The organism is Kineosporia sp. NBRC 101731 (assembly GCF_030269305.1).
In the GTDB taxonomy this organism is placed as follows: domain Bacteria; phylum Actinomycetota; class Actinomycetes; order Actinomycetales; family Kineosporiaceae; genus Kineosporia.
The window spans coordinates 1-41696 of record NZ_BSTC01000028.1; the positions used below are offsets into that span (position 1 = coordinate 1).

General features: G+C 68.5%; 33 protein-coding genes. 13 read left to right on the plus strand and 20 right to left on the minus strand.

From position 1 onward, the window contains the following. Window positions 1-1173 precede the first annotated feature (1173 nt). Window positions 1174-1458: a hypothetical protein gene (locus QSK05_RS35590; protein WP_285601826.1), complete on the minus strand. Its 285-nt coding sequence runs from the start codon at window positions 1456-1458 to the stop codon at window positions 1174-1176. Between the two features lie 824 nt (window positions 1459-2282). Further along, the gene (locus QSK05_RS35595; protein ID WP_285601827.1) at window positions 2283-3848 is read right to left on the minus strand and encodes a methyl-accepting chemotaxis protein; all 1566 of its coding nucleotides are present in this window, start codon (window positions 3846-3848) and stop codon (window positions 2283-2285) included. A 195-nt stretch (window positions 3849-4043) separates the two neighbouring features. On the opposite strand from QSK05_RS35595, the gene QSK05_RS35600 reads away from it, so the two are divergent. After that, window positions 4044-5024, plus strand: a complete 981-nt coding sequence (locus QSK05_RS35600; protein WP_352303807.1) for a TIGR03557 family F420-dependent LLM class oxidoreductase — start codon at window positions 4044-4046, stop codon at window positions 5022-5024. Between the two features lie 10 nt (window positions 5025-5034). Here the strand turns inward: QSK05_RS35600 and QSK05_RS35605 are convergent, their stop codons facing one another. The 5 genes from QSK05_RS35605 to QSK05_RS35625 form a co-directional block, all read right to left on the minus strand. After that, complete coding sequence (locus QSK05_RS35605) at window positions 5035-6132, minus strand: carboxylate-amine ligase (protein WP_285601829.1); 1098 nt, start codon at window positions 6130-6132, stop codon at window positions 5035-5037. Between the two features lie 19 nt (window positions 6133-6151). Beyond that, window positions 6152-6394 carry a DUF3072 domain-containing protein gene (locus tag QSK05_RS35610; RefSeq protein ID WP_285601830.1) on the minus strand — a complete coding sequence of 81 codons (243 nt, stop codon included), beginning with the start codon at window positions 6392-6394 and terminating at the stop codon, window positions 6152-6154. A 51-nt stretch (window positions 6395-6445) separates the two neighbouring features. Continuing rightward, window positions 6446-7279 carry an LmeA family phospholipid-binding protein gene (locus tag QSK05_RS35615; RefSeq protein WP_285601831.1) on the minus strand — a complete coding sequence of 278 codons (834 nt, stop codon included), beginning with the start codon at window positions 7277-7279 and terminating at the stop codon, window positions 6446-6448. A gap of 184 nt (window positions 7280-7463) precedes the next feature. After that, complete coding sequence (locus QSK05_RS35620; RefSeq protein WP_285601832.1) at window positions 7464-8903, minus strand: sensor histidine kinase; 1440 nt, start codon at window positions 8901-8903, stop codon at window positions 7464-7466. Then, window positions 8900-9607: a response regulator transcription factor gene (locus QSK05_RS35625; RefSeq protein WP_285601833.1), complete on the minus strand. Its 708-nt coding sequence runs from the start codon at window positions 9605-9607 to the stop codon at window positions 8900-8902. The genes QSK05_RS35620 and QSK05_RS35625 overlap by 4 nt, the downstream gene beginning before the upstream one ends. A gap of 159 nt (window positions 9608-9766) precedes the next feature. Between QSK05_RS35625 and QSK05_RS35630 the strand changes: the two genes are divergently transcribed. Further along, a complete protein-coding gene (locus tag QSK05_RS35630) occupies window positions 9767-12085 on the plus strand; it encodes a putative bifunctional diguanylate cyclase/phosphodiesterase (protein ID WP_285601834.1) in 2319 nt (772 codons plus the stop codon). Window positions 12086-12088: 3 nt separating this feature from the next. Here QSK05_RS35630 and QSK05_RS35635 read toward each other — a convergent pair whose 3' ends face one another. The 11 genes from QSK05_RS35635 to QSK05_RS35685 form a co-directional block, all read right to left on the minus strand. Next, window positions 12089-12919, minus strand: a complete 831-nt coding sequence (locus QSK05_RS35635; protein WP_285601835.1) for an alpha/beta fold hydrolase — start codon at window positions 12917-12919, stop codon at window positions 12089-12091. Between the two features lie 39 nt (window positions 12920-12958). Beyond that, window positions 12959-13837 carry a carbohydrate ABC transporter permease gene (locus QSK05_RS35640; protein ID WP_285601836.1) on the minus strand — a complete coding sequence of 293 codons (879 nt, stop codon included), beginning with the start codon at window positions 13835-13837 and terminating at the stop codon, window positions 12959-12961. Then, window positions 13834-14787, minus strand: a complete 954-nt coding sequence (locus tag QSK05_RS35645) for a carbohydrate ABC transporter permease (RefSeq protein WP_285601837.1) — start codon at window positions 14785-14787, stop codon at window positions 13834-13836. The genes QSK05_RS35640 and QSK05_RS35645 overlap by 4 nt, the downstream gene beginning before the upstream one ends. Before the next feature lie 4 nt (window positions 14788-14791). Next, window positions 14792-16159: an ABC transporter substrate-binding protein gene (locus QSK05_RS35650; RefSeq protein ID WP_285601838.1), complete on the minus strand. Its 1368-nt coding sequence runs from the start codon at window positions 16157-16159 to the stop codon at window positions 14792-14794. Window positions 16160-16164: 5 nt separating this feature from the next. Further along, a complete protein-coding gene (locus QSK05_RS35655) occupies window positions 16165-17817 on the minus strand; it encodes a glycoside hydrolase family 13 protein (protein ID WP_285601839.1) in 1653 nt (550 codons plus the stop codon). Window positions 17818-18189: 372 nt separating this feature from the next. Next, window positions 18190-19197: a LacI family DNA-binding transcriptional regulator gene (locus QSK05_RS35660; protein WP_285601840.1), complete on the minus strand. Its 1008-nt coding sequence runs from the start codon at window positions 19195-19197 to the stop codon at window positions 18190-18192. Window positions 19198-19443: 246 nt separating this feature from the next. Continuing rightward, the gene (locus QSK05_RS35665; protein WP_285601841.1) at window positions 19444-19983 is read right to left on the minus strand and encodes a DUF5317 domain-containing protein; all 540 of its coding nucleotides are present in this window, start codon (window positions 19981-19983) and stop codon (window positions 19444-19446) included. Next, window positions 19980-22136 carry a putative bifunctional diguanylate cyclase/phosphodiesterase gene (locus QSK05_RS35670; protein ID WP_285601842.1) on the minus strand — a complete coding sequence of 719 codons (2157 nt, stop codon included), beginning with the start codon at window positions 22134-22136 and terminating at the stop codon, window positions 19980-19982. Before QSK05_RS35670 ends, QSK05_RS35665 begins: the two co-directional genes overlap by 4 nt. 414 nt (window positions 22137-22550) lie before the next feature. Next, complete coding sequence (locus QSK05_RS35675) at window positions 22551-23396, minus strand: metal ABC transporter permease (RefSeq protein ID WP_352303813.1); 846 nt, start codon at window positions 23394-23396, stop codon at window positions 22551-22553. After that, a complete protein-coding gene (locus QSK05_RS35680; RefSeq protein WP_285601844.1) occupies window positions 23390-24253 on the minus strand; it encodes a metal ABC transporter ATP-binding protein in 864 nt (287 codons plus the stop codon). Before QSK05_RS35680 ends, QSK05_RS35675 begins: the two co-directional genes overlap by 7 nt. 10 nt (window positions 24254-24263) lie before the next feature. Beyond that, the gene (locus tag QSK05_RS35685) at window positions 24264-25223 is read right to left on the minus strand and encodes a metal ABC transporter solute-binding protein, Zn/Mn family (RefSeq protein ID WP_285601845.1); all 960 of its coding nucleotides are present in this window, start codon (window positions 25221-25223) and stop codon (window positions 24264-24266) included. Window positions 25224-25432: 209 nt separating this feature from the next. On the opposite strand from QSK05_RS35685, the gene QSK05_RS35690 reads away from it, so the two are divergent. After that, window positions 25433-26326: a DUF4230 domain-containing protein gene (locus QSK05_RS35690; RefSeq protein WP_285601846.1), complete on the plus strand. Its 894-nt coding sequence runs from the start codon at window positions 25433-25435 to the stop codon at window positions 26324-26326. Window positions 26327-26411: 85 nt separating this feature from the next. Next, on the plus strand, window positions 26412-26882 hold the full coding sequence (locus QSK05_RS35695; protein ID WP_285601847.1) for a hypothetical protein: 471 nt from the start codon (window positions 26412-26414) through the stop codon (window positions 26880-26882). A 52-nt stretch (window positions 26883-26934) separates the two neighbouring features. On the opposite strand, the gene QSK05_RS35700 is transcribed toward QSK05_RS35695, so the two are convergent. Next, window positions 26935-28212 (minus strand): aspartate aminotransferase type Ic, encoded by a 1278-nt coding sequence (locus tag QSK05_RS35700; RefSeq protein ID WP_285601848.1) that lies wholly within the window; start codon window positions 28210-28212, stop codon window positions 26935-26937. 147 nt (window positions 28213-28359) lie between these two features. Next, complete coding sequence (locus tag QSK05_RS35705) at window positions 28360-30039, minus strand: CYTH and CHAD domain-containing protein (protein ID WP_285601849.1); 1680 nt, start codon at window positions 30037-30039, stop codon at window positions 28360-28362. A 206-nt stretch (window positions 30040-30245) separates the two neighbouring features. On the opposite strand from QSK05_RS35705, the gene QSK05_RS35710 reads away from it, so the two are divergent. From QSK05_RS35710 to QSK05_RS35750, 9 genes are all read left to right on the plus strand, one after another. Further along, entirely contained in the window at window positions 30246-30896 is a 651-nt protein-coding gene (locus tag QSK05_RS35710; RefSeq protein ID WP_285601850.1) for a ribonuclease H family protein, read from the plus strand. A gap of 66 nt (window positions 30897-30962) precedes the next feature. Continuing rightward, window positions 30963-33527 (plus strand): hypothetical protein, encoded by a 2565-nt coding sequence (locus tag QSK05_RS35715; RefSeq protein WP_285601851.1) that lies wholly within the window; start codon window positions 30963-30965, stop codon window positions 33525-33527. Between the two features lie 237 nt (window positions 33528-33764). Then, window positions 33765-35117, plus strand: coding sequence for a hypothetical protein (locus QSK05_RS35720; protein ID WP_285601852.1), 1353 nt, complete (start codon window positions 33765-33767; stop codon window positions 35115-35117). After that, entirely contained in the window at window positions 35117-36175 is a 1059-nt protein-coding gene (locus QSK05_RS35725; RefSeq protein ID WP_285601853.1) for a phosphotransferase family protein, read from the plus strand. Before QSK05_RS35720 ends, QSK05_RS35725 begins: the two co-directional genes overlap by 1 nt. 260 nt (window positions 36176-36435) lie before the next feature. Further along, window positions 36436-37215, plus strand: a complete 780-nt coding sequence (gene thiM, locus QSK05_RS35730) for a hydroxyethylthiazole kinase (protein ID WP_285601854.1) — start codon at window positions 36436-36438, stop codon at window positions 37213-37215. A gap of 90 nt (window positions 37216-37305) precedes the next feature. Beyond that, entirely contained in the window at window positions 37306-38646 is a 1341-nt protein-coding gene (locus tag QSK05_RS35735; RefSeq protein ID WP_285601855.1) for an LLM class flavin-dependent oxidoreductase, read from the plus strand. Next, on the plus strand, window positions 38643-39461 hold the full coding sequence (locus QSK05_RS35740) for a sulfurtransferase (protein WP_285601856.1): 819 nt from the start codon (window positions 38643-38645) through the stop codon (window positions 39459-39461). The genes QSK05_RS35735 and QSK05_RS35740 overlap by 4 nt, the downstream gene beginning before the upstream one ends. Window positions 39462-39477: 16 nt before the next feature. After that, complete coding sequence (locus QSK05_RS35745) at window positions 39478-40860, plus strand: amidase family protein (protein ID WP_285601857.1); 1383 nt, start codon at window positions 39478-39480, stop codon at window positions 40858-40860. Window positions 40861-40898: 38 nt separating this feature from the next. Continuing rightward, window positions 40899-41561, plus strand: coding sequence for a GntR family transcriptional regulator (locus QSK05_RS35750; protein ID WP_285601858.1), 663 nt, complete (start codon window positions 40899-40901; stop codon window positions 41559-41561). The last annotated feature ends 135 nt before the right edge of the window (window positions 41562-41696 follow it).

Consider the following 41696-nt stretch of genomic DNA (forward strand, 5'->3'; position numbering starts at 1 on the left):
GGCATCGGTTGTTCAGATGCGCTGTTGAGTTCTCAAGGAGCGGACGCTCAGAACTTCTTGCCTTTCGGCGTTCCGTCCTGGCGACGTTGTAAACAGTAGACCCTGTGTTGCTCGCCGGTCAAATCCGCGTTTCGCGGTTATTACCGACGATGTTGCATTTCCTTCGGGGCTCGCGAAGTCTGTGGCGCGTTCTCCGACTGGCGGAGGCACGTCACTTAGTTTCGTGTGCCTTGGAGGAGGTGTTGGACCCTTGTTCCGGCCACTTTCGTGTCCGTTTCTCGCGTTCCCAACGGGACAGAACATTACGGATCACGGCCACGCTCCGTCAAATCGCCACGCCGCACCCCGATCGCACGCCGTTCACCTGCGGTTTTCCCAGCCGCAGCACGTCACGAGGGTCGGGAATCGCTCATGGGGGTCTTCGATGTGCTCCCGGTCACCCACCATCGACCCTGGTCGGGCCCCCGCAGCCGGCTTTCGTGGGCTGCCTCCCCGCTCTTCGCAGGAAGCCAATCCGCCACCCTGAGTAACCAGACGCGACCGTCCCACCCGGGACGGTCAGCAGCCGGCCCCAGGGCGTCAGTAGTCCCGTTCCAGAAAAGCAGCCGTCCCAGGAATCGGGACGAACAATCTCCTTGCACGGAACCAGACGCTCTTGCCGATCCTGCTGCGGCGACCACAGCGTCCACACACACTCAGCCGCCTCCATGTTTGATCAGGCGATCCTCAACTGCCGGCCGGACAGGTGGCTCCGCCCCCTAGAAGGTCCACCTGTAGGAAGTCGGACGAATTTGGGAATGAGGGGCGATCTCCTGCTCACGAAGGACGTGGACCGACGAGCGGGCCGGATCTCCCAGGCGCGGAGCGGGTAAACCCCTTCCCGGGGTCCGTTGCGAGGTAACGAACGGTGCGGGATGACGCCGGGAACACGGCAGGAGGCTGGTCCAGGCATCCAGGAGCCACCGTCACCCCAGAATCCAGCCACGACGCACCGTCCGAGCCCGACCAGACTGCCGGCATTCGTGCAGGTCACGGCCCCTACAACGGAAAGATCCGGCGAGCTCGGTGGAGGGGTCCGGTCCGGGTGGACATCCGCGTGGCGGGAGTCCTCAGACAGCAGAAGAGCTCCCCGGCGACACCGACGGGGAGCTCTGATCGACAAGAACGTGGTGCTCAGGGGGCCGGGGGAAGCGGCGGGCGGTGCATGGCGATGCCGTGCTGCATCTGCTCGTGGATACGCAGCAGGTGAGCAGCCTCTTCACGGCTGAACGGACCACCGGTGAGCTCGCACTGCGAGCAGACCATGACGGTGCGCGCAGTAGTTCTCTTCAGCACACGCTGGGCGAACGTGCGGGCACGCGCCCCCAGTGGACGGCGCGACACAGCACCGGCCGGACCGGACACGTGCCCCGGTTTTTTCTCCGAACCGCTGCGAACAGCCAGATCCTTGGAACTCATCAGGCCACCATAGTCCTCTCGCGAACCTGTTGGGCAGGTCCGAAAACCGTTGTGTAACAACCCTCACGGCTACATCGGGACATGTCGTCACGCTCCGCGTTCTTCATTTCAATAGTGCCATATCACCTACTGGCACAACGAGGAACAGCATAGAGCCACCCGAACGGCACAGCCATACCTCCGGGATTCTGCGTAATTTCGCGCAAAGAGTGGTAAGGAACCCGCTTCGGGTGTACGCGCGGCACGGAACGGAATTTCACCATCGGCGAAAACGTCGATCGGTGGTTGAGAATGGGCCTGAGGTCGACCATCCCGGCGCCGACCTGGACAAATACGATGGTGTCCCGGAGCACGGCCACCGACATCCGTCGGTCACTGAGACTCTCCACGGTCGGCCCGGTTCCGGTCAGGCGCCGCAGCACGAGGGCCATGGCAGTGATCTCCGCAGACCGGCAGCCATACCGGTGCAGCGCCGAGCCGTCCGGAAGCGGGACCGAAAGCCGCCCGGAAGCGAGAATCGCTCCCGGGCGGTGAATCTCTTCGCACCAAATGATGCACGTGATCGGTGTCGGTACGCCCCGCCCGTTCCCTGCTGCCGGGCGAGAAGACTTGTTCGGCCAAGTTTCTCAGCGCCGTCACCAGGAGAATCAGCCCAGGACGAGGGTGTTCTCCTTCATCACCGCGATGAGGACCAACCGCTTCCCTCACTCATGGGACGCCCGCCGGCTCCGGTCATCATCCGGCGGGCGGTCTGCGCGCCGGCGCCCGTTCTCCCAGCGGAACAGCTGATTCCACCGTGGCTGCCGGCTCCGCCGCCCGACGAATCAGAATCTGAATCCCGCCACCAACCGGGACAGTTCGTCACTCATTCCGGCCAGTTCCCGGGCGCTCTCCTCGGCCTGACCGATGGTCGCCGTGGTGGTGTTCGCCGCACTGGCCACACCGGAGATGTTGCGGGCGATCTCACTGGATCCGTCGGCCGCGGTCGCCACCCCGGCGTTGATGCTCTGGGTGGTGGCTGTCTGCTCCTCCACCGCGGAGGCGATCGTGGTCTGGAACTCGTTGATCTGCGCAATGACGTTCGCGATCTCGGTGATGGCCGAGGTGGCGCTGTCCGCGTCGTCCTGAATGGTCTCGACGCGCTTGGAGATGTCCTCGGTGGCCCGGGCGGTCTCCTGCGCCAGCTGCTTGACCTCGTCCGCGACCACCGCGAAGCCCTTACCCGCATCACCGGCCCGCGCCGCCTCGATCGTCGCGTTCAGCGCGAGCAGGTTGGTCTGCTCCGCGATCGAGGTGATCAGCTTGACCACGTCGCCGATCTCCCGCGAGCTGTCACCGAGCTTGTTCATCGTTCCGGTGGTCGACTCCACGGCCGACACCGCTCCGGTCGCCACCCGGGCCGCTTCCTGGGCGTTGCGGGCGATCTCGGCGATCGAGACAGTCATCTCCTCGCCCCCGGCGGCGACGGACTGCACGTTGGTGGACACCTCGTCCGCTGTTCGCGACACCACTTCGGCCTGCTGCGACGTCTGCATCGCCGACCGGCCGACCTCGGCGGCGACCGCGGTCAGACCTCCGGAAGCGCCGCGCAACCGCTCAGAGGTGGATCCGATCGAGGTGAACACCGTGCGGATCCGTGCCGTGGCCTCGTCGAGGGCATCGGAGATGTCACCGATCTCGTCATTGCCGTGATCGCCGATCTGCTGCGAGAGATCACCGGCGGCAACGGCCTTCGTCACCTGGACGGCCTTGGTGGCCCGCCGGGAGATCGCCCGGGAGAGCGCCAGGGTGGATACCACCACGATCACCGCACCGACCACCAGAATCACCATGGTCAGGACGTTCATCGTGCGGGAGGTGCTCGCGGCCTCGTCATCCAGTGCGGAAGACGCCTTCTCGAGCAGGTCGGCGGCGTTGCCCACAGCCTCGTCGGTGGCGTCGTTGGCGGTCTGGATCGCCTCGTAGTTGCCCCGGGCCGCGGCCTGGTCGCTCACCGCGTCGTCGATCACGGTGCCGATGGCCTTCACGTAGTCGTCGAACGCCGTACGGACCCCGGCGATCATCGGCTCGTCCTCGGCCTCCAGCGCGAGCGCGTCGAGGCCGGCGAAGAGTTCGTCGACCGTCGCGCTGTCGTCGGTGAGGTCCTGCTTGAGGTCGGCCGGTGTCTCGGAGAGCAGCGCCTTGTAGCCGTCCACCTTGAGCTCGCTGGCCCGGGTGTCCAGCTGTTTGATCAGCACCAGGGCCTTGAGGTGCGTGCGCTCCTGCTCCTGGAGATCGTTGACCTGTGACGAGAGCATCAACGCCGCGACGTTGCTGACGATGGCCACGGCAAGACCGATGCCGCCGAGCAGTGCCAGTCTCCGACCGATCGTGAACCTGAATCCGCGCACCGCAGCAGCCTCCGACACCATTCGGCCTCTCCACCCTGGCGAGGTGAGTAGTTCGTCGGCACCGGGAGCCGGTCCCTGAACCGTTGACCTTTTCCAGTATGGCGAAAAGTCCGTTTCGAGAACGATCTTCGATATCTGCCCGCGGTGGCACCTGCGTGTGCGGCCCTTCGCTGCCGGTGCCAGGGTCGGAGCATGGTGAACATCGGATACACCCTGATGTGCGAACAGACCGACCCTCGCAGCCTGGTGCGTGACGCGGCCGCAGCGGAGCAGGCCGGCTTCACGCTGGCCGTGATGAGCGACCACTTCTTCCCCTGGCTCGACGCCCAGGGCCACAGCCCCAACGCCTGGGCCACGCTCGGGGCGGTGAGCCAGGTCACCTCGAGCCTCGAGCTGATGACCTACGTGACCTGCCCGATCGGCCGCTACCACCCGGCCGTGGTGGCTCAGCAGGCCGCGACGGTGGGCCTGCTCAGCAACGGCCGGTTCACCCTCGGCCTGGGCTCCGGCGAGAACCTGAACGAGCACGTCATCGGGGGCGGCTGGCCGGGCGTCAACACCCGGCACGAGAAGCTCGAAGAGGCCGTCGACATCATCGGAGCACTGTTCGACGGTGGCTATGTCACCTATGCGGGAAAGCACTATCACGTCGACTCGGCCAAACTCTGGGACCTGCCCGAAGCCCGGGTGCCGATCGGTGTCGCCGTCAGCGGGGCGCAGTCGGTGGCGGCCTTCGCCCCCAAGGCCGAGGTGATGATCTCGACCGAGCCGGACCCGGAGCTCGGCCAGGGCTGGGACGCCGCGAGCGCTTCGGGTTCACCGGCCCGCAAGGTGGGTCAGTTGCCGATCTCCTGGGACGCCGACCGGGACGCCGCGGTGCAGCGGGCGCACGAGCAGTTCCGCTGGTTCGCCGGTGGCTGGAAGGTGAACGCCGAGATTCCCTCGACGGCCGGGTTCGCGGCGGCCAGCCAGTTCGTCCGTCCCGAGGACGTGGCCGGGCAGATTCCCTGCGGCACCGACATTGACGCCGTGGTGAAGGCGCTGAAGCCTTTCGCCGAGGCCGGTTTCACCGATGTCGCGCTCGTGCAGATCGGTGGGGACCAGCAGAAGTCTTTCCTGGAGGCGGCCGAGAAGGAACTGCTCCCGGCGGTGCGCGCGGTTTTCGGTCAGAAGTAGTCAGGCGGGCTCAGACATGGTCGACCGGCCCGGACCGGACCGGCCGGCCCCGTTCCACCGCATCGAGCACGACATCGCTGAGCGACTCCCGCCGGGCGTAGGCCGCCCGCTGCCGTTCCGCCCCGGTGCCACGTTCGAGCACCTGGTGCAGTGCGGTTTCGACCCGGTCCAGGTCGCCGTTACGGATCAGGGCTGGCCGCACCCGGTCGACGAGCTGTTGCACCCGGTTCGGCGCCGGAACCGGTTGTCCGGTCATCGGATCCACCAGATCACCGGTCAGCCCGTAGCGGGAGGCCCGCCAGGCCGCGCCCCGCAGCACCTCCGGCCGGGCCGACGGCCAGGGGGTGCCGGACACGGCGGAATCCACCAGCGCCCGGCACAGGGCCGCCAGCGCCACGGCGCTGTCCGGTTCCGTGCCGACGTCGGCCACCCGGATCTCGACCGTGGGGTAGCGCGCGGAGAGCCGGGCGTCGAAATAGATCATGCCCACGTCGAGGATGACCCCGGAACGGATCAGGGTGTCGACCAGTGCCTGGTACTCGTCGGGGTCGTGGAACGCCCCGGTCGGGCCGGAGATGGGCCAGCGGTCCTGGACCTGGCGCCGGTAGCTGGCGTAGCCGGTGTCCGTCCCGTGCCAGTACGGCGAATTGGCGCTGAGGGCCAGCAGGACCGAGAGCCAGGGCTGGATGCCGTTGATGACGGCGATGCCCTCCTGCGGTGATCCGATGCCGACGTGTACGTGACAACCGCAGGTCAGCACCTCGGCGGCGGTGGTGCGGTAGTCGGTGACCATGCGCCGGTACCGCTCGTCGGGGTACAGGGTCGGCTCGGCGTTCACCGGGCTGGTGCCCAGACCGGCCACGTGAACTCCGTGGTCGGCGGCGAGCCGGCCCAGCCCGTCACGGCGGGTCTCGAGATCCTCCGCGAGCTGGGCCAGCTCGGTGCGCGGCAGGGAGCCCGTCTCGGCCTGTTCCTGCTGCAGTTCGTGCTCGATGCCCTCGTGCGCCCCGGCCGTCACCTGGGATGCGGCGGGACTCGGAACACCGTGATCGTCCACCAGGAGGAATTCCTCCTCCACCCCGACCGTGCGCCGTCGGCTCAGGCTCATTCCGCCAGTGTGACGACGATCAGCTCTCCACGCGCGGGGAGCGTTGGCGGTACTCGTCGATCAACTCGGAGGCGTGGGCCTTCGTCAGCGACTCAGGAAGTTCCTCGTCGACCTCCCTCGCCAGCGTCTGCAGGTAGCTGAGCTGGGCTCCTGTGGCCGGTTCGTCACCGGTGACCCACTCTTCGGGCGGCTTGCTGGTACTCGCCGCCACGGCTTCGTCATCTGCGGCAGCGGCCGAATTGTTCGACGTGTTCTGGCTCATGTCCGCAGACACTAGGTAGGACAAGCGTTCGACGCGCGTCGAGAGGGCCCCTCAGGCGAGGCAGTTACGCCCCGCTGCACCACTTTTCCCGATCTGTGCCGGATCGACGCCGAGATCCAGGTCCAGGCCCTCAGACTGCACCTTCACTGTCTCCAGGGTTGTGCCCTGGGGCAGATTCAGGTCGATGACGCGCGGTTCGAGCCTGCTCTCACCGTTCTCGTCCTTCAGCAGGTCGCCGGTCAGCAGGGAGACGAGCCCGATCCCGATCTGGCGGCCACCGATGATGACCGACTCGGGTGTCACCGTCAGGCTGTCTCCGTCGGTCCCGAGACTCACCAGGGCCGTCACCTGCTCTCCCGCGACCTTCTGGGGAAGTGCGACCGCGAGCAGCCCGTCCTTCTCGGCGAGCGTGGCCCCGGTCAGGTCCGCCTCCGAGTCCAGCCGGTCGCCCAGACCGCCCCAGGGCAGGTGCACCGACGCCTGCGCCGATTCCACCGAGTGCGGCTTGCGGACTCCGAGACCGTCCAGGGTGACGCTGAGGGTGCCTTCCGGCACCGAAACCGGTTTCCGGGAGTCCAGACCGGAGACCGCTGTGGTGGAAAGCCCACCGATGGTGACCGTCCGGACCTCGCCGGAGACCAGCCCGAACAGCAGCGGGGTGCTGCCCAGGGACACCGTGGGGTCAAGGGTGTCGTCGTCGGTGGCGCAACGCAGAACCCGCACCACCTGGTCCTTCACGTAGCGGGTGACCATCACGTTCGCGACGACCGCGAGCACGGCGAGCACCACCAGGCCGGCGGTGATCACGACCAGCCGACGGCGCCGGAACCACGGGGTCCCGCTCGGCGTCACGTTCACGCGGGCCTGCAGATCTTCTGTGTGCACGTAGCCCTCACACATCGGGATGACCGGGCGGACGAGCTCCCATCGAACACCATGACGCGCAGGTCGCGGGCCCGGTCCCGCGAGAACCCCACTCTTCGGAACAGGTTCGGATTCGGAAGACGGCAGCTTCGTCTCCTCGACGTCCAGGTCCGGTCACCCCCGCAGACCTCATGGAGGACGCCTTTCAGCCCGCCTTCGGTGGGGTGCCCGGGAGCCGGATGGTCACCGTCGTTCCCCGCCCGGCCTGCGACTGCACGCCCACCGAGCCACCGTGCGCCACGACCACCGCCTCGACGATGGCCAGTCCCAGGCCGGAACCGCCCTTCGCCCGGGTGCGGCTCTCGTCGGCCCGCCAGAACCGCTCGAACAGTTTCGGTAGCTGCTCCGCCGGGATCCCCTCCCCGTGATCCCGGACCGCGACGGTGACCACGTCGTCCTCTGCTTCGACCCATCGGATGGACACCTCGACCCCGGTGCCCGGCGGGGTGTGCTGGACGGCGTTGCCGACAAGGTTGCGCAGAACCCGCCGCAGCCGTTCCGGATCCCCGTGCACCGTGAAGGGCTGCACCGGGGCGTCGAGGGTGAAGCGGCGATCGGCCGACACCACCCGGGCGTCGTCCAGCACCTCCTCCACCAGCGGACGCAGGTCGAGGTTCTCGAGGTCCAGGGGCACCTGCGCATCCAGCCGGGCCAGCAGGGACAGTTCCTCCACCAGGAGACCCATCCGGCCGGTCTCGGCCTCGACCTTCTCCATCGCCGCCTGGATGCCTGCCTCACCGCCGAGACCGCCCTGCAGGTACAGGTCCACCCAGCCCCCGATCTTGGTGAGCGGGGTGCGCAGCTCGTGCGAGGCGTCGGCGACGAACGTGCGCAGCCGGTCCTCGGCCCGGGCCCGGGCGGTGAAGGCGTCCCGGGCGGCCCGGGCCACCTGCCCGGTCTCGGTGCTGCCCGTCATCGGGATGGTGTCCGGCTCCCGTTCGCCCCGCCCCACTGCCTGCACGGCCGAGGCCAGCTCGGTCAGCGGACGCAGCCCGGCCCGCACGATCAGGGCCACCAGGACCGCGAGCAGGGCCAGCGCCATCAGGCTCACCAGCAGCCCGATGCGGAGCAGACGGCGCACGGTCTGCTGGTCGTCGGCCCGGCTGACGGCGAGCACCAGCGCATCGACCTCCACGACCTGGCCTCCCGGGTCCAGGCGGAACCTCAGGCCCTTGGTCGGCACCGCCAGAGTGGCCACCGGGTCGTCGCCATCTACCAACACCACCCGGCCGGGTGAGGCCGACGCCGTCGCGATCAGCTGTTGGGCGGGCACGTCGGGCAGGTCGACGGCCAGGCCAGGCTTGCCGTCGACCACCAGAATCAGGCCGCTGTTGTCGCCCAGCAGCAGATCGAGCTGCTGCTCGTTCACCACGAGCTGGCCACGGTTCGCCACGTTCAGCGCCACGACCCGCTGGATCTGCCCGCGAACGTTCTCCATCCGGCGCGAGACCCGTTCGTCCAGGTAGGAATTCAGACCCCAGACGGTGACCGCCGCGCTGCCTGCGAGTACCCCGGTCATGCTCAGAACGACCGCCAGGACGAGGCGCCCCCGGATGGTTCCCGGCCAGAGCCGACCGGCTCTCACGATTGCGGGCTCCGGATGGAGTAGCCGAATCCGCGCACGGTGTGGATCAGCGGTTCCCGCCCGTCGTCCACCTTGCGGCGCAGGTTGCTGACGAACCGCTCGACCACTCCCGAGTCACCACCGAAGTCGTACTGCCAGACGTGCTGCAGGATCTGGGCTTTGGAGAGAACCCGACCGGCATTGAGCAGCAGGTACTGCAGCAGCCGGAACTCGGTGGGTGAGAGGTGGATCGGCTCACCGCCACGGGTCACACGGTGCACCTGGTCGTCCAGCTCGAGATCGGCCAGGCACAGCCGGCCGTCGTCCGGCGCCGGTTCGTCCGGTTCGTCGGGGCGGGCCCGCCGCAGCAGGGCCTCCAGCCGGGCCACCACCTCGACCACGCTGAACGGCTTGGTGACGTAGTCGTCCGCCCCCAACCGCAACCCTCGCACCCGATCCTCCACCGCGTCCCTGGCTGTCAGGAACAACACCGGCAGCCGGTCGCCCTTCGAGCGCAGCAGCTGCAGCAGGTCGAACCCGTCGATGCCCGGCATCATCACGTCGAGCACCATCGCGTCGGTCTCACCGGCGGTGATGATCTTCAGGGCGTCTGCGGCATCCGTGACCGCCGTCACCGTGAAACCGGCGAATCCGAGAGCGGAGACCAGCAGCTCGCCGATACCGGGGTCGTCGTCCACCACGAGAATGCGACCGGTGGTGTTCACGCGCACATCCTCCCATCTCATGATTCACAGCCATCTCGACCACATGACGTGTCATCACCTTGCACACTGTCCAGCGAAGGTACGCGGCCCGACGGGTGCCGGACGGGTGAGCGCGCACCGGAACCGTCAGACGCCTGTACCCGTGACCGATGGAGAGACGTGACGCAGCCCCGGTACGCCACCGGAGCCGGGCGATGGATCCGCAGCGCCTCGGTGGTCGGGCTGATCCTCTCCGCCCTCACCCTGCTGGGCGCCCTCGGGGCGGCAGCCGCCACGGTCGATGCCCCGTTCGCACTCGCCGAGGCCGCGAACTGCCTGCTCGCGACCTATCTGGCCGCGGTCACCGGTGTGCTCCTGCGGCGCAACCGGCGCCGGCCCGAGGCCGGGGCGAACGAGATCCAGGTCTGGCGCTACCTGCTGCTGGGGGCGCTGATCCTGACCGTGGCCGTGTTCGCCGGGCAGGGCGCGGCCCTGCTCGCGCACGGTCCCTACCCTCCCGGCACCGACCTCGGCTGGATCGTGTTCACCGTGGGGTGCATTGCCGCCGGACCGTTCTTCTACAACGGGCTGGTGGGCTGGAAGCAGGTACGCACCACACTCGCCGACCCGAATGACATCCTCAACGGGGTCGGCGCCTGGATGGTGGTGGTCGCCATCGCCAACGCCGTGCACCAGCCGGTCCTGGCCGACGACCCGGCCGGCTTCTGGCGCACTGAGGCCGGGTACGCGCTGCTCGGCACCGGGGTGGTGCTGTTCGGCTCGGCGGTCGCCATCGCCAATCTCACCGGCCTCGCCTCCGACGCCCGGGCCTGGCTCCTGACCGGGGCCATGGCCACCCCGCTGATGGTGGCACTGGCCCCTCTGGTGCTGAGTACCGGCCCGCACGCGCACGGGGCCGCCGCCGCCCAGGGGCTGGTCCTGGTGGCCGCGGCATTGATCGGCCTGGCCCACCAGCGCCCGGTGGAACGCACCGAACTGCTGCCCGCCATGACCGAGACCACCACGGCCAGCGCTCTGACCGTGCTGACAGCCGGCCTGTTCGTCCTGATCCAGCAGGCCCTGTCGGACCAGCAGAACGTTCTGGTCACCGGTCTGGCCGCCGCCGCGGCGCTGGGTGCCTGCTACCGGTTCGTGACCGTGGTACGCGACCTGGCCGTGTTGGCCCGCGCCCGGCAGGAGGCGCTCACCGACGAGCTCACCGGTGCGGCCAACCGCCGGGCCATGGTGACGGCCATCGACCAGGGCCTGGCCCAGAACACCCCGGTCGCGCTGCTGCTCATCGACCTGGACCGATTCAAGCTGATCAATGACCGTTACGGGCACCCCGTCGGTGACCGGCTGCTGCAGGACGTCAGCACCAGCTTCGCCCGGCACGTGCCACCCGGCGGCCTGCTGGCCCGCCTCGGTGGTGACGAGTTCGCTGTGCTGCTCACCGGGGCCGCTGTCAGCCACGTCGAACAGACCGCCCACGACCTGGTCGAGGCCGGGGCCACCTACCGCAGCCTGGACGGGAGGCCGCTACGCGTCTACGCCAGCGTCGGGGTGGCCCTGAACGAGCCCGGCATGCCCGGCGTCGAGCTGATGCGCCGCGCCGATGTGGCGATGTACCGGGCCAAGAACGCCGGGGCGGGGGTCGGTCGCTACGACCCCGACCTGGACGCTGCGGCCCAGGAAGAGCTGGAACTGGCCGAGGACCTGCAGTGGACATTCTCCCAGCCGGCCGCGGTCGCGGAGCAGATCAAAGTGTTCTTCCAGCCCCAGGTCCGGATCGGTGACGACCGGGTGGTCGGTGCCGAGGCCCTGGCCCGCTGGGAGCACCCGCGGCACGGCCTGCTGGGTCCCTCCCGGTTCATCGACCTGGTCGAGAACCAGGGCCTGATGGGTGTCCTCACCGAACGGGTACTGCACGAGTCGGTCACCCAGTGGCAACGTTGGCGGGCTGCGGGCCAGCGGCTGCGGGTGTCGGTCAATCTCTCGGCGGGCTTCCTCGCCGAGCCCCGGTTGCTGGAGATCCTCGACGACGTGCTCGAGCGGGACATCGACCCCGCCCAGTTCGTCATGGAGATCACCGAGACCGGCTTCATGGCCGATCCGCAGCTGGCCGGCACCATGATCCGGGCCATGGCCGACCGGGGCTTCGCCATCAGCATCGACGACTACGGCACCGGGTACTCGTCGCTGAGCTACCTGAACGACATCCCGGCGACCGAGCTGAAGATCGACCGCACCTTCACGCAACGCATCCTGCACGACGAGCGCACCGCCGCGATCGTGGCCGGCACCGCCCAGATCGCGCACCGGCTCGGGATGCGGCTGCTCGTCGAAGGGGTGGAAGACCCGGACACGCTGGCCCGGCTGGGCGACCTGGGCTGCGACGAGGCACAGGGCTACCTGTTCGCCGCGCCGCTGCCCAAGGACGCCTTCGTCACCTGGCTGACGCGATACCCCAGCCTGGTGACACCGCGCGTTCCCGTCTGATCCCTAGTTCTCCAGGAAGGCCAGCAGAGCCTCGTTGAACTCCGCGGGGTGAGTGGCGTTCATCCCGTGCGGGCCACCCTTGATCACGTGGACCTGGGCGCCGGGAACGGTCTCGGCCACCCGCTTCCCGCTCACCTCGAACGGCACGATCGAGTCGCTGTCGCCGTGGATGACCAGCGTGGGCACGTCGATCTTGGCGACGTCGTCGCGGAAGTCGGTCGTGCCGAACGCCAGGATGCACTCCAGAGTGCCCTTGGGCGAGGCGAAGGCGGCGATCTGCCGGGCGTACTGCTGCTGCGCGTCGCTCACCAGAGCCTTGCCGTCCACGCTGAAGAAAGTCTCCACGAACCCTTCCAGGAAGGCCAGGCGGTCGGTGACCACACCGTCCTGGAACTGCTTGATGGTCGCGTCGTCCAGACCACCGTCCGGATTGCCGTCGGTCTTGTACAGGTACGGCGGCACGGCCCCGGCGAAGACGGCCCGGGCCACCCGGCCGGTGCCGTAGGTGCCGATGTACCGGGCCACCTCACCACCCCCCATGGAGAACCCGACCAGCGTCACCTCGTTCAGGTCGAGAGACGTGATCAGTGCGTTCAGGTCGGCGGCGAAGGTGTCGTACTCGTAACCGTTCCAGGGCTGCGATGATTCACCGAATCCCCTTCGGTCGTAAGTGATCACCCGGTACCCGGCAGCAACCAGGGCGGGCACCTGGTTCTCCCAGGAGCGACCGGAGAGCGGCCAGCCGTGGATCAGCACCACCGGGCGGCCTGATCCCTGGTCGGTGTAGTGAAGTTCGGCGTTCTCGACATCGCTGCTGACAGTGAGTCTGGGCACGTTCCTACCTCCAGATGAAGACGTACGCCGAGCCTAGGCTCACCCCTTCACCGCGCCACTCAACCCGGCCCCACGCAGGAAGAATCTCTGAAAAACCAGGAACAGAACCATCGGAATCAGGGTCGAGATGAACAAAGCGGCCAGAAGGACGTCCAACTGGATGGTTTCGGCCAGGATCGGCAGCCGTACCGAGAGCGGCTGTTTGTCCGGGTCGGGCAGCACGAGCAACGGCCAGAGAAAGTCCTTCCAGGCCGCCACCACCGCGAACACCGACACCACGCCGAGAATCGGCCTGGACATGGGGAGAACGATCGACCAGAACAAACGGAACGGCCCGGCCCCGTCGACCATCGCGGCCTCGAACACCTCCCGGGGCAGATTGTCGAAGAAGCGCTTGACCAGGATGACGTTGAACGGACTGGCCGCGGCCGGCAGCCAGACCGCCCACCACGAGTTGATCAGCGAGATGTGCAGCCCGGGCACGTCCAGCGCGGTCAGGTAGAGCGGCACGAGCAGCACCACCGCCGGCACCAGCATGGTGCCGAGTACCAGCCCGGTGAGCAGTTTTCCGTACCGGGGCCGCAGCACCGACAGCGCATAACCCGCCGTCGTGGCCACCAGGAGCTGACTGGCCCACGAACCGCCCGCAACGGCCAGCGTGTTCAGGAAGTACCGATCCAGGTGCTCGTGGTTCCAGGCCGTGGACAGATTGGCGAAGTCGAAACCGTTCGGCCACAGCGCCATCGGCTCACGCAGCGTGTCGCGGGTCGGAGTGATCGCGGCCTTGGCCAGCCACAGCAACGGGCCCAGCCCGATGACCACCAGCGCACCCAGCAGACCCACTTCCGTCAGTGTGAGCGTCTTTCGTATCAAAGGTTTACGGCGCTCGTTGCTCGAGACAATGCTGCGATCCGTCACGACTGGCTCCACGATCGGGTGAGACGGTAATAGAGGGCCGAGAGCAAGGCCAGCACCACGGCGAGCATCACGCTGAGAGCCGTCGCGGCGCCGAAGTCACCACTCAGACTGGATCCGAACGCGTAGTCGTACACGAGCAGCAGCAGAGTCAGCGTGGCCTTGGACGGACCACCGCCGGTGAAGAGGTACGGCTCGAGGAAGACCTGCGCAGTACCGATGAGCTGCAGGATCATGGTCACCAGCAACACCCCCCGCAGCTGGGGAAGCGTGACGTGCCAGATCTTCTGACGGATCGAGGCGCCATCCACCTCAGCCGCGTCGTAGAGCTCCGGCGGCACTGCCGTGAGGGCTGCCAGGTAGATGATGACCGTGCCGCCCGCCGCGGCCCAGGTGGCCTCCAGCACCAGCGAGGGCATGGCCAGCGACGAGGAGTTCAGCCACGGGTAGGGCCCCAGCCCGATCCAGCCGAGCACGGTGTTGAACACCCCGGTCGGGCCCCCGTCGTAGAAGAACTTCCAGAGCAGCACGGCCACCACCGGCGGCACCACCACCGGCAGGTAGGCCAGTGCCGTGTAGATGCCCCGCCAGCGCCGTACCTCACTCATCACCACCGCGAGCAACAGCGGAATCGGGTACCCGAAACCCAGTGCCAGACCGGCGAAGTAGCCGGTGTTACGGATCGCCGTCCAGAGGTCGGGGTCATGCAGCACATAGACGTAGTTGTCCAGCCCGACGAACGTGGCCGGGGTGACCAGATTGGTCTGCTGCACGCTCATCACCAGTGCCCGCCCGATCGGGAACCAGCTGAACACCCCGAACGCGATGAGCATGGGCAGCAGGAAGACGACGGTGGCGAGGCCGTTGCCCCGGACCTTGCGCACCGTGGCTTTCCGGGCCCTCCGGGCTTTGGGGGAATGGGCAGGCACGACCGGACGGTCGATCACGCTCATCCCGTCAGCTCCGGTCCAGCACGGTCTGCACCTCGGAGTTGGCCTGGGACAACAGGTCGTCCACATTCGCGTTCTTGTCGGTCAGTACCTTCTGCACCACCGGGTCGAGCGCGGCGTAGAGATCCTGGGTGGCCACCGGCGGCTCGGGCACCAGGGGCTGCTGGAACGCGGCACTGGTGTAGTTCGTCATCTGCTCCAGCGGTACGTCCACGTAACTCTTGATCCACCCCAGTCGCTTCTGCTCAGTGGCCTGGTCGAACACCGGCAACTGCGGGGTACCCACGGGCTGCTTGTCGGCCTGCCGGTTCTGCGCGTCGCGCACGGCACCCTCCTGCGTGATCAGCTTCTGCATGTAGAAGAAGTCGATCCACTTCACCGCGGCGGCCTTCTGCGCATCACTGGCCTTCACGCTGACCGCAGCCAGCGTGCCGCCACCCAGCACCCCGGCGTCGGTACCCTGCAGCGGCAGCACGGTGAGTCCGTAGTCGGCCGGCTTGATCTCATTCTGCGACACCAGGTTGTCGTAGGTCCCACCGCCGGTGACGAACATACCGATCTTGCCCGCGGCGAACGCCTGGTTGATCCCGTTCCAGTCGTAGCCGAAGTTCGAGCCCATCGAGTCGTCCTGCCAGCGCATGTCCTGCACCAGCTTCAGGGCCTCCTTCGCCCCGGCGTTGTCCACCGTGGCCTTCTGCTCGTCGCCGTTCGCCTGGGTCATCCGTCCACCCATCGCGTAGGCCTCGGTCGAGAGGATCCAGCCGCCGGTGTTGCCCTTCGTCATCACCGCATACCCCGCCTGACCGGTCTTCTCGGCGATCTGATCGGCCGCCGAGCGGATTTCGGCCCACGTCGTCGGGGGCTTGTCCGGGTCCAGCCCGGCCTCCTCGAACAGCGCCCGGTTGTAGTGCAGCGCCTGGCCGTACGCCGCGATGGGCACCAGTTCGACCGCACCGTCGTCACTCTTCCCGGCGGCCACCACATTCGGGTTGAAGCTGTTGGCATACGACAGTTTCGCGACCTCGTCGCTGATGTCGGCCACCTGCCGGCGGGCGATCAGCGTGCGGCCGTCGGTGAACGGCAGGGTGAACACGTCGGGCAGCGTGCCCCCGGCCAGCTTCGCCGCGAAGGTCGGTCCGGTCCAGGTGTACTCCTCGCGCTTCACCTCGATGTTCGGATATTTCTTCCGGAAGCTCGCGATCTGCTGGTCGTACGAGCTGATCGCCTCGGGCGTGAGCCCGGCATCGCTCGCCACGGTGATCGAGACCTTGCCACCGGCGCTCTCGTCGCTGTCGGAATCACCCCCGCACGCGGTCAACAGGGTGAGGCCGGCCAGGCCGGCGATGGTCAGTGCTGTCGTCGATCGGATGGACATCATTGTCACTCCTCAATTTTCACCATGGGCAGATGTATCCAGACGGCGGTGTCGGGCGGGACCTGATCGCCGTCGAGAGGTCCACTGACCAGGAGCACCCTGGCCTGCTCGGGCAAGGACGTGGCCTCGGCCCCCAGATTCACCACGCAGGCGAACCGGGTGCCCCGGCGGAAGGCGATCACCCCAGAGGACGCCGGCAACCAGTCGATCGTGTCTGTCCTCAGATCAGTCTCGGATCGCCTCAGACGGAGCGTCTCCCGGTAGAGGGTGAGCATCGACTGCGGGTCGTGCTGCTGCGCCTCCACACTCAGCCCGGGCCAGGTCGCCGGCTGCGGGAGCCAGGGCTGCGCGTGGGCATCGTCCGGACCGAACCCGGCGCCGGTCTCCGCCTTCGTCCACGGAAGCGGTACCCGGCAGCCGTCCCGGCCAGGATCCACTCCCCCGGAACGGAAATGCATGGGGTCCTGGAGATTGTCGAGCGGAATGTCCTCCACCTCGGGCAGCCCCAGCTCGTCGCCCTGGTAGATGTAGAGACTTCCGGGCAGGGCGGCCACCAGCAGCGCCGCCGCCCGGGCCCGGCGCCGCCCGAGATCCACATCCGACGGTGTACCGAACCGCTTCGCGGCGAAGGCGAACGACGAGTCGGACCGGCCGTAGCGGGTGACCGGCCGGGTCACGTCGTGATTCGAGAGCACCCAAGTGGCTGGTGCATTCACGGGCTCGTGGGCGGCCAGGGTGGTCTCGATGGAGGCCCGCAGTTCCTTGGCCTCCCAGGGCCGGGTCATGAAGTCGAAGTTGAATGCCGTGTGCATCTCGTCGGGCCGCAGGTAGCGGGCGAACCGATGGGCATCGTCCAGCCACAGTTCCCCGACCAGGATGCGCTCGTCGTCGTAGGAATCGGCGACCGCCCGCCATCCCCGATAGATGTCGTGCAGCTCGTCCCGGTCGATGAACGGGTGCTCGCCCGGTCCGGGCCGGGCCGGCACCTCGGGCAGGAGCGGGTCTTTCACCGGCATCGCCGCCGAGTCGATACGCACCCCGGCCACACCGCGGTCGAACCAGAACCGCAGAACGTCTTCATGTTCGGCCCTGACCTGGGCATTCGACCAGTTCAGGTCGGGCTGCTGGGGTGTGAACAGATGCAGGTACCACTCGCCCGGACTGCCGTCGGGGTTCACCGTGCGGGTCCAGGTGTCTCCCGAGAAGCTCGAGACCCAGTGAGTCGGCATCTCGTCACCGTTCTCACCCAGCCCGGGCCGGAACCAGAACCGCTCCCGGGCCGGCGAGCCGGGCCCGTCCGCCAGCGCCTGCTCGAACCACGGGTGGACGCTCGACAGATGGTTGGGCACGACATCGACGATGGTGCGCAGCCCCAGGTCACGGGCTTCTGCGATCAGCTGCTCGGCCTGCTCGAGGCTGCCGAAAAGGGGCTCGATGTCGCGGTAGTCGGCCACGTCGTAACCGCCGTCAGCCATCGGCGACGGGTACCAGGGGGTGAACCAGATCGCGTCCGCCCCGAGATCGGCCAGGTACTCCAGCCGCGACCGCACCCCCTCCAGATCACCCACGCCGTCGCCGTTCGCGTCGGCGAAACTGCGCACGTAGACCTGGTAGATGACGGCATGGCGCCACCACTCAGGGTCGGTTCGGGTGTGCACGCGGCGCCTACCTCCTGCGCCAGGGGCGCGGCAGACGGCAACAGGCGCCGGAGCACCGGGCAACGACGCTGTGACCGGGATCGGGAACTGCGCTCAGGGCCGGAAGGCCTCGAGGTGCGATCACCGTAAGGTCGGCAACAGCCTTTTGCAAGAGCCGTATTTACTGCTGCAAATATTCGACATCAGGCGGAAGAAACACGCTGATTCACGGCAACGTTGTCGATGTACGCAACGCGCGCCATCCGTTTGCGCCCACCAAGAACCCCTCCCAACCTTCCGTGATCATGCAAAGTGTCCCCGGAGTTCTAGAACTGTCGGGCTCAGAGTTCTAGAACGCTGGGGACACTTTGCATGATCACGAAGGGGTGGGGGTCAACGGCGGGGGACGGCTCCGGTGGACGAACGCACGACCAGTTCGGGCTCGAAGAGCAGTTCGCGGTCCATGGTCATGCCACCCTCGATCTGGTTGATCAGGAGGGTGAGGGCAGCTCGGCCCATCGACTCGATCGGCTGGCGGATGGTGCTCAGCGGTGGGTCGGTGCAGTTCATCAAAAACGAGTCGTCGAAGCCGACCACGGAGAAGTCGTCGGGCACTCGGAGCCCGGCTCGGCGCACGGCTTTCACGCCGCCGAGCGCCAGGATGTCACTGGCGAAAATGGCCGCGGTAGCGCCTCGTTCGACCAGCTTGGACGCCGACAGCTGGCCGCCCTCGACGGTGAACATGGTGTGCTCGACCAGGCCTTCACTCTCCAGACCGGCCCCCGCCACCAGCTTGCCGAAGGCCTCACCCTTACGCCGCGACGGCACGTGATCGGGAGGCCCGAGCACCAGGCCGATGCGCTCATGCCCCAGTGACCGCAGGTGGGCGAAGGCCAGACCGACAGCCGCCGTATCGTCGGTCGAAACCGTCGGGAAGTCGAGACCTTCGACCGCCGCATTCATCAGAACCACGGGAATGCCGCGGTTCTCGAGCTGCTCGAAGTGATCGTGCGCGGCATCGGCCTCGCTGGACGCCCCGCCGAAGAACACCACCCCGGAAACCTGCTTCTCCAGCAGCATCTCGACGTAGGCCGGCTCGCTCATCCCGCCCGCCGAGCAGGTGCACAACACCGGCGTGAGCCCGCGGTGCACGATTCCCCCGGCCAGAACCTCGGCAAACGCAGGAAAAATCGGGTTCTGCAGCTCGGGCAGGATGAGGCCGACCAGCCGGGCCCTCTCACCGCGCAGCTGGGTGGGGCGCTCGTAACCGAGCACGTCGAGCGCAGCGAGGACCGAGCGCCGCGTGGCCTCGGAAACCCCCGGCCGCCCATTGAGCACCCGGCTGACTGTGGCCTCGCTGACGCCGACCTTCTTCGCCACCTCAGCCAGTCGTCGTGTCACAGCAAGAAGAGTACGCCCACACGCAAGCAGCTTGCATCTCTTGCGCAAGAAGCCGCCCGGGGAGGGCGACTGACGGCCGAAAAAAGAGGCCCCCTTAACGCCGAGTAACGGGAATGGCACGGCAATGGAAGGAGTGGGGCAATCCGAGGAGCGAGCAGGGGTGAGCCAAGGAGCGAGCGGAACGGGAGCGAGGAGGGATACCGGGGAGGTTTTGCATGATCACGAACGAAGGAATAGAGGGCTTCCTCAGGCTTGGGCTGTTTCGGGCTCTTTCGAGTGGCTGTTCGCCAGCACCAGCACCGCCACGCCGGCCAGGACGAGGATGTCGCCCACGCTGAAGACGTTGGCGAAGGGGAGGCCTTCGGGGATGGCGAAGATGTCGCCGAGCCAGGGCAGGATCGGGTGCTCCAGTACGCCTGAGTTCGAAAATCCCTCGTCTGCAGGTAGTCCGGCCGTGCGGACCGCCCATTCCGAGGCCGGTAGCGTGCCCTGGTTCAGGGCGATCGTCACTCCGTTCAGGGCCGCGCCCAGGGCGATCAGGGGCACCCCGCGAACGGCGCGGTTCCGCCACAGGAACACCGCGGCCAGTCCGTAGGTCAGCAGATGCACCGGAAAGCCCAGCCAGGCAGGCACATCCGAGAGCACCGAGAAGAGCAGCACCTGTAGCAGCAGGGCGATCGGCAGCAGTCCCCAGGCCCGTACGGAGATCTCGCCCAGTCGCTGGAAACTGCCGCCGGTGAGCGGAACGGCCAGTACCAGCAGGAGGGCCACGACGCCCACGATCATGCGGGCTTCTCCTCGCGCGCGTCACGACTCTCACGGATCGGCAGTGGGGTAGGCGTTCCCAGCCGCTCCACCGTCCCCATCGATACCGGACGCGCCCTGGCCAACCCACTCACCACCTGCTCACACCGGTGCGACTCCCAGTCCGTGAGCCAGGCGTCGAACTCGGTGGCGGACAGCGGTGCCTGCACGATGAACCCCTGGATCACGTCGCATCCGAGAATCTGTAGATGCCGCCAGCTCTCGACGTCTTCGACGCCCTCCGCAACCACCCGCAGGCCGAGGTTGTGGCCCAGGTCGATGGTCGACCGGACAATGATCTGGTCGTTGTCGTCGCTGGTCATGCCGGTGATGAAGCTGCGGTCGATCTTCAGCTCGTCGACCGAGAGGCGCTTGAGATAGGCGAGGGACGAGTAGCCGGTGCCGTAGTCGTCGATGGCGATGCGCACCCCTGCGGCCCGCAGCATGGCCAGCACGGCCACGGCGCGGTGCGGATCGGTCATCACGGTGTTCTCGGTGACCTCGAGCGTGAGCAGTGCGGGAGGCACGCAGTAGCGCTTGAGCAGGGTGTCGACCTGCTCGGGCAGCCGTACGTCGGCCAGGTGCCGCACCGAGAGATTGACGGCCACCCCGAGGTGCCGGCCCTGGTCCAGCCAGACCCGGGTCCGGCTGATGGCCTGCTCCAGCACGACCAGGGTGAGCTGGGTGATCAGCTCGGTGGTCTCGGCCAGCGGGATGAACTGGTCGGCGCCCAGCAGACCGCGATGCGGATGCTGCCAGCGCACCAGGGCCTCGGCGCCGACCACCCGGCCGGACCGCACGTCGCACTTCGGCTGGTAGTAGACGGTGAGCTGGTCGTCGGCCAGGGCGTCGTGCAGCTGGGTGAGCAGCAGCAGGCGCTCGGTGGTGTTCTCGTCCTTACTCGGGTCGTAGACGGCCACACCGCCCCCGTTGCCCTTGGCCAGGTACATCGCGATGTCGGCCTTGGCGAGCAGATCGGCACTGCTGCGCGCGTGCTGCGGCGCCAGGGCGATACCGATGCTGGCGCGTACCTCCAGGCGGATTCCGGCCACGCTGACCGGGTCGTCGAGGGTGGCCGTGAGCCGCCCGGCCAGGTCGGTGGCCTCGGTCAGGGGATCGGCGCAGGAGAGGCGGCTGAGCACGGCGAACTCGTCGCCGCCGAGCCTGGCCACCGTCACGTCGTCGGACATGGCCGAGCGCAGACGCTGCCCGATGTCGCAGATCAGGGCGTCGCCGGCGTCGTGACCGAGGGTGTCGTTGATTTCCTTGAAGTGGTCGAGGTCGATGAACATGACGCCGAGCACGGGCTCACCGGCAGCCTTCTCGGCGAGCATCCGGTCGAGCTGGAGCAGGAAGAACGAGCGGTTGGGCAGGCCGGTGAGGGCGTCGTGCTGGGCGCTGTGGCGATGTTCCAGGGCCAGCTTGGAGATCTGGTGCACCGCGATGACGGGCATCAGCACCAGCGGTACGAGCCAGAGCGAGAAGTTGGTGACGGCCAGGCAGATCGGGGCCATGGCCACCATGGGGCCCCAGGTGGTGATGTTCTGGCGCACGTCGATCCACAGGCGAGCTCCCTCGATCCGCCGGCTGGCCAGGGCGATCACCGTCACCACGAGGCCGTTGTTGACGAGGAAGTAGGCCCCGGAGGCGAGGATGGCCGGGCCCACGTCGTCGCGCTGGAAGTGCTCGGGCACGAAGAACGACTGATGGGCGACCAGGCTGAAGATCCAGCGGCCGGCCGCGACGGCCAGAACGTACTGTCCGAGGTTGAACACCGGCCGGGACCAGTGCCGGCCCTGTTTCAGGTCGTCGATGAGGAGCGGCACGCACTGGGCCAGGATCACCAGGCCGAGCGGGGCGGCGAAGATCAGGGCCACGATGAACGTGGTGGAGAGCGTCATCAGGTAGGTGCGGCTGTCGTGCAGCACGACCTCGACCGAGGTCAGCTCGCCGATGATCACGCCGAGCAGCAGGAAGACGATCACCAGGCGATCGACGCCGAACTGTCGTGGCTGCAGCAGCAACGCCGCCAGTGACCAGACGAGGATGGGAAGGGCCGCCACGATGACTGCTGTGACGAAAAGGCCGAGCGGTGTGACCCGTGGGTGCGCCACGCCGGATCCGGTGTCCGTCATCCCGCCCCTGCTTCCCGTGGCGCCTCCCCGGTACTGACCCGACCGGGCCGGTACCGGGGAGACGCGGACGTACGGATTCAGCTGACCGCGCTCAGCCCCACTTGTCTGAGGCGCCCACCAGCACTGCGAGGGTGACGACGGCCGTCACGACGCCCGCAGCCTTGACATATGCCGTTGCCTTGAACTCGTTCATATGGACCCTCCTCATACGTGCCCGGAACTAGCCAGGTGACCAACCGCTCTGGCCCGCGGGTCGAAGTCGCGGGAGGTCGGCAGTGAGCGTTCCCGTCGGCTGTTCCAGCAACCTCACCCCGGGGCGCGGCTACCTCGACACAGGGATTATGTCCACAATCGTCCATTTTGGGTACTAGTCGGCACAAATATGCAGCTCGGCACCCGGCGGGGCAGGAAAATCTAGAGAGCGCGACTGCGGCCCTGCGCCGTCGCGATGAGCCGGCAGACCAGGTAGATCGCGAAGGAGATGGTGGTGACGTAGGGGCTGATCGGCACGCTGCTGCCGAGGGCGAGCAGGATGCCCCCGATCATCGAGACGGTGGCGAAGAGGATGCTCAGCACGGTCGCGCCGGCGGTGGTGGAGGCCAGGCGTACGGCGGCAGCACCCGGGGTGACCACGATGCTCAGCACCAGCAGAGCCCCGACGACCTGCACCGACATGGCCACGACAAGACCGAGCAGCACCATGAAGAGCAACGAGAGCGGACCTAGCGGGATGCCTCGGGCCTGAGCCACCTCGGGGTCGGTACTGGCGAAGGAGAGCGGGCGCCAGATCAGCAGCATCACCCCGACCACGATCACCGAGATCACCGCCAGCCAGGACAGCGCGGGCGTGTCGATGGCCACGATCTGACCGGTGAGCAGACCGAACTTGTTCGCGGCCCGGCCCTCGTAGAGCGCCAGGAAGAGCACGCCCAGGCCCAGCCCGAACGGCATCAGCACGCCGATCCAGGAGTTGCGGTCACGGGCCCGAACCCCGAGCAGCCCGATGAGGATCGCGGCCCCGAGCGAGCCGACCAGCGACCCGGCCACCACGTTCAGCCCGAGCAGCAGGAATCCCGAAGCCCCGGCGAACGACAGCTCGCTGATGCCGTGCACGGCGAAGGGCAGGTCCCGCATCACCACGAAGGTGCTGATGAGGCCGCCGACGATGCCGAGGATCAGACCGGCCAGCAGCGAGTTGTGCACCAGGGGCAACAGCTCGCTGTAGTCGGCGAAGTTGAAGATCTTGTCCCAGCTCACGATGGGCCTGCGCTTTCGGGGGCCTCGTCGCGGGGCTCGTCGTGGAGCTCGTCGGAAGAATGCTGGACGGGGCGGTCGGGAATCCCGACGACCACCAGTTGCCCGCGCACCCGCAGGACATCGACGGGCGAACCGTACAGCCGGGTCAGGGTCTGCGAGGTCATCACCTCGTCCACCGGGCCGATCGTGAACCGGCCGCCGGCCAGGTACAGCACCCGGTCGGCGTAGGGCAGCACCGGGTTGATCTCGTGGGTGACGAAGACGACGCCGGTGTTGTGGTCGCGCCGGCGACGGTCCACCACGGCGCACACCTCGCGCTGGTGGTGCAGGTCGAGCGAGAGCAGCGGCTCGTCGCAGAGCAGCAACTGCGGGTCGCAGGCCAGGGCCTGGGCGATCCGCAGCAGCTGCTGCTGACCGCCGGAGAGCCGGGAGGCCGGGGCATCGGCGAACCGGGTGGCCCCGACCTCGGCAAGTGCGGCGTCGATGCGCTCGCGCCGCTGCCGGCGGTTCAGCATCGGCAGACCCCACTGGTGCCCGTCGTACCCGTAACCGACCAGGTCACGGGCCCGCACCGGGGTGAGGGGGTCGAAGCGGCGCTGCTGCGGCACGTAGCCGACCTCGCGCCGGGCGGCAGTCGGCGTCTTGCCGAGCACGCTGATCGTGCCGGCCGACAGCGGCTGCATCCCGAGCAGGCAGCGCAGCAGGGTGGTCTTGCCGGAACCGTTCGCGCCGAGCACGGCGACGAACTCCCCGGGTCTGACGGTCAGGTCCAGGTCTTCCCAGAGTGGTTCGCCCGCGTCGAACCCGAGTGCGGCGCCGCTCAGGCGCACGAGCTGCGCGCCGTCTTCAATGTCACTCATCAAACCCTCATCATCCGAGCGCCGAGGTTACCGCCTCGACGTTCGCCGTCATCCAGCCCACGTAGTCCTGGCCCTCGGGCAGGGTCTCGGTCACGCCGACCGTCGGGACACCGTCGGTCCGGGCCTGGGCCAACAGCTTCTCGGTCTCCGCGCTGGTGGTCTGCTCGTTGTAGACGAACGCCTGCACGTCACCGCCGGAGAAGATCTTCAGGGTCTCGTCGAGCACCTTGATCGGGATGTCGTTGCCCTCCTCGACCGCCTCGCTGAAGGCCTCAGGCGTCTTGTTCACCAGGCCGATGTGCTCGAGCAGGTAGAGAGGCACCGGCTCGGTGATGGCCACGCCCTGCCCGTCGTACTTCGCCTTGGCCTCGTCCTCGAGCTTGATCACGGCGTCGAGCCGGCTGTTGAAGGCCTTGGCGTTGGCCGTGAACGTGGCGGCCTGGTCGGGCCGGGCCTGGCCCAGATCAGCCGCGATCTCGTCGGCGACCTTCTGGACGCTCTCCAGGTCGTACCAGACGTGCTCGTTGAACTCACCGTGCGCGTGCTCGTCCTCGGTGGCCGTGGTCTCTTCCAGACCCTCCAGACCAGAGACCTCGACCGCGTTGATCACCGGGGCGTCACTCTTGGCCACCTCGATCAGCTGATCCATGAAGTCGTCGTAGTGCCCCCCGTTCTCGATCACCAGGTCGGCCTTCGAGACGGCCAGCTGGGTCCGCGTGTCGGCCTCGAACGAGTGCGGGTCCTGCGCGGCACTGCTGATGATCGAGGTCACCTTCACCGCATCGCCGCCGACCTGGGCCGCGATATCGCCGTACACGTTGGTCACCGTCACCACGTTGAGCGCGTCCTGCGACGAGGCGGTGCCCCCGTCGGACGACCCGCTGCCGCAGGCGGTCAGCCCGAGTACGCACATGCTCGCCGTGCCCAGGGCGAGTGCCCGTCCGCGCTTGTGCCCAACGTTCCACGCCATCACGACGCCGTCCTTCCGAGAAAGCCTGCACCCACGTGCCGAGGGAGCTACATGAGAATGATCCTCAGTAGCGTTCTCACGCTACCACGCGTCCCCCATGCAACCTGAATGGGCGCACCTGCGTCTGAAGTGAGACGATCATGTAGGCGTCACAAGGTGATCAATCACCACCAACCGGACTAGACGGACACACAAGGGTGGAGGGCGTCATGGGGCAGAAGACAACGACCAGGTCCGAGGTGTCCGGAGAGTCCGCAACCGGCTCCGGCGAGCAGGAGCGATCGCTCACCGCCAGCCCCGCGGGCGGCCTGGAGAAGGCCGAGAACGGCGCTCAGCGACGGAGCCTGGTCGGGCGCCGCAAGGAGCAGACCGAGCCGCTGCCGACCTCGGGCAACGGCGGCGACAAGCGCACCGGCGGCGACACGATCGTCTACAAGACCGAGCCGCCGCGGAAGCGCTCCGGCTTCCTGACGGCCGCGCTGGTGGTGGCCGTGCTGATCGTGTCCGGCGCGCTCGCGCTGAACCTGACGACGGGAGCGATCGACCGGCTGAACCCGTTCAAGGGCCTGGTGAAGAACCAGACCATCGACCGTTCCGGCCCGGCCGTGCTGCAGTCGATCCAGGACCTCGGCCAGTTCGAGGCCGCCAGTGGCTACTACGAGCTGGTCGTCGACGTGGAGAAAGACGTCAAGCCGGTGCCGTCGTTCCTGGCCGGGCAGCGCACGCTGTTCATCGCGGCCGGCTCGGTGGACGCCGGGGTGAACCTCAGCAAGCTCGGTGAGGGCGCGATCGTGATGAACGACGACCGCACCGAGGCCACGATCAACCTGCCCACCCCCACGATGAGCAGCCCCACGATCGACTACGACCGCAGCTACGTCTACAGCCGCGACCGGGGTGTGTTCGACCGGGTGAAGGGCGCGTTCACCGACGACTCGAAGGAGACCTCGGTGCTGTACGGCCTGGCCTCACAGCGCCTTTCGCAGGCCGCTGCGGAGACCGACGAGCTGCGGGAGCGGGCCGAGAAGAACACCCGGGCCACGCTCGAGGGCCTGCTGGAGCCGCTGGGCTTCACCAAGGTCACGGTGAACTTCGCCCGGTAACCACCAGAAAAGCAACAACGGGGGACGATGCACACCAGCATCGTCCCCCGTCGTTCTGTCGGACCCACCGTCTATCGTGACGGAGGTGGCCATCGAACCTTCCAGACCCAACCGCCGCCTGACCACCCCGGCCATCGGCCTGATCGCGCTGGCCGTCATGCTCATCCTCTTCGCCGTCATCCGCTCGCACGGGTCGAAGGACGAAGGGGAAGGCGTCCCGGCCGGGGTGAAACAGCTGGTCGGCTCCCTCGATTTCGACGGGAGCACGGTTGTCGCCCCGGTGACCTGGGTGAAGGTGACCGAGAACAGCGCCTGGAGTGACGGCCTGAAGCAACAGGTCCAAGACCGCGACAACCTGGACTACGTGGTGCAGACCCCGCTCCGGACCGAAGACGGCGACACGAGCCACCTGGTCTGGCCGGTCCGGACGACGGAGAGCGGAAAAAGTTCCGGCATGATCCAGTTCGAGATGGGTTCCGAGATGGGTTCCTTAGATCTGAGCGGTCTCGGCGAGGTGCACACCATCGGTCAGAAAGACCTCGACTCGCTCGACTGACAGCAAAACAGAACGGGGGACGACTCCCGTCGCCCCCCGCGTCCGCTGTTGGTTACTGCTGCTTGATCTTCTGCTCGTAGCCGGCCAGCTTCACGCAGGTGGTGAGCGCCAGCACGGCCACCTCGAGGTCGGCCAGGGTGGGGAAGGTCGGGGCGACGCGGATGATCGAGTCGGTCGGGTCCTGCCCCAGCGGGTGGGTGGCACCGGCCGGGGTCAGCACGACGCCGATCTCGGCGGCGCGGGCCACGATGTCCGACGCCGTGCCCTCCGGCACCTCCAGGGTGATGAAGTAGCCACCCTTGGGCTCGGTCCAGGTGGCCAGACCGGTGCCGCCGAGCTGCTCGTTCAGGATGCGCAGGGTGGCCTCGAACTTGGGCCCGATCAGGGCGCGGTGCTTCTCCATGTGCGCCAGTACGCCTTCTGCGCTGCCCAGGAAGGTGGCGTGACGCAGCTGGTTGACCTTGTCCGGCCCGATGGAACGCTTGCTCAGGCCGGCCAGCCACCACTTGATGTTGGCCTCGGACGCCCCGAAGAAGCCGACGCCGGCCCCGGCGAAGGTGATCTTCGAGGTGGAGCCGAACACGAACACCCGGTCGGCGTTACCCGCGGCGGTGGCCAGGCCGAGCAGGTCGGCGATCTCGACCCGATCGTCGGTGAGGTGGTGCACCGAGTACGCGTTGTCCCAGAAAATCCGGAAATCGGGCGCGGCGGTGGGCATCTCGGCCAGCTGACGAACCGTCTCGTCGGAGTAGACGGTGCCGGTGGGGTTGCTGTACTTCGGGATGCACCAGATGCCCTTGATCGAGGCATCCTCCGCGACCAGACGCGTCACCACGTCCATGTCGGGACCGGTCTGCGTCATCGGCACCGGGATCATCTCGATACCGAAGCGCTCACAGATCGAGAAGTGCCGGTCGTAGCCGGGAACCGGGGCGAGGAACTTGATCGGGCCCTGGTCGGCCCAGCGGGACTGCGCCCCCGGCACCTGGCCGAGCAGAGCCTGCACGAAGGCGTCGTGCATCAGCTCGAGGCTGGAGTTGCCCGCCGCGAGCAGCTGCCCCACCGGCACCTGGAGCAGGCCGGCGAAGATCTGGCGCAGCTCCAGCAGACCGTTCAGGCCACCGTAGTTTCGCGTGTCGGTACCGTCGGCCGCCTGGTGCGTCTTCGTGCCGGGCAGCGTGAGCAGCTCGTCGGCGAGATCCAGCTGATCCGCCGCCGGCTTGCCCCGGGTGAGGTCGAGCTTCAGGCCGCGACCGGCCAGTTCCGAGTAGTCCTGCCGAGCGCTGTCGAGGAGCGCAGTGAGGTTCTGCGCGCCCAAGTCGGTGGTCATCGTCTCTCTCCCGGGAGCTGCTGAGTGGCATGTGCCAACCCCGACTTTACAAGTGTCTGCTGTCGGTACCGCCATTCGATACTCCGGGAACGACCCCCATCGGTCGGTGATTTACGGCCACCGACCGATGGTTTCGCAAGATTTCCGTCAGCCCGGCCAGACCGCGAGAGCAGCGCGGGTCTGGTCCCACGCGGCGGTGAACAAATTCTCGTCGTGCTCAGCGGCGGCGGCGATCCGGCCGTGCAGCAGACCGAACGTGAATCCGTTCTCGCCCGCACCGTGGGCGCGCACCCCCAGATCGCGCAGCCACTGCCGCTGCACCACGCCGTCCTGGTGATTGCCCAGGGTCTCGGTGATGCTCTCCATCCCCTTCGCGACCTGCTTGGCCGGCTTGCCGATCACCGGCCGGGCGGCCTCGGTGGCGTAGCGGGCGCGCTTGGCCTTGATCCGTACCTCGTGCAGGTGGAAGTCGTGCTCAGGGCTTCCAACGGTCTCACCGGCGAGCACGTCGACGTGCTGGCTCACCCGGCCGGCGGCCTTGCGCACCACCTTGCGCAGTTCGTCGGCCGCGGGGTTACTGGCGCGCACGCTGAACGGCGGGGCGGCGACGAACGCCTCGAGTTCGTCGATCAGGGCCAGATAACGGTCGCCGTCGAGTTCGGCGACCGCCGACTCGTGAGCGCTCCGGTACTCGGCGCCCATCTCCAGCTGGATGCGCCGGGCCACCGGACCCAGCACCAGCTCGGCGGGCAGCGCGGCGACGTCCGCGAGCAGCTTCTCGCGGATCACCTCGGCGTCACGCACCGGGCCGAGCACGTCGGAACCCAGCCACTTCAGCTCCTCGCGCAGCGACGTGACCGCGTCCGGGGCGAAGAACGGCCGGAAGGTGGCCAGAGCGGTGCGCAGGCGGCGTGTGGCCACCCGCATCTGGTGCACCGCGTCGTCCTTGTCCAGGCGCACCCGCGGGTCCAGGGCCACGAGCTGGGCGAACTGCTCGGTCAGGTAGTCCTGCGCCACGTCACCGGCGGCCACCGGAGCGACGACCACCGTCTCGCGGGGCTGCTCCACCCGCACCGTGCGCAGAGCGGGGCCGCCCTTCTTCTTCCCGCCCTTCTTCGGCGGCAGCGGCTCGATGAGGAGATCGTCGACCGTCTCCACCACACCGTCGAGCCCGTCCGCCTCGAGTTCGGCCGGCTCGGCGGTGAGCAGGCGCCCGGCCAGCGCGCGGCCGATCTTCGACTGCACGTCGGAGGGGCGGGCACCGTTCGCCAGCAGGAGCTCCCGGGCCACGGTGAGCAGCTCCAGATCACCGTCGACGAGCTCCACCTCGATCTCGCGCCAGGAGACGGCCGTGGTCTCGTGCCCCAGCGAATGCGCCGAGACCAGGTCGTCGGCCACCTCCGCGAGCACGGTGCCGTCTTTCGCGAGGAGGTTACGCACGGTGCGGGTGGTGGAGATCAGCGCGACCGGCGACACCTGGGCGCCGCGCAGTTGCACCCGCACCAGTCCGAGCAGCGAGGCGGGAACCGTGCGCACGCCCCGGCCCAGCGGCTCGTGGATCTCCAGGCGACTGTCGGCGGCTGACCCCTTGATCGGCTGCTTCAGCTTGAGGTGCCAGCCGGCGTCGTTGCCCCCGGTCCGGCGGCGCAGCGTGGTACCGCCGCGGATCAGCCGGAAGTCTTCGCTGTCCAGGTAGGTCGCCTGGAGACGGTGCTCGTCGGCCGGGCCGACCGAGGCGACCCCGGGCAGAGCGCTCAGATCGGGCAGGGCGAACTCCGGATCGGCGTCCAGCTTGATCTCGATCTCGGTATGAGTTGCCGCTACCACTGGCGTTCCTTTCGTCGGGGCCCGGTTCGGGCCGGTCGTACGGGACCACCGTGCCCTGTTCATCAACCAGATGAAACCCGTTCAGATTCCGTTTACCGGGGAGAACGCCGGCCTCCGTGGTCCCGGATCACCCATCGTGACCCGGGAAGGACAGGTGCGCACGGCGTCTCCCCTTCGTGCGGTCGGCGAATCCCTACACTGGCTCGATGCCGATGACCGCCCGCTTCCCCACCACCTGCGCCCAGTGTTCGGGCCGCGTCATGCCCGGCGAGGAGATCTCCAAGGCCGGCGGAAAATGGGTGCACTCCACCTGTGCGGTGGCGGCCAGCGAGAACGACTCGCTGCTGCCCGGGGTGGGCAGCAGCACCATCGCCGCGAAGCAGGGCGCCGCGAAGACCGCCAAGGCGCGCAAGCCCGACATGGCCGCGATCGACGGCGCCCTCGAGGTATGGACCGACGGCGCCTGCTCGGGCAATCCCGGGCCGGGCGGCTGGGCCTGGGCCACGAAGGACGGCCGGCAGGGCAGCGGCGGGGAACCGAAGACCACCAACCAGCGCATGGAGGTCAGCGCCGCGCTCCGGGCGATCCAGGCGCTGGAGGGCCCGCTCGTCGTGGTGAGCGACTCCACCTACGTCGTGAACTGTTTCCGGGACGAGTGGTGGCGGGGCTGGCTGGCCCGCGGCTGGGTGAACAGCCAGAAGAAGCCCGTGGCCAACCGGGACCTCTGGGAACCCCTGATCGAGGCGTTCCGCGACCGGGGCGACATCTCGTTCCGCTGGGTCAAGGGGCACTCCGGCGACGAAATGAACGATCTGGTCGACCAGCTGGCCGTGGAGGCGGGCAAGACCCAGGTGTGACCCGGGCGCGACCCGGATAGGGACCGGATGTGACCGGTAGGCCAATCGACGGGGAGGCGCCACCAGGTGTCAGGGATCTCGCTCGGACTGCAGAGCCCGTACGGCTACAACGGCGACGACCTGACCAGCCCGGCCCAGGCCGCACGGGCCGGGGCGCTGGTCGACCAGCAGTGGGAGGACGAGCCCGACCTGCCGCTGGAACTGCGCATCCACGGAGTGTCCGGCAGTACCGGCCCGGTGATCCTGGAGCACCCGCACGTGCTGCAGGTGGGCGGCACCCGGCCGACAGCGTTCTACCGGCGCTGGAGTCCGGACGGGGTGGGCCGGCCGTCGGTGCCCTGGCCCCTGGAGGCCTACGTCTGGGGCGGTCTCACGGCGCGGGCCCTGGCCTCGGCGTCGTGGCTGCTGCTGTTGCCGTTCATGCTCTACAACGTCGCCTACTACATGCTCCCGGCCGGTCCGGCCAAGGGCCGCGGGCGGCGTCTGCTCAGCGCCCACGCCCTGGCCCGGATCGTGGTCCGGTTGCTGGCCCTGGCCTCGACCGTGCAGTTCGTCGGCAGCCTGGTCACGCTCTTCCACTCCACCATCGCCTGGCAGAACGGCGTAGAACGGCTCGGCGCCTCGTGGTGGTGGCTGAGCTGGTACACCGGCGCCTCGACGGCGACCCGGATGTCCCTGGCCACCCTCGCCGTCGCCTCGGTGATCGGGGCGCTCTGGTACGCCGGGGCCGCGACCGCCAGTCACTACGAGGCGTTCAGCACCGGTCGGGGCAGCTACGCGCCCGGCGTGCAGGTGGACGGCGAGAACCGGCGTGACCGGCTGCCCTCGGGCCGGCTGACGCTGCGCGACCGGGGCTTCTGGCGGGGTGCCGCGGCCGCCGCCCGGCTGCGCAACACCCACATCGCCGCCGCCTTCGCCACCATCTCGCTGGCCCTGGCCGGATGCACCAGCACACTCGGCTCCTGGCAGAAGGCCCAGATCGCGGTCTCCGGCACCATCCTGCTCGCGGCCGTGGTGCTCGCCGGGTTCGTTGCCGACCGCGACACCGTGGGTGGCAACGACGACGTGGCCCGGTTCGCCACCGCGTTCAAGGCCCTGGCCTGGGCCTCGGCCCTGGTCCTGCTGGCCGGGGTGGTTGCCTCGCCGTGGGTGATCGAGGGCGCGCCCGCCGACCCGCGGCACGCCGCGCCGTACGGACTGCTCGGCGCGATCACGGTTCTCACCGTGGTGCAGTTCGGCCTGCTGGCCGTGCTCGCGGTGCTGGTCGCCTGGCTGCTGCTGCGCTCGGGAGACGAGCAGCCGCACGGCTGGAGGCCGTTCCTGCGGGGCTACGCCTCACCGGTGACCGCACTGCTCGGGGTGATGCTGGGCGGGGTCCTCACCGCGGCGCTCAACGTCTCCGTGGCACGGGTCTTCGGCGAGCCGAACGGCTTCTCGCTGCACAAGGTGGACGCCGACTGGGACAGCAGCATCATGCTGCCCGACTCGATGTTCGCCTACTCCGCCGGCGCGGTGTTCAACCTGATCACGATCTTGATCCTGCTCGGCCTGCTGTACCTGCGTTACCGGCGGCTGATCAAGCGTTTCACCACGGGCAAAGCCGGGTCCGCGCCCCTCGACGGCGGGCCGGACGCGGTGACCGACTGGTACCCGGCGGAGGAGCGTGACGCCCCGCGGGCGGCCGTCACCAAGGTGGCGAAGCACTGGGCCGTGGCCGCGCTGACCGACGACGTGGCGGCCGTCCTGGGCACCATCACCCTGAGCTGGGCGCTGCTGTTCTGGGTCTTCGAGGGTCTGGCTCTCCACACCACGCAGTCGTTCTCCGGGGTGGCCGGGATCGTGCCGACGATCGGCGTGTTCATCGGCGGGCTGCTCGCGGCCTCCGGGGTGTGGGTGCTGCGGGCGCAGATCCGCTCGCCCAACGCCCGCAAGACCGTCGGCATCATCTGGGACATCGGCACGTTCTGGCCGCGCGCCGTGCACCCGCTCGCCCCGCCCAGCTACGCCGAGCAGGCCGTGCCCGAACTGGTCGACCGGATCTGGGTGCTCACCGGCTCCCGCCGTTCGGGCCCCCACACCACGCCGGTACCGGGCGAGATGTCGGGCGCGATCGAGGTGATTCCCCGGCACGTCCTGCTCACCGGCTACAGCCAGGGCACCGTGATCAGTGCGGCCGTGATCGCCCAGCTGCCCGAGGACGTGCTCAGCCGGGTCTCCCTGCTCACTCTCGCCGCACCGCTGAGAAGGCTGTACGGCCGCGCCTTCCCGGCCTACTTCGGCCATGCGGCCGCGGTGGCCCTGCGGGACCTGCTCAGCGGGCCGGGACCGGCCCCCGCCGGCGACGATCCCTCGGAGGTCGAGCCGGCACCGCCCAGCGTGCGCGCCCCCGAGCCGCCGAAACCCCGCTGGCGCAACGTGGTGCGGCGCAGTGACTACATCGGTGGCTGGGTGTTCGGCCTGCCGCGGCCCCAGCAGCGGGTGCCCGGCAGCCAGCAGGTCGACGTGATCAGTCTCGACCCGCCCTCGCTGGAGCCCGAGCACGGCACCACGCTGGCCCCGACGCACTATCACTCGGCCTTCTGGCAGGACCCGGTGGTGATCCTTTACGCCCGGGAACTCGGAAAGCGTTAACGCTTTCCGAGTTCCCGTGACTTCCAGAATGAAACAAACCAATATGTGACCAGCATTGCCCGAAGGAACCTTTCAGGGAATTCATTCGCTTTCGGGCTTGATTCTTTGCGTTGCATCACGGCAATCTGATTTCGGGCCACCCGAAGGCCCGATTCTCCGAACGTGATCAAGGCAGGGGATGCCCGCTCCCTCCCCTCCTCTGCGGCCGACCCCGGCCACTGACAAAAGGGGCGCGCGATGAACGGTGACTCGTTCCTTTCCGCCGAAGCTCTGGTATCGCATTCGCCCGGCGGAAGAATCGACCGGATTCTCTGGTTCCACCGCACCGATCGCTGGTACTTCGGCGATTTTCTGCGGCACTCGGCCTGGCTCGCCTGGGCGCGGGAATCCTTTCCCGCGGCCGTCATCGACCTGGCCTCGCACGCGGCCTACCTGCCGCTGTTCGCGGACGACCGGTTCGGCCGCCACTTCGATTCCCGGCAGGGCGCCCCCGCCGGCCCGTACGACCTGGTCATCGAACCGGGATCGTTCGAGCCGGAGCCCGCCGACGGCCTGCGGCTCGTCTCCTGGGACTCCGGCTGGGCCCTCCGGCACGACGGCCAGGTGCTGCTGGAGGGCCGCAAGCAGGAGCTCAACTACTTCCGGGCCGCGCATCCGGGCTCGGTGACCGGGCACCGTTCCGTCACACCGACCCGGATCCGGTTCACCCCGGCGGAGCTCGACCACGCGAACTCCCTGATCGAGCGGGCTTTCCCCGGCCAGGCACCGGTCGTGGTCTACAACCCCTCGGCCTCCAACGCCTTCACCCGGGAGACCGGCGCCCGCAAGGAGGTGGACAACTCCCTCACCCCACACGAGCACGCCACCGTGCTCCGCCAGACCCTGAAGCTGATGCCCGACCACCGTTTCATCGTCGGCGCCTCGGTGAAGATCGGTGACCGGCAGAATGAATCACTGATCACGACGCTGGCCCGGACGTATCCCAGCAACCGGGTCCGGCCGGTCACCAGCCTCGGGGGCGGCCTGACCCTGCGGGGCTTCGCCGGACTGCTGGCAGCCTCACGGGTGCGCGGCATGCTGGGCACCGGAACCGGTACGAACACCCATCTGGCAGCGCTTCTCGGCCTGCGGGCCCTGTCGGTCGAGCGCGGCCACGACGAGGAGATGCAGGCGAACTGGTCAGGCCCGGGCTTTCAGATGGGCTCGTTCAGATGGCGAAACCCTTCGGTGCAGACGGAAATCCATACTATGAACCGATCTCGCCGCGGCGAGACGAATCTTCTGGCGGTGGCCGGAATCTTCGCCCTGGGCGAGATGGCAGCGGAGCCGTTGCCGGTCTTCGACAAACAATGGGACTGCGACCCCGCCGCCGCGGTCCGGTCCGCCGCCGCACTCCTGCGGTCCATGCCCCCGCAGGCCGCTGCCCACTACGGCGACTTCACCGACGAGGCAGCCTATCTCGGGTCCAAGGCCGATGGCCTGCAGGCCGTCGTCACGGCTCTCGAATCACCCGATCCACAGATCGCGCGCATGCTCTTCGAAGACTCGAATCTCTTCAAGCTCATCACCCGTCCCGGCAGGAGCATGTGATGACCCAAGATCTGTCACTCCGGGTACGACACGATGCCCGGACCGCTCTCGACCACCTGGGCCTGAAACCGCTGGGCCCGCTCCGCAGCCTTCCGACTCCGTGGGACCGGCCGCAGCGCCAGGTGCTGCACACCCCGGTCGCCGGGTCACTGCGGGGCGAGGTGGCCGTCAAGGTCCTGCTCGACCCCGACCCCGCGGCCGCCGCGGCGTTCGCCCAGGAGCACGACCTGCCCCGGGTTCTCAGCCCGATCGCCGACTCCCTGGTGCGCAGCGGCGAGATCCCGCACAACCCGATCGTTCAGCTGCTGCACCGCGAACCGGTACAGCTGGCCGGCTCCCTGGTGGCGGTGACCCGCTTCGCCCGCGCCGTGGGCCCCCTGGACGCCACCACCTGGGGCCGCACCCTCGGCATCCTGCACCGCATCGGGACCACCCCGTCCGCCCTTCGGCGACTGACCGGTGTGCCGGGCAAGACGCTGGCGGGGTTGCACGCGCAGACCCTCGTCGAGGCGTTCCAGCGGCCCGGGCACCCGTTCCACGACCGGGCCGACCTGGCCCTGCGTTTCGCCCACGTCCTGCGGGAACGGGTCGCCCGGGCACTGGAGCTCGACCCGGAACCGCTCCTGGCGCACCGCGACTTCCACGCACTCAACTGCGTGCACGCCCGTACCGGGGCCGTGGTGCTGGACTGGCAGGAGGCCGGCTGGGGCAGCCGGTCGGACGACTTCGCCTGGCTGTACCTCACGGTGAGCCGCTTCGGTGGCCTGCCGCAACTGCTCGACGAGGCGAAGACCGCCTATCGGCAGGCCAGTGGCGGAATCTGCCCCAGCGACGAGCAGATCCGGGCCGCCGGGCAGGTGCGTGAGCTGCTCTGCCTCGGATTCTCGCTGGCCAAGGCCGATCACAGCCCTCGGCACCGGCGGGAGGCTCTCAACCAGCTGCCGATCCTGCGCGATCCACAGACCCGCACCCGACGCTGGCGCATGCTGCACAACCCGGCGATCTTCAGCCCGGGAATCATCCCGTCGCGGCGCACGACGGCCGCCTGGTCGGCCTGACCTCCCGAGCTCTTCGTTCGTGATCATGCAAACTTTCCCCGGGGAAAGTTTGCATGATCACGACGATTGAGGACGATCACGAGGGCGCGCGGGTCAGTCGCCACGGTGAGGGCACCTGCATGAAGGCGCTGGCATGAAGGCGCTGGCATGAGGGCACCGATGTGAAGGCACAGTTAAAGCCATCGCCAGCTCATAGCCACGCCTGCATGTAGCTGCATACAGTGGCATGCAGGATCCGCCGCCATCGAGGAGACGTCACCGTGCAAGAGATCAGCTGGCAGGACGAGGACATCCGCAAGGGCTTCGCGGCCATCGCCCAGGCGTCCCCCTTCGTCTACGGCCTGACCAACTACATCGCCGCCAACCTGAGTGCGAACGTGCTGCTCGCGGTGGGCGCGGGCCCGGCCATCGGTGCGGCGTCGGACTGGACACGCACCTTCCCGGCCGGGGCCGGGGGCGTGTGGATCAACAGCGCGGGCCTGATGAGCAGCAGCGAGGAGAGCTTCACCGAGGTCGCGCGCACCGCGCAGGCCGCCGGCACGCCGTGGGTGCTCGACCCGGTCGCGGTCGGCGCCGGGGCGCCCGAGTACGACGCCTTCGTGAAGTCACTGCTGGAGTTCAAGCCGGCGATCATCCGGGGCAACGCCAGTGAGCTGATCGCCCTGGGTGGCGGCGCGGCCCTGGGCAAGGGGGTGGAGACCACGGCCAGCTCGTCCGAGGCCGTCGACGCCATCGCCGAGATCGCCCGCAACACCGGCGCCGTGGTGGCGGTCAGCGGTCCGGTCGACTACATCACCGACGGCACCACCACGGTCTCGGTCCCGGGTGGGGACGTCCGTCTCACCAAGGTGACAGGTGCCGGTTGCAGTCTGGGTGCCTTCTGCGCCGCCGCGGCCGCCGCCGGCAACTCCCCCTTCGTGGCCGCCCAGGTCGCCCACGCCGCCTACGCGGTCGCCGCCGAGCGGGCGGGTGCGCGCACCCAGGGCACCGGCGAGTTCGCCGTCGCGCTGGTGGACGAGCTGTCGCTGCTGACGGCCTGAACCACCCCCGCGACCGGAGCCCGACCGCGTCCTCAAAGCCGCGTCCTCAAAGCACTGCCCGGCAAGAAGCACTGCCCGGAAAGGAAACCGATGCACCTCGCCGCCTTCATGAACGCAGGCCCACAGGGAACCGTGGGCTGGCGGCACCCGGAGGCCGGCAACGGCTTCCTGACCACCGCCCACTACGCGCACATCGCCAAGGTTCTCGAAGCCGCCTGCTTCGACCTGGTGTTCATCCCGGACGCCATGGCCGTGCCGCGCAGCCTGGGCAACTCGTTCGAGCCGGCCGTGAAGTGGGGCTCCGGCACGCCGCGCCTCGACCCGATGCCGGTGATCACCACGATGGCCGCGGTGACGACGCATCTCGGCGTCGCGGCGACCATCTCGACGGGTTACCAGGAGCCGTACAACGTGGCGCGCGGCCTGGCCACCCTCGATCACCTGACCCAGGGCCGGGCCGGCTGGAACGTGGTGACCAGTTTCCAGGACGCCGAGGCGCAGAACTTCGGCCAGGACAAGCTCCCCGACCGCGCCACCCGCTACCGCCGGGCCGAGGAGTTCCTCGAGGTCAGCACCCGGTTGTGGGACAGCTGGTCGGACGACGTGATGATCCGGGACAAGGCGACGGGAGTGTTCGGCCGGCCCGAGGAGGTCGAGGCGGTCGACCACGAGGGCGAGTTCTTCAAGGTACAGGGGCCGCTCAGCGTGCCCCGGCCCCCGCAGGGCTACCCGGTCATCATCCAGGCCGGTGCCTCGCCGGCCGGCCGGGACTTCGCCTCGCGCTGGGCCGACGTGATCTTCTGCTCACACGAGTCACTGGCCTCGGCGATCGACTTCTACGCCGACATCAAGCAGCGGGCCGCCTCCTTCGGCCGTGACCCGGCACAGGTCAAGATCCTGCCGGCCGCCACGATCGTGGTCGGCACCGATGTCCGGGACGCCATGGCCAAGCACGAGGCCTTCGCCGACCTGGTCTCGGTGGAGGCCGGACTGTCCCGGCTGGCCTACCACGTGAACGTCGACCTGACGAAATACGATCTGGACGGCCCCCTTCCGTCGCTGGAAGTGGTCGGCGTGGAGGGCCACTACCGCGAGGTGGTCGAGTTCGCCGAACGCGAGAAGCTGACCGTGGCCGAGATCGGCCGGTGGTACGGCGCCCGCACCGAAGGCAACATGATCGGCTCGGCCCGCGACATCGCGGACACCATGGAGCAGTGGATGAAGGCCGGTGCCGCGGACGGTTTCATGATCCAGGCCACGCACGTGCCGGGCGCTTTCGAGGACGTCGCCCGCGAGGTGGTGCCGGAACTGCAGCGACGTGGGCTGTTCCGCACCTCCTACGAGGATGGCACCCTGCGTGACCGGCTCGGCCTGGACCGGCCCGCGCGGGGTGAGTGGCGCAACCGGGCCGCGTCGGTGGTGAAGGCGTGAGCTCGCTGGTCACAGCCTCCTGGCTGGCCACTCACCTCGAGGAGGTGGTGCTGCTCGACGCCAGCATCCGCCGCACCGAGACCGGTTACGTCAGCGGACTTCCCGAGTACGAGGCCGGTCACCTGCCGGGGGCCCGGTTCGCCGATGTCTTCGAGCAGTTCTCCGACCCGGCGGCGGGTTTCGCGTTCGGGGCACCCGGGAAGAAACAGATTGAGGACGCGGCGCGCTCGGTCGGGATTTCCGGTGACACCACGGTGGTGGTGTACGACCGGCTCTCCGGCGCCTGGGCCGCCCGGCTGTGGTGGGTGTTCCGGTCGTTCGGGATCGAGCGGGTCTTCGTCCTGGACGGCGGGCTCTCCGCCTGGACCGCAGCCGGTTTCGATCTGGTCACCGGTCCGGACCAGGGCCCGGTGCAACCCGGCGACGTGACCGCGGTTGCCCAGGAGGGCTTCTTCGTCGGGCTGTCCGAGGTGCAGGCGCTGTCCGAGAACCCCTCGGCCGGCGACCCGGTCGTGTGTGCCCTGCGCGGATCCGAATACGACAGGGGCCACATCCCGAACAGCTCGAGCCTGCCCTACCCCTCGCTGCTCGCGCCGGACGGCACCGTCGACCTGGACCAGGCCCGCCGGGCCGCCCGGGAGTACGACGCCGCCGACCAGGTGGTGCTCTACTGCGGCGGCGCGATCAACGCCGCCGGGCTGGCCCTGGCCCTGACCGAGGGCGGTCTGCCGATCGGGCGGATCACGCTCTACGACGGCTCACTCAGCGAGTGGAAGTCCGACCCGGCCCGCCCGCTGACCACTGATCAGTCGTGATCGGGGGAGGTTTTGCATGATCACGAACAGGGAAATGGGTACGGGCGCTCAGCTCGTTGCCGGGTATGCCGCCGGCGACTTCACGCCCCTCGACGTCACCAGGGTCTCGATCCGGGCGGCCGAAGCCGACCAGCTCAACGCGATCGCCAGCATTGATGCCGAAAAGGCCCTTGCCGCAGCAGAGGAAAGCACACGGCGCTATCAGCACGGTGAGCAGCTGGGCCCGCTGGACGGGGTTCCGATCACCTTCAAGGACTCCTTCCACATCACCGGGCTCCCCCGGTGGCACGGCACCGCCGTGAACCCGGGCGCCTCGTCCGTCATGGATGCGGCACCGGTGCGCCGCGCCCGCGAGGCCGGGATGATCGTGGTCGCGAAGACCACCATGCCCGACTTCGCCATGCTGATGGCCGGGCAGAGTTCCCGGCACGGCGTAATCCGCAATGCCTGGGACAGCAACCTCAGTCCGGGTGGTTCATCTTCCGGCGCACCGGGTTCCGTGGTGACCGGAGTGGCCCCGATCGCGGTCGGCACCGACATGATCGGCTCGGTGCGGCTGCCGGCCGCCCTGAGCGGCCTGGCCTCGATCAAGCCGACGCAGGGCCGCATCGCCTACGACCCGGCGGGTGACTACCGCAGCGCCGGGCCGATGGCGAGAACCGTCGAAGACCTGGAGCAGGCCCTGGCCGTGCTGGGGCAGCACGACCCGGTCGACCTGTTCGCGCTGCCCGGCCGGTTCCAGCCGGTCCCTCCGCCGGAGCACCTGCGGGGCCGGAAGATCGGTGTGCTGCGCTCCGTGGGTTGGGGTACCGCGGTGGACGAGCCGACCGATCGGGCCGTGCGCACCCAGGCCGACGTGCTGGCCGATCTCGGGGCCCAGGTCACCGAGATCCCCGAACTCCCGGTCACGGACGATGATTACGAGACCGTCTACTGGTTCATGATCTACCACGGGCTGCCCGACTACCTGGGCGCCGAACCGGCGCGACGAGGGGCCGTCCACCCGGTGGTGGGCGCCATGCTCGAAGAGGCGTTCGGGCACTCGGCCGTGCGGGCCGCCCTGGACGCCCGCCGGATGGCCGCCGCCATCGAGCGGGTGCGCACCGTCTTCGCCCCGTTCGACCACGTGCTCTCCCCCGCCCTGCCGATCCGCTCGTTCCCCGCCGATCAGGCGTCCCCCGATCCGCTCCATCCGGTGGGTCACATGGGTTTCGCCTGCTGGCCGAATCGCTTGGGGACGCCGGCGGGCACCGTTCCCGTCGCCCCCGGCCCGGGCGGGCCACCGGTGAGCGTGCAGGTCACCGGGCGACGCTTCGACGACGCCGGGGTGCTCGGCGTGCTCCGGCGGCTGGAGGACGCCCGAGGGTTCGACGTCGGTTATCCACCCGTTCCTGAGTAGATTGAGCACGACAAATCCCCCTGGAAGGGAGGCCGGGAATGGCCAGCGCCCGTGACACCATCTACGCGACCCTGCGGTCCCGGCTGACCTCCGGCCACTACCCGGAAGACGCCTCGCTGATCCCGCAGGTGCTGAGCGAAGAGTTCCAGGTGTCGCGCACCCCCGTCCGCGAGGCCCTCGGCCTGCTCGAGCGCGACGGCCTGCTGGTGTCCACGCAACGCGGTTTCGCCCTGCGCCGGCGCAGCGACGAGGAGATGCTGGAGATCTTCGAGGCCCGGGCGATCCTGGAGTCGTCGGCCGCCTACGCCGCTGCCCTGCGGCGCAGTCCGATCGACCTGGCGAGGCTCGACGACCTCCTGGCCCGGACCCGCACCGAGACCGAACCGGCCGCGATCCGGAGCTGTTTCAACCTCTGGCACGAGGCGGTGCGGCAGGCCGCGCACAACCAGACGATCGGTGCCCTGCTGCACACACTCGACGCCCAGGCCAAGCTGAGCGCTCCGTGGAAGACCCCTCTGGCTGAGGGCACGTTCGACGCGAGCATCGCCGAGCACGAGCAGATGACCGAGGCGATCCGCAGCCAGGACGGCGAACGGGCCCGCACGCTGATGCTCGAACACCAGGCGCACGATCGGGACACCCGCATCCTGCAACTGGTTTCGGAGATGGCCCAGACCTCACCGACATCGCCGGCGAACTGAGAGACCTGAGCCCGGATCCGCCGACCCGGTTTGAGTGGCCGAGTGCGGTCATTTCCTGATCGTGATTTCAGGTATTTCCTGGCGTGGGCGTGAGTGATGACCCGGTCTGCCCGGGTTTTCCACTTCGGTTCCTGG

Bases quoted from the DNA above. Each gene is read 5' to 3' on its own strand.
- QSK05_RS35670 (WP_285601842.1), bottom strand. From the start codon at position 22,136: ATGACGGACACCGGATCCGGCGTGGCGCACCCACGGGTCACACCGCTC.
- QSK05_RS35750 (WP_285601858.1), top strand. From the start codon at position 40,899: ATGGCCAGCGCCCGTGACACCATCTACGCGACCCTGCGGTCCCGGCTG.
- QSK05_RS35745 (WP_285601857.1), top strand. From the start codon at position 39,478: ATGATCACGAACAGGGAAATGGGTACGGGCGCTCAGCTCGTTGCCGGG.
- QSK05_RS35685 (WP_285601845.1), bottom strand. From the start codon at position 25,223: ATGGCGTGGAACGTTGGGCACAAGCGCGGACGGGCACTCGCCCTGGGC.
- QSK05_RS35680 (WP_285601844.1), bottom strand. From the start codon at position 24,253: ATGAGTGACATTGAAGACGGCGCGCAGCTCGTGCGCCTGAGCGGCGCC.
- QSK05_RS35720 (WP_285601852.1), top strand. From the start codon at position 33,765: ATGAACGGTGACTCGTTCCTTTCCGCCGAAGCTCTGGTATCGCATTCG.
- QSK05_RS35645 (WP_285601837.1), bottom strand. From the start codon at position 14,787: ATGAGCGTGATCGACCGTCCGGTCGTGCCTGCCCATTCCCCCAAAGCC.
- QSK05_RS35690 (WP_285601846.1), top strand. From the start codon at position 25,433: ATGGGGCAGAAGACAACGACCAGGTCCGAGGTGTCCGGAGAGTCCGCA.
- QSK05_RS35650 (WP_285601838.1), bottom strand. From the start codon at position 16,159: ATGTCCATCCGATCGACGACAGCACTGACCATCGCCGGCCTGGCCGGC.
- QSK05_RS35710 (WP_285601850.1), top strand. From the start codon at position 30,246: ATGCCGATGACCGCCCGCTTCCCCACCACCTGCGCCCAGTGTTCGGGC.
- QSK05_RS35700 (WP_285601848.1), bottom strand. From the start codon at position 28,212: ATGACCACCGACTTGGGCGCGCAGAACCTCACTGCGCTCCTCGACAGC.
- QSK05_RS35665 (WP_285601841.1), bottom strand. From the start codon at position 19,983: ATGATCGTGGGCGTCGTGGCCCTCCTGCTGGTACTGGCCGTTCCGCTC.
- QSK05_RS35610 (WP_285601830.1), bottom strand. From the start codon at position 6,394: ATGAGCCAGAACACGTCGAACAATTCGGCCGCTGCCGCAGATGACGAA.
- QSK05_RS35735 (WP_285601855.1), top strand. From the start codon at position 37,306: ATGCACCTCGCCGCCTTCATGAACGCAGGCCCACAGGGAACCGTGGGC.
- QSK05_RS35590 (WP_285601826.1), bottom strand. From the start codon at position 1,458: ATGAGTTCCAAGGATCTGGCTGTTCGCAGCGGTTCGGAGAAAAAACCG.
- QSK05_RS35605 (WP_285601829.1), bottom strand. From the start codon at position 6,132: ATGAGCCTGAGCCGACGGCGCACGGTCGGGGTGGAGGAGGAATTCCTC.
- QSK05_RS35725 (WP_285601853.1), top strand. From the start codon at position 35,117: ATGACCCAAGATCTGTCACTCCGGGTACGACACGATGCCCGGACCGCT.